This window comes from Marichromatium gracile, assembly GCF_004343155.1.
GTDB lineage: Bacteria > Pseudomonadota > Gammaproteobacteria > Chromatiales > Chromatiaceae > Marichromatium > Marichromatium gracile.
Genome location: NZ_SMDC01000003.1, coordinates 53,858 through 108,108 on the forward strand (window position 1 = coordinate 53,858; position 54,251 = coordinate 108,108).

58 protein-coding genes and 1 other RNA gene (2 of these 59 running past the window's edge) are annotated in these 54,251 nt (G+C 68.8%); 27 read left to right on the forward strand and 32 right to left on the reverse strand.

The window, feature by feature from the left end; translation table 11 throughout:
- Positions 1-342 carry the final stretch of an indole-3-glycerol phosphate synthase TrpC gene (gene trpC, locus EDC29_RS05820; RefSeq protein ID WP_132228980.1) on the forward strand. 462 nt of this gene lie to the left of the window's left edge, so only the last 342 of its 804 coding nucleotides appear in the window; its start codon lies off the left edge, out of view; it ends in the stop codon at positions 340-342.
- A gap of 203 nt (positions 343-545) precedes the next feature.
- Here the strand turns inward: trpC and crp are convergent, their stop codons facing one another.
- Entirely contained in the window at positions 546-1,202 is a 657-nt protein-coding gene (gene crp, locus EDC29_RS05825) for a cAMP-activated global transcriptional regulator CRP (protein WP_005224498.1), read from the reverse strand.
- A 150-nt stretch (positions 1,203-1,352) separates the two neighbouring features.
- Between crp and EDC29_RS05830 the strand changes: the two genes are divergently transcribed.
- From EDC29_RS05830 to EDC29_RS05840, 3 genes are all read left to right on the forward strand, one after another.
- Positions 1,353-1,808, forward strand: a complete 456-nt coding sequence (locus EDC29_RS05830) for an OsmC family protein (protein WP_132228982.1) — start codon at positions 1,353-1,355, stop codon at positions 1,806-1,808.
- 37 nt (positions 1,809-1,845) lie between these two features.
- Entirely contained in the window at positions 1,846-2,670 is an 825-nt protein-coding gene (speD, locus tag EDC29_RS05835; protein ID WP_123139544.1) for an adenosylmethionine decarboxylase, read from the forward strand.
- A 595-nt stretch (positions 2,671-3,265) separates the two neighbouring features.
- Positions 3,266-4,738 (forward strand): phosphomannomutase, encoded by a 1,473-nt coding sequence (locus EDC29_RS05840; RefSeq protein ID WP_132228984.1) that lies wholly within the window; start codon positions 3,266-3,268, stop codon positions 4,736-4,738.
- 7 nt (positions 4,739-4,745) lie between these two features.
- Here the strand turns inward: EDC29_RS05840 and mgtE are convergent, their stop codons facing one another.
- The 14 genes from mgtE to EDC29_RS05910 all read right to left on the reverse strand — a co-directional run bounded on the left by mgtE (position 4,746) and on the right by EDC29_RS05910 (position 16,761).
- Complete coding sequence (mgtE, locus tag EDC29_RS05845; protein WP_123139542.1) at positions 4,746-6,107, reverse strand: magnesium transporter; 1,362 nt, start codon at positions 6,105-6,107, stop codon at positions 4,746-4,748.
- Between the two features lie 123 nt (positions 6,108-6,230).
- Positions 6,231-7,967: a phosphoenolpyruvate--protein phosphotransferase gene (ptsP, locus tag EDC29_RS05850; protein ID WP_123139541.1), complete on the reverse strand. Its 1,737-nt coding sequence runs from the start codon at positions 7,965-7,967 to the stop codon at positions 6,231-6,233.
- Positions 7,964-8,233 carry an HPr family phosphocarrier protein gene (locus EDC29_RS05855; RefSeq protein WP_123139540.1) on the reverse strand — a complete coding sequence of 90 codons (270 nt, stop codon included), beginning with the start codon at positions 8,231-8,233 and terminating at the stop codon, positions 7,964-7,966. The genes ptsP and EDC29_RS05855 overlap by 4 nt, the downstream gene beginning before the upstream one ends.
- Positions 8,230-8,631, reverse strand: coding sequence for a PTS sugar transporter subunit IIA (locus EDC29_RS05860; RefSeq protein WP_123142522.1), 402 nt, complete (start codon positions 8,629-8,631; stop codon positions 8,230-8,232). Before EDC29_RS05860 ends, EDC29_RS05855 begins: the two co-directional genes overlap by 4 nt.
- Positions 8,628-9,485, reverse strand: coding sequence for an RNase adapter RapZ (gene rapZ / locus EDC29_RS05865; protein WP_123139538.1), 858 nt, complete (start codon positions 9,483-9,485; stop codon positions 8,628-8,630). The genes EDC29_RS05860 and rapZ overlap by 4 nt, the downstream gene beginning before the upstream one ends.
- Before the next feature lie 48 nt (positions 9,486-9,533).
- Positions 9,534-10,502 carry an HPr(Ser) kinase/phosphatase gene (gene hprK, locus EDC29_RS05870; protein ID WP_123139537.1) on the reverse strand — a complete coding sequence of 323 codons (969 nt, stop codon included), beginning with the start codon at positions 10,500-10,502 and terminating at the stop codon, positions 9,534-9,536.
- Positions 10,503-10,521: 19 nt separating this feature from the next.
- Complete coding sequence (locus EDC29_RS05875) at positions 10,522-10,980, reverse strand: PTS sugar transporter subunit IIA (protein WP_123142524.1); 459 nt, start codon at positions 10,978-10,980, stop codon at positions 10,522-10,524.
- A gap of 287 nt (positions 10,981-11,267) precedes the next feature.
- On the reverse strand, positions 11,268-11,621 hold the full coding sequence (gene hpf, locus EDC29_RS05880; RefSeq protein ID WP_062273339.1) for a ribosome hibernation-promoting factor, HPF/YfiA family: 354 nt from the start codon (positions 11,619-11,621) through the stop codon (positions 11,268-11,270).
- 35 nt (positions 11,622-11,656) lie between these two features.
- Complete coding sequence (locus EDC29_RS05885) at positions 11,657-13,129, reverse strand: RNA polymerase factor sigma-54 (protein ID WP_123139536.1); 1,473 nt, start codon at positions 13,127-13,129, stop codon at positions 11,657-11,659.
- A gap of 181 nt (positions 13,130-13,310) precedes the next feature.
- On the reverse strand, positions 13,311-14,036 hold the full coding sequence (gene lptB, locus EDC29_RS05890; protein WP_123139535.1) for an LPS export ABC transporter ATP-binding protein: 726 nt from the start codon (positions 14,034-14,036) through the stop codon (positions 13,311-13,313).
- Between the two features lie 13 nt (positions 14,037-14,049).
- The gene (gene lptA / locus EDC29_RS05895; RefSeq protein WP_123139534.1) at positions 14,050-14,538 is read right to left on the reverse strand and encodes a lipopolysaccharide transport periplasmic protein LptA; all 489 of its coding nucleotides are present in this window, start codon (positions 14,536-14,538) and stop codon (positions 14,050-14,052) included.
- Positions 14,535-15,131 (reverse strand): LPS export ABC transporter periplasmic protein LptC, encoded by a 597-nt coding sequence (gene lptC / locus EDC29_RS05900; RefSeq protein WP_123139533.1) that lies wholly within the window; start codon positions 15,129-15,131, stop codon positions 14,535-14,537. The genes lptA and lptC overlap by 4 nt, the downstream gene beginning before the upstream one ends.
- Positions 15,128-15,649 (reverse strand): 3-deoxy-manno-octulosonate-8-phosphatase KdsC, encoded by a 522-nt coding sequence (gene kdsC / locus EDC29_RS05905; protein WP_005224482.1) that lies wholly within the window; start codon positions 15,647-15,649, stop codon positions 15,128-15,130. Before kdsC ends, lptC begins: the two co-directional genes overlap by 4 nt.
- A 92-nt stretch (positions 15,650-15,741) precedes the next feature.
- A complete protein-coding gene (locus tag EDC29_RS05910; protein ID WP_123139531.1) occupies positions 15,742-16,761 on the reverse strand; it encodes a KpsF/GutQ family sugar-phosphate isomerase in 1,020 nt (339 codons plus the stop codon).
- A gap of 410 nt (positions 16,762-17,171) precedes the next feature.
- On the opposite strand from EDC29_RS05910, the gene EDC29_RS05915 reads away from it, so the two are divergent.
- The 11 genes from EDC29_RS05915 to EDC29_RS05965 all read left to right on the forward strand — a co-directional run bounded on the left by EDC29_RS05915 (position 17,172) and on the right by EDC29_RS05965 (position 25,700).
- Entirely contained in the window at positions 17,172-18,068 is an 897-nt protein-coding gene (locus tag EDC29_RS05915; protein WP_123139530.1) for an ABC transporter ATP-binding protein, read from the forward strand.
- Between the two features lies 1 nt (position 18,069).
- The gene (gene mlaE / locus EDC29_RS05920; protein WP_005224479.1) at positions 18,070-18,852 is read left to right on the forward strand and encodes a lipid asymmetry maintenance ABC transporter permease subunit MlaE; all 783 of its coding nucleotides are present in this window, start codon (positions 18,070-18,072) and stop codon (positions 18,850-18,852) included.
- 4 nt (positions 18,853-18,856) lie between these two features.
- Complete coding sequence (gene mlaD, locus EDC29_RS05925; RefSeq protein ID WP_123139529.1) at positions 18,857-19,324, forward strand: outer membrane lipid asymmetry maintenance protein MlaD; 468 nt, start codon at positions 18,857-18,859, stop codon at positions 19,322-19,324.
- Positions 19,324-19,944 carry an MlaC/ttg2D family ABC transporter substrate-binding protein gene (locus EDC29_RS05930; protein ID WP_123139528.1) on the forward strand — a complete coding sequence of 207 codons (621 nt, stop codon included), beginning with the start codon at positions 19,324-19,326 and terminating at the stop codon, positions 19,942-19,944. The genes mlaD and EDC29_RS05930 overlap by 1 nt, the downstream gene beginning before the upstream one ends.
- A complete protein-coding gene (locus EDC29_RS05935; protein ID WP_123139527.1) occupies positions 19,941-20,267 on the forward strand; it encodes an STAS domain-containing protein in 327 nt (108 codons plus the stop codon). Before EDC29_RS05930 ends, EDC29_RS05935 begins: the two co-directional genes overlap by 4 nt.
- Positions 20,268-20,394: 127 nt before the next feature.
- The gene (murA, locus tag EDC29_RS05940) at positions 20,395-21,657 is read left to right on the forward strand and encodes a UDP-N-acetylglucosamine 1-carboxyvinyltransferase (protein ID WP_123139526.1); all 1,263 of its coding nucleotides are present in this window, start codon (positions 20,395-20,397) and stop codon (positions 21,655-21,657) included.
- Positions 21,658-21,669: 12 nt separating this feature from the next.
- Positions 21,670-22,320: an ATP phosphoribosyltransferase gene (gene hisG / locus EDC29_RS05945; protein ID WP_123139525.1), complete on the forward strand. Its 651-nt coding sequence runs from the start codon at positions 21,670-21,672 to the stop codon at positions 22,318-22,320.
- Between the two features lie 40 nt (positions 22,321-22,360).
- Positions 22,361-23,671 (forward strand): histidinol dehydrogenase, encoded by a 1,311-nt coding sequence (gene hisD / locus EDC29_RS05950; protein ID WP_123139524.1) that lies wholly within the window; start codon positions 22,361-22,363, stop codon positions 23,669-23,671.
- Positions 23,672-23,687: 16 nt separating this feature from the next.
- Entirely contained in the window at positions 23,688-24,773 is a 1,086-nt protein-coding gene (hisC, locus tag EDC29_RS05955; protein WP_132228987.1) for a histidinol-phosphate transaminase, read from the forward strand.
- Positions 24,758-25,273: a CIA30 family protein gene (locus tag EDC29_RS05960; protein WP_132228989.1), complete on the forward strand. Its 516-nt coding sequence runs from the start codon at positions 24,758-24,760 to the stop codon at positions 25,271-25,273. Before hisC ends, EDC29_RS05960 begins: the two co-directional genes overlap by 16 nt.
- Positions 25,274-25,280: 7 nt before the next feature.
- Entirely contained in the window at positions 25,281-25,700 is a 420-nt protein-coding gene (locus EDC29_RS05965) for a YqaA family protein (RefSeq protein ID WP_132228991.1), read from the forward strand.
- A gap of 9 nt (positions 25,701-25,709) precedes the next feature.
- Here EDC29_RS05965 and EDC29_RS05970 read toward each other — a convergent pair whose 3' ends face one another.
- The 6 genes from EDC29_RS05970 to EDC29_RS05995 form a co-directional block, all read right to left on the reverse strand.
- Positions 25,710-26,018, reverse strand: a complete 309-nt coding sequence (locus EDC29_RS05970; RefSeq protein WP_123139520.1) for an AzlD domain-containing protein — start codon at positions 26,016-26,018, stop codon at positions 25,710-25,712.
- The gene (locus EDC29_RS05975; RefSeq protein ID WP_132228993.1) at positions 26,015-26,710 is read right to left on the reverse strand and encodes an AzlC family ABC transporter permease; all 696 of its coding nucleotides are present in this window, start codon (positions 26,708-26,710) and stop codon (positions 26,015-26,017) included. The genes EDC29_RS05970 and EDC29_RS05975 overlap by 4 nt, the downstream gene beginning before the upstream one ends.
- 33 nt (positions 26,711-26,743) lie before the next feature.
- Positions 26,744-27,610 carry an AraC family transcriptional regulator gene (locus EDC29_RS17460; RefSeq protein ID WP_242465975.1) on the reverse strand — a complete coding sequence of 289 codons (867 nt, stop codon included), beginning with the start codon at positions 27,608-27,610 and terminating at the stop codon, positions 26,744-26,746.
- A 666-nt stretch (positions 27,611-28,276) separates the two neighbouring features.
- On the reverse strand, positions 28,277-28,519 hold the full coding sequence (locus tag EDC29_RS05985) for a hypothetical protein (RefSeq protein WP_132228997.1): 243 nt from the start codon (positions 28,517-28,519) through the stop codon (positions 28,277-28,279).
- 55 nt (positions 28,520-28,574) lie between these two features.
- Entirely contained in the window at positions 28,575-31,094 is a 2,520-nt protein-coding gene (gene feoB, locus EDC29_RS05990; protein ID WP_132228999.1) for a ferrous iron transport protein B, read from the reverse strand.
- The gene (locus tag EDC29_RS05995; RefSeq protein WP_132229001.1) at positions 31,087-31,341 is read right to left on the reverse strand and encodes a FeoA family protein; all 255 of its coding nucleotides are present in this window, start codon (positions 31,339-31,341) and stop codon (positions 31,087-31,089) included. The genes feoB and EDC29_RS05995 overlap by 8 nt, the downstream gene beginning before the upstream one ends.
- A 182-nt stretch (positions 31,342-31,523) precedes the next feature.
- Between EDC29_RS05995 and EDC29_RS06000 the strand changes: the two genes are divergently transcribed.
- Positions 31,524-31,841, forward strand: a complete 318-nt coding sequence (locus tag EDC29_RS06000) for a hypothetical protein (protein WP_123139514.1) — start codon at positions 31,524-31,526, stop codon at positions 31,839-31,841.
- Positions 31,842-31,897: 56 nt separating this feature from the next.
- On the forward strand, positions 31,898-32,962 hold the full coding sequence (locus EDC29_RS06005; protein WP_200189292.1) for a DUF4198 domain-containing protein: 1,065 nt from the start codon (positions 31,898-31,900) through the stop codon (positions 32,960-32,962).
- Between the two features lie 249 nt (positions 32,963-33,211).
- Here EDC29_RS06005 and rho read toward each other — a convergent pair whose 3' ends face one another.
- Both rho and trxA read right to left on the reverse strand, forming a co-directional pair.
- A complete protein-coding gene (gene rho, locus EDC29_RS06010) occupies positions 33,212-34,468 on the reverse strand; it encodes a transcription termination factor Rho (RefSeq protein ID WP_005224458.1) in 1,257 nt (418 codons plus the stop codon).
- Positions 34,469-34,664: 196 nt separating this feature from the next.
- Positions 34,665-34,991: a thioredoxin TrxA gene (gene trxA / locus EDC29_RS06015; RefSeq protein WP_062273231.1), complete on the reverse strand. Its 327-nt coding sequence runs from the start codon at positions 34,989-34,991 to the stop codon at positions 34,665-34,667.
- A gap of 201 nt (positions 34,992-35,192) precedes the next feature.
- Here trxA and EDC29_RS06020 point away from each other — a divergent pair, with 201 nt between their 5' ends.
- Positions 35,193-36,794: a DEAD/DEAH box helicase gene (locus tag EDC29_RS06020; protein ID WP_123139512.1), complete on the forward strand. Its 1,602-nt coding sequence runs from the start codon at positions 35,193-35,195 to the stop codon at positions 36,792-36,794.
- Here the strand turns inward: EDC29_RS06020 and yrfG are convergent.
- Positions 36,755-37,474 (reverse strand): GMP/IMP nucleotidase, encoded by a 720-nt coding sequence (gene yrfG / locus EDC29_RS06025; protein ID WP_132229003.1) that lies wholly within the window; start codon positions 37,472-37,474, stop codon positions 36,755-36,757. The genes EDC29_RS06020 and yrfG overlap by 40 nt on opposite strands.
- 190 nt (positions 37,475-37,664) lie before the next feature.
- Between yrfG and nudE the strand changes: the two genes are divergently transcribed.
- From nudE to EDC29_RS17615, 5 genes are all read left to right on the forward strand, one after another.
- On the forward strand, positions 37,665-38,213 hold the full coding sequence (nudE, locus tag EDC29_RS06030) for an ADP compounds hydrolase NudE (RefSeq protein ID WP_132229005.1): 549 nt from the start codon (positions 37,665-37,667) through the stop codon (positions 38,211-38,213).
- 44 nt (positions 38,214-38,257) lie between these two features.
- Positions 38,258-39,271: a thioredoxin family protein gene (locus EDC29_RS06035; RefSeq protein ID WP_123139509.1), complete on the forward strand. Its 1,014-nt coding sequence runs from the start codon at positions 38,258-38,260 to the stop codon at positions 39,269-39,271.
- A 170-nt stretch (positions 39,272-39,441) separates the two neighbouring features.
- Complete coding sequence (gene pta, locus EDC29_RS06040) at positions 39,442-41,541, forward strand: phosphate acetyltransferase (RefSeq protein WP_123139508.1); 2,100 nt, start codon at positions 39,442-39,444, stop codon at positions 41,539-41,541.
- Positions 41,538-42,752, forward strand: coding sequence for an acetate/propionate family kinase (locus tag EDC29_RS06045; protein WP_123139507.1), 1,215 nt, complete (start codon positions 41,538-41,540; stop codon positions 42,750-42,752). Before pta ends, EDC29_RS06045 begins: the two co-directional genes overlap by 4 nt.
- A 303-nt stretch (positions 42,753-43,055) precedes the next feature.
- Positions 43,056-44,954: an OmpA family protein gene (locus EDC29_RS17615; RefSeq protein ID WP_132229007.1), complete on the forward strand. Its 1,899-nt coding sequence runs from the start codon at positions 43,056-43,058 to the stop codon at positions 44,952-44,954.
- A gap of 70 nt (positions 44,955-45,024) precedes the next feature.
- Here EDC29_RS17615 and yihA read toward each other — a convergent pair whose 3' ends face one another.
- From yihA to EDC29_RS06090, 8 genes are all read right to left on the reverse strand, one after another.
- Positions 45,025-45,639 carry a ribosome biogenesis GTP-binding protein YihA/YsxC gene (gene yihA / locus EDC29_RS06055; RefSeq protein WP_123139505.1) on the reverse strand — a complete coding sequence of 205 codons (615 nt, stop codon included), beginning with the start codon at positions 45,637-45,639 and terminating at the stop codon, positions 45,025-45,027.
- Positions 45,640-45,730: 91 nt separating this feature from the next.
- Positions 45,731-46,216 carry a cyclic pyranopterin monophosphate synthase MoaC gene (gene moaC / locus EDC29_RS06060; RefSeq protein ID WP_132229009.1) on the reverse strand — a complete coding sequence of 162 codons (486 nt, stop codon included), beginning with the start codon at positions 46,214-46,216 and terminating at the stop codon, positions 45,731-45,733.
- 55 nt (positions 46,217-46,271) lie between these two features.
- Positions 46,272-46,820 (reverse strand): inorganic diphosphatase, encoded by a 549-nt coding sequence (gene ppa, locus EDC29_RS06065; protein WP_005224447.1) that lies wholly within the window; start codon positions 46,818-46,820, stop codon positions 46,272-46,274.
- Positions 46,821-47,187: 367 nt separating this feature from the next.
- A complete protein-coding gene (locus EDC29_RS06070; RefSeq protein ID WP_123142283.1) occupies positions 47,188-48,444 on the reverse strand; it encodes a 6-phosphofructokinase in 1,257 nt (418 codons plus the stop codon).
- 52 nt (positions 48,445-48,496) lie between these two features.
- Positions 48,497-49,711, reverse strand: a complete 1,215-nt coding sequence (locus tag EDC29_RS06075; RefSeq protein WP_123139502.1) for a UbiH/UbiF/VisC/COQ6 family ubiquinone biosynthesis hydroxylase — start codon at positions 49,709-49,711, stop codon at positions 48,497-48,499.
- Positions 49,704-50,933 carry a 2-octaprenyl-6-methoxyphenyl hydroxylase gene (gene ubiH, locus EDC29_RS06080; RefSeq protein WP_062273259.1) on the reverse strand — a complete coding sequence of 410 codons (1,230 nt, stop codon included), beginning with the start codon at positions 50,931-50,933 and terminating at the stop codon, positions 49,704-49,706. The genes EDC29_RS06075 and ubiH overlap by 8 nt, the downstream gene beginning before the upstream one ends.
- A 48-nt stretch (positions 50,934-50,981) precedes the next feature.
- On the reverse strand, positions 50,982-52,289 hold the full coding sequence (pepP, locus tag EDC29_RS06085; protein WP_132229011.1) for a Xaa-Pro aminopeptidase: 1,308 nt from the start codon (positions 52,287-52,289) through the stop codon (positions 50,982-50,984).
- The gene (locus tag EDC29_RS06090; RefSeq protein WP_223806063.1) at positions 52,286-52,960 is read right to left on the reverse strand and encodes a UPF0149 family protein; all 675 of its coding nucleotides are present in this window, start codon (positions 52,958-52,960) and stop codon (positions 52,286-52,288) included. The genes pepP and EDC29_RS06090 overlap by 4 nt, the downstream gene beginning before the upstream one ends.
- Before the next feature lie 391 nt (positions 52,961-53,351).
- Here EDC29_RS06090 and EDC29_RS06095 point away from each other — a divergent pair, with 391 nt between their 5' ends.
- From EDC29_RS06095 to EDC29_RS06110, 4 genes are all read left to right on the forward strand, one after another.
- The gene (locus EDC29_RS06095; protein WP_223806062.1) at positions 53,352-53,561 is read left to right on the forward strand and encodes a TIGR02449 family protein; all 210 of its coding nucleotides are present in this window, start codon (positions 53,352-53,354) and stop codon (positions 53,559-53,561) included.
- Positions 53,558-53,893, forward strand: coding sequence for a cell division protein ZapA (locus tag EDC29_RS06100; RefSeq protein WP_005222309.1), 336 nt, complete (start codon positions 53,558-53,560; stop codon positions 53,891-53,893). Before EDC29_RS06095 ends, EDC29_RS06100 begins: the two co-directional genes overlap by 4 nt.
- A 13-nt stretch (positions 53,894-53,906) precedes the next feature.
- Positions 53,907-54,092: non-coding RNA, 6S RNA (gene ssrS, locus EDC29_RS06105), on the forward strand.
- An 18-nt stretch (positions 54,093-54,110) separates the two neighbouring features.
- On the forward strand, positions 54,111-54,251 hold the 5' portion of the coding sequence (locus EDC29_RS06110) for a 5-formyltetrahydrofolate cyclo-ligase (protein WP_123139499.1). The gene runs 471 nt beyond the window's last position; the window shows 141 of its 612 coding nt (coding positions 1-141); it begins with the start codon at positions 54,111-54,113; the stop codon falls past the right edge of the window.

Consider the following 54,251-nt stretch of genomic DNA (forward strand, 5'->3'; position numbering starts at 1 on the left):
CAGCTCCGCGATCTCGGCGCCCTGGCCGTCGAGCTTGGGCTCGACGTGCTCGTCGAGGTCCACGACGGCGAGGAGCTCGATCGCGCCCTGGCCTGTCCCGGTGAGCTGATCGGTATCAACAACCGCGATCTGCGCAGCTTCGAGGTCAGTCTCGAGACCACCCTGGGACTGCTCGACCGGGTACCCGAAGAGCGACTGCTGGTGACCGAGAGCGGGATCCTGGCGCGTGCCGATGTCACCCGGATGCGCGGGCACGGGGTCAATGCCTTCCTCGTCGGCGAGGCCTTCATGCGCGCCGAGGACCCCGGCGCCGCGCTGCACGCCCTGTTCTTCGCCGACTAGACCCCGGCGCCGCACCGCGCTGCCGAGAGGACGCGGCGGCGGTCGGGTCCTCGTCCCGCATCATCCCCGAGCCCGTGCGTGCACGATCGCACCGACGGCGCGCGGGGGCGAGTCCGTGAGTCGTGATCGGGGGAGATGCGCCGCGAGCGTGCCGCCGGGCGTGATGCGCCGACCGGGGGGCTGTGGCCGGCGTGGTCCGGGGTTCAGCGGGTGCCGAACACCACGATGGTCTTGCCCTTGACGCTGACCAGCCCCTGCTCCTCGAGGTTCTTGAGCACCCGGCCCGCCATCTCGCGCGAGCAGCCGACGATGCGTCCGAGCTCCTGACGGGTGACGCGGATCTGCATCCCGTCGGGGTGGGTCATGGCGTCGGGCTGCTTGCAGAGATCCAGCAGTGTTCCGGCGATGCGCCCGGTGACGTCGAGGAAGGCCAGATGGCTGACCTTGCGACTGGTCTGGCGCAGCCGGGTGGAGAGCTGGTAGCCGACGCTGTAGAGGAAGTCCTTGGCATAGACCTTGAACTCGTTCTCGAGCAGCCGGTCGAGGCGCTGATAGGTGATCTCGGCGACCTTGCACTTGGTGCGGGTGCGCACGATCACGCTGCGCGTGTTCTGCGGCACGAACAGCCCCATCTCGCCGATGAACTCGCCCTTGTTGATATAGGCGAGCATGATCGTGCGCCGCTCGTCGGCGTCATCGATCAATGCGGCAGCCGACCCCTCGATCAGATAGTAGAGGCTTTCCGCTGGCTGGCCCTGGCGGATGAAGTCCACGTTCTTGTCGTAGGTCTTGGTATGACACTGCGACAGGAAGGGCTGCAGCCAGGGCGGGTCCTTTTTCGGTGGTGTCAGAATGCTCATGCGAAGCTTGCCAGAGCGCCTTGTCGTCTCACGATTCTATGCATGCTGCTGTGCATTGTCGAACTGTGTTAGCCTTCGCCCGGTTCGAGGCCGGGGTCGGTCGGGCGTGGCCTGGCGGGTGACGGCGGAGCAGACGGGAGCAAACGGGATATGAAAGCGCGGGTGAAGTGGCTCGAGGGTGCGGCCATGGTCGGCATGGCCGGCGATGCGGGGTCCGAACATTCAGTGGTGATGGACGGACCGCCCCAGTACGGGGGGCGCAACCTCGGTCCTCGACCGATGGAGCTGCTGTTGATCGGCATGGGTGGCTGCACCCAGTTCGATGTGATGCAGATCCTGCGCAAGGCCCGCCAGCAGGTCAGCGACTGCGTGGTCGAGCTCACGGCCGAGCGTGCCGAGCGCGACCCCAAGGTCTTCACCCGGATCCATGCGCACTTCATCGTCAGCGGACAGGGACTCGACCCCAAGCGGGTCGAGCGCGCGATCGCGCTCAGCGCCGAGAAGTACTGCTCGGCCTCGATCATGCTCGGCGCCACCGCCGAGATCACCCACGACTTCGAGCTGCGTGATACAGCCGTCTCCGTTGCGGATGCGCCACCACGTTAGCGCCCGCGCCTTCCGTTGTTTCCGAGGTTCCTGAGGAATGCCCAATCCGTTGAAGAAGCTGCGCCTGGAAGGGTTCAACAACCTGACCAAGTCGCTCAGTTTCAATATCTACGATGTCTGCTACGCCGACTCGGACGAGCAGCGCGAGGCCTATATCGAGTATATCGACGAGGCCTACAACGCCGAGCGCCTGACCGCGATCCTGACCGATGTCACCGAGATCATCGGCGCCAATATCCTCAACATCGCGCATCAGGACTATGAGCCCCAGGGTGCCTCGGTGACCATGCTGATCTCGGAGGAGCCGATCGCCGCCGAGGCGTTGTCGAACAACGCCACCCCGGGGCCGCTGCCCGAGGCGGTGGTGGCGCATCTCGACAAGAGCCACATCACCGTCCACACCTATCCCGAGACCAATCCCCAGACCGGGATCAGTACCTTCCGCGCCGATATCGACGTCTCGACCTGTGGTCGGATCTCGCCGCTGCGCGCGCTCAACTATCTGATCCACTCCTTCGAGTCGGATGTGGTCACCATGGACTACCGGGTGCGCGGCTTCACCCGCGACGTGCGTGGCAAGAAGCACTTCATCGACCACAACATCAGCTCGATCCAGAACTATCTCTCGAACGACACCAAGCGCAAGTTCCAGATGATGGACGTCAACGTCTATCAGGAGAACATGTTCCACACCAAGATGGTCCTCAAGCACTTCCGCGTCGATGACTATCTCTTCTGCATCAAGGCCAAGGACCTCTCCGATCGCGAGTACAAGCGCATCCACAAGCTGCTGCGCCGCGAGCTGAGCGAGATCTTCTACGGCCGCAACATCGGCCGCGAACTCGAGTTCATGGACCCGTGACGGCGGCGTAGCCGTCGGGTCTTAGCCGCCAGCGATCAGCCTCCAGCCACCAGTCGTCAGTGCGCCAGCCGTCGAGGACGGGCGCCCACTGGAGGCTGGTGGCCGGGAGCTGGTCGCGCTTTCCAGCCTCCAGCTATCAGCTGCCAGCCTCCAGCTGTCAGTGCGCCCGTCGTCGAGGTTGCGCGCCCACTGGAGGCCGGCGGCTGGTTGCCATTCATCCCTTGGCGTTCTTCGCGGCTTTGCGGTTCAGGTCGGGATAAGACCTGAACCACGAAGGCGCGAAGGACGCAAAGAGTGTCATGAGAGCGCGCGGTGGGCTGATCGTCCACGGTCCACCGCTCCCGCTCGCGCCTGCGAATGCCTTCCGACCTGAGCGATTCAACCGCCTGTTGTCAGTGCGCCCGTCGTCGAGGCTGCGCGCCCACTGGAGGCCGGCGGCTGGTTGCTATTCATCCCTTGGCGTTCTTCGCGGCTTTGCGGTTCAATCCGCTGGCCGCTGGCCGCTGGCCGCTGGCCGCTGGCCGCTGGCCGCTGGCCGCTGGCGGTTCTAGACTGTCGCAATCGGCCATGCGTTGAAGAGCTAAGGGAGGCAAGGGTGCTGATCGACGAGTTGATGACGACCTCTGGGGTCAAGTTCGGGACCAGTGGCGCTCGTGGGCTGGCGACGGCGATGACCGACCGGGTCTGTTACGCCTATGCCCATGCCTTTCTCCGTTATGTTCGTGACCAGGGGGCGCTGGCTGCCGGCACCGAGGTCGGCCTCGCCGGCGACCTGCGCCCGAGCACCGAGCGTATCCTCCGCGCCTGTGCCCGTGCCGCGCGTGATCTCGGTCTGGAACCGCGCGACCACGGTCGCATTCCCACCCCGGCGCTTGCGGCCTACGGTCTTGCCCGGGGCGTGCCGACGCTGATGGTCACCGGCAGCCATATCCCGGACGACCGCAATGGCATCAAGTTCAATCTGCCCAGTGGCGAGATCCTCAAGGACGACGAGGCGGCGATCCGCGCCCTGCCGGTGATCGCGCCCGGGGAGCTGTTCACCGCCGCGGGGGCCTTTGTCGACACCGCCGCCGCGCCGCTGCCGCCGGCGAGTGACGCGGCGCGCGGCGCCTATCTGCGGCGCTATCTCGACTTCTTCCCCGAGGGCTGTCTGCGCGGGCTGCGGGTCGGGGTCTACGAGCACTCGAGCGTGGCACGCGACTGTCTCGCCGAGCTGCTCGAAGCACTTGGCGCCGAGGTGCGGCGGCTGGCGCGCGCCGATCGGTTCGTGCCGGTCGATACCGAGGCGATCCGTCCCGAGGACGTCGCGCTGGCGCGTGAGTGGTGCGCCGATGGCGCGTTCGATGCGCTGGTCTCGGCCGATGGCGACGGCGACCGCCCGCTGGTCGCCGATGCCCGGGGCGAGTGGCTGCGCGGGGATATCGCCGGCATCCTCTGCGCTCGCCAGCTCGGCGCCGCGGCGGTGGTCACCCCGGTGAGCAGCAATACCGCAGTCGAGCGTTGCGGGGGCTTCACCGAGGTGCTGCGCACCCGTATCGGGTCGCCCTATGTGATCGCCGGGATGACGACGCTGCTCGGGCGTGGTCTGGCGCCGGTGGTCGGTTATGAGGCCAATGGTGGTTTCCTGCTCGGCAGCGCCATCGAGCGCGACGGGCGGGTGCTGGCGGCGCTGCCGACACGCGACGCGGTGATCGTCGCCCTCGCGTTGCTGCAGGCGAGCGCCGCGCGCGCATTGCCGCTCGCCGCGCTCGCCGCCGAGCTGCCGCCACGCTTCACCGCGAGCGATCGGCTGCGCGAGTTCCCCTCGGCGCAGGCGCAGTCGCGTATCGCTGCGCTCGCCGCCGATCCCGCGGCGATCGGCGCCTTGTTCGGTGAGGCGCTCGACGCCGTCGCCGAGGTCGACCAGACCGACGGGCTGCGGATCACCTTCGCCGCCGGCGAGATCGTCCATCTGCGCCCCTCGGGCAACGCCCCGGAGCTGCGCGTCTATGCCGAGGCCGACAGCGCCGAAGGTGCGCGGGCGCGGGTCGAGGCGACCCTGGCCCTGCTCGAGCGCTGGCGCGGCTGAGCCTGGCTCAGACCAGGAACAGGGTGGCGAGCCCGAGGAAGGCGACGAAGCCGACCACGTCGGTGACGGTGGTGAGGATCACCCCGCCGGCGAGCGCCGGGTCGATGCCGAAGCGCTCCAGCGCCATCGGCAGCAGCGCCCCGGCGAGGGCGGCGGCGAGCAGGTTGATGGTGATCGCCACGCCGATCACCAGCGCGATCTGCGGATCGCCGAACCAGTAGGCGGCGACCGCCGCCACCACCACCGCCCAGACCACGCTGTTGATCGCCGCCACCGCCAGCTCCTTCCACAGCAGCCAGCGGGCGTTCTTGCTCGAGAGCTGACCGATCGCCAGGCCGCGGATCGCCAGGGTCAGGGTCTGGGTACCGGCGATACCGCCCATGCTGGCGACCACCGGCATCAGCACCGCCAGCGCCACCACCTGCTGGATGGTGTCCTCGAAGCGACCGATCACCCAGGCGGCGAGGAAGGCGGTGAGCAGGTTCACCCCGAGCCACAGCGCGCGACGTCGCGCGCTGAGCAGCACCGGGGCGAACATGTCCTCGGTCTCGGAGAGACCGGCCTGGCCGAGGAACTGGTGCTCGGCCTCCTCGCGGATGACGTCCATCACGTCGTCGACGGTGATGCGCCCGAGCAGCAGTCCCGAGTCGTCGACCACGGGTGCGGTGACCAGGTCGTGCTGCTCGAAGCGGGTGGCCACCTCGCGCGCCCCCCAGGTCGCCGGGATCGCCTGCACCGCCAGGGTCATCGCCTCGGCCACCGTCTCCTCGGGGTCGTGGGTGAGCAGATCGGTGAGATAGAGTACGCCGAGATAGTAGCCCTCGCGGTTGACCACGATGAGGTTGTCGGTGATGTCCGGCAGCCCGTCCTTGAGTCGGCGCAGATAGCGCATCACCACGTCGAGCGTGACCTCGGGGCGGACGGTCACGGTGTCGGTGTTCATCAAGCCGCCGGCGCTGTCCTCGGGGAAGGCGAGGGCGGTCTGCAGCCGTTCGCGACGCTGCTGGTCGAGCGACTTGAGGACCTCGCTGGTGATGGTCACCGGCAGGTCCTGGATGAGGTCGGCGAGGTCGTCGGTGTCGAGCCCGCCGACGGCGGCGACCAGCTCGCCGGCGTCCATCTGGCTGATCAGCTGCTCGCGCACGTCGTCGTTGAGATAGGTGAGGATCTCGCCGTCGTACTCGGCATCGACCAGACTCCACACCAGCTCGCGCTCCTTGGGCGGCTGCGACTCCAGCAGGTGGGCGATCTCGGCCGGCTGCAGTGCATTGAGCATGCGCGCGGCCTTGCGCATGGCGCCCTGCTCGAGAACCTGGTGAAGATCGGCGAAACGCTGGTCGTCAGTGGTGCTGGGTGCTGCGGCTGTCATGGCTGCCCGTGGCTGCTGTGATTGGGAGGCGCTCGCCGGGCGCGGGGTGGCGGTGCATCGCGGGGGCCGGCGCTCGGTTGCGCCTATCCTAACAGAGCCGATGGGAGGGGCCTGGGGGCGGCGTCAATCGGTGTTGAGTGCCGCGAGCAGGTCCTGTGGGTCGGCCTCGTCGAGCCGGGCGAAGAGCGCCTCGGTGCGTCGCTGCAGGGTGCTGGTGTCGGCGGCGAGCACCACCTCCTTGACGTCGAGCAGGGCACCGGGCTGCATGCTGAACTCGCGCAGCCCGAGCCCCAGCAGCAGACGGGTGAAGCGCGCGTCGCCGGCCATCTCGCCGCACATCCCGACCGGGATGCCGCGGGCGCGACCGGCCTCGATGGTCATGCGGATCAGCCGCAGGATCGCCGGGTGGGTGGGGTCGTAGAGGTCGTTGACGGCGTCGTCGAGGCGATCGATGGCGAGGGTGTACTGGATGAGGTCATTGGTGCCGATCGAGAGGAAATCGCAGTGACGGGCGATGGCCCCGGCGGCGAGCGCCGCGGCCGGCACCTCGATCATCGCGCCGAGCGGTAGCGCCGGGTCGTGCGCCAGCCCCTCGCTGGCGAGTTCGCGCTTGAGCTGCTCGAGCAGTTGGCGTACCGCCATGACCTCGCGCACCCCCGAGACCATCGGCAGCATCAGCCGCACCGGACCGAGCGCCGAGGCGCGCAGGATGGCACGCAGCTGTGGTCGGAACAGTGCCGGTTCCTTGAGACAGAGACGGATCGCGCGCAGCCCCAGCGCGGGATTGCCGCTCGGCTCGATGGGCTGGGCGGCGCTGTCCTTGTCGGCACCGAGATCGAGGGTGCGGATGGTGGTGGGGATGCCGCCGAGTCCCTCGATCATCGCCGCGTAGCTGGCGAACTGCTCTTCCTCGTCGGGCAGGTCGAGGCGGTTCATGTAGAGGAACTCGGTGCGGTAGAGTCCGACGCCGGCGGCGCCGTTGGCGCGCGCCGTCTCCACGTCCTCGGGCAGCTCGAGGTTGGCCTGGAGGCCGACTGCGATGCCGTCGCGGGTGCGCGCGGCGCGTCCGATCAGTCGGCGCAGCCGGTGCTGGCGCGCCTCGGCGGCGCGGACGCGATCACGGAAGTGGGCGATGGTGAGGTCGTCGGCATCGCACAGCACGGTGCCGTTCTCGCCGTCGACCACCAGGAACTCGCGCGGCTCGATGTAGCGGGTGATGTTGCGCACCCCGATCACCGCCGGGACCCCGAGGCTGCGCGCGAGGATCGCGGTGTGCGACATCGGCCCGCCGAACTCGGTGACGAAGCCGGCGATGCCGCGGTGGTGGAGCAGGATGGTGTCGGCCGGGGTGAGGTCGCGGGCGACCACCACATGGCCGTCGAGATCGTGCTCGGGCAGGCGCGGCTCCGGGGACTCGCCGGCGAGGAAGGACTGGATCTGGTGGACGACGTGCTCGACGTCGTCACGGCGGGTGCGCAGATAGGGGTCGTCCATCTCGTCGAAGATGCGCACCAGGGTGTCGCGCTGCTGCTGCAGCGCCCACTCGGCGCTGCAGCGCTCGGCGCTGACGATGCGCCGGACCTCCTCGACCAGCGCCGCGTCCTCGAGCATCAGCAGATGGGTATCGATGAATTCGGCGATGTTCTGCGGGGTCTGGGTGGGGATCTGCGCGCGCACCGCCTCGAGCGCGCCACGTGCCGAGGCGATCGCCCGCTCCAGCCGCTCGAGTTCGGCGGGCACCTGCTCGTCGCTGATCTCGATATGGCCGATGGTGGCCAGGCTGCGACTGTCGACCAGCGCCGGCCCGAGCGCGATGGCGCGCGTCGAGTGGATGCCGATGCCCTGATAGGCGATGGTCACTCGCCTTCCCCGAAGCGGTCGCCGATGAGTTGCTCGATCGCCGTCAGTGCAGCGGCCTCGTCCTCGCCCTCGGCGCTGACGGTGATCCAGGTGCCGCGGCTGGCGGCCAGCATCATCACCCCCATGATGCTCTTGCCGTTGACGCGCTGACCGCGGCGCTCGACCTCGATGCGGCTGGTGAAGCCGTTGGCGCACTGCACCAGCTTGGCCGCAGCGCGGGCGTGGAGGCCGAGTTTGTTGATGATCTCGAAGTCCTTGCTGGTCATGCGTCCTGCTCCTGGCAGCGAATCACACCCTCGCGCCCGCCCTCGAGCGCCTTCTCGGCGACGCTGTCGAGGTCGAGCTCGGCATAGTTGAGCGCGCGCAGCAGCATCGGCAGGTTGACCCCGGAGATCACCCGCACCCGGCGTCGCTGCTCGTGCAGCGCCAGGGCGATGTTGGCCGGGGTGGCACCGTAGAGATCGGTGAGCACCAGTACGCCGCCGCCCTGGTCGAGTCGGTCGACGCAGTCGAGCGCCTCGCGCAGCATGCACTCGCAGGGACGGTCGTTGACCAGTTCGAGCGCTTCGGTGGCTGCCGGCTCGGTGCCGAGGATGGCGCTGGCGATGCGCAGCAGGTCGCCGCCGAGTGGCTGGTGGGTGATGAGTAACAGTCCGATGCTCACGGTAACTCCCGGTGTCTGACCAGCACCTTGTGACCGGTCTGCTCGAAGTGACGGCGCAGCGCCTCAGTCATGTAGACCGAGCGATGCTGGCCGCCGGTACAGCCGATGGCGATGGTGAGATAACTGCGCCCGTCAGTCTCGAAGCGCGGGATCCAGCGGTCGAAGAAGGCGAGCATGTCGTCACGCATCTCGCCGACCTCGGTGCTGGCGTCGAGGAACTCCATCACCGGCTGATCGAGTCCGGTCAGTGGCTTGAGTTCCGGCTGCCAGTGCGGGTTGGGCAGGCAGCGCACGTCGAAGATGAAGTCGACGTCCTTGGGCACGCCGTGCTTGAAGCCGAACGACTGCAGCAGGATCGAGACCTTGGGCGAGTCGCTGCCGACGAGGTGGGCGCGGACCAGGTCGCGTAGTTCGTGCACATTGGTGTGGGTGGTGTCGATACGGATCTCGGCGCAGCGGCCGATGGCCTCGAGCAGACGGCGCTCGAGGCGGATGGCCTCGTCGAGCGAGCGGTTGCCGCGGGTGAGCGGGTGACGCCGCCGGGTCTCGCTGAAGCGGCGCTTGAGGGTGTCGGTGTCGGCGTCGAGGAACATCACCCGACAGTCGATGCCCTGGGCGCGCGCCTCCTCGATCAGCTCCGCGAGCCGACCGAGCGCGCGCGGGCTGGTGCGCGCGTCGATGCCCACCGCGGTGCTGGAGAAGCCGTCGTCGGGGGCCTTGCGCAGCCCCGCGACCAGGTCCTTGAGCAGGAACAGCGGCAGGTTGTCGATGCAGTAATAGCCAAGGTCCTCGAGCGTATGCAGGGCGACGCTCTTGCCCGAGCCGGACAGGCCACTGAGGATGACGAGTTTCATGGGCTGCGGGTTGCTCCGGGCCGGTCCCGATCGAGGTCGGGAGCGGTGCTAGGGTCTGGATCCGGGGCCGGGCGGGTCGGGGCGGTCGAGACGGATCGCCCGCGCCTGCCGGTCGATGAAGTCGACGCCGGCGTCATAGCCACGGATACGTAGGATCTGGTGGCGCACTGCCGCTTCCACCAGGATGGCCAGGTTGCGTCCCGGCGCCACCGGCATGGTGATGGTCGGGATCGCCACCCCGAGCACGTCGGTTGCCGAGAGGCTGCCGGTGAGCCGGTCGAGACCGGCGATCTGTTGCTGGTCGAGGGGTTGCAGATCGATGATCAGGTTCAGCGTCTTGCTGCGCTGGACCGCGCCCTCGCCGAACATCGCGCGGATGTTGAGGATACCCAGCCCGCGCACCTCGAGGAAGTCCCGCAGGGTCTCCGGGCAGGTGCCCTCGATGGCCTCCGGGGCGATGCGCGCGAAGCGCGGCGCGTCGTCGGCGATGAGCCGATGACCGCGGGTGATCAGGTCGAGCGCCAGCTCGCTCTTGCCCACCGCCGGATCGCCGACCAGCAATACCCCCATCCCCAGCACCTCGATGAAGACGCCGTGCAGGGTCTGGCGCTCGGCCAGGGCGTGGGTGAGAAAATAGCGCAGGTGGTTGATCAGCTCCTCGTCGCCGAGCGGCGAGCCGAGCAGCGGGGTGTCGTGCTCGGCGGCGAAGGCGAAGAAGGCGGGGTGGGGCTCGAGGCCGTCGGCGAACAGGATCGCCGCCGGCTGCTCGGCGAAGAGTTGCTCGAGGGTTTCCTCGAAGGCGGTGCGTCCCAGTGCCTGGAGATAGCGCTGCTCGGCGCGCCCGATCACCTGCAGACAGTTGGGGTGGATGCAGTTGAGCGAGCCGATCAGCGACTCGCGCGAGCGTGCGCGCTCGGGCCGGCGCAGTGGGGAGCCTTGTTCGGGCTCGCCGTTGAGCCAGCGCAGCTGCAGCCGCGGGCCGGTCTGTTCGAGGAGTGACTGGAGGCTGTCGAGCATGGCCCAGGTCGGCGTGGCGCTAGCGCGCCTCGCTCGTCTCGATCAGTTGCAGCACGCTCGCCGCCGAGCCGGCCTCGCGCAGCGCGGCGCGGGTGGCCGGGTCGCTGAACATGCCGGCGAGCCGGGCGAGCAAGCGCAGATGCTCCTCGGTGGCGCTCTCCGGGACCAGCAGGGCGAAGGCGAGATCGACCGGCTCGCCGTCGATCGCGTCATAGTCGACCCCGGTGCTGGTGCTGACGAAGGCTCCGAGCACCTCGTTGATCTCCTTGATGCGGGCGTGCGGCAGCGCCACACCGTGACCGAGTCCGGTGCTGCCGAGTCGCTCGCGCTCGAGCAGACGCTCGAAGACGAGTTCGGTGTTGAGACGGGGGTGGTCGTTGGCCAGCAGCTCGGCGAGCGTCTCGAGCAGCCGCTTCTTGCTGGCGATCTCGGCACCGCAGCTGACTCGGGCCTCGCTGATCAGGTCTGGACTGAACATCGGTCAAGGCTCCTGGTGGTCGCAGGGACAGGGGCGCTGGGCGGTGACGGTGTCCGGTGTCCATACCGGCGGGTGATCGGGGCGCGTGGTCGTGGTCATGGATTCTGGGTGTCCTTCGAGTCGTCGGAGCCCGCAGGTGTCGATATCGGCTCGGATCTCAGGGTCTCAATGCAAAACACCCCGAACGGCGCGATCACGGATCCGTTCGAGGTGTCGGTGCGTCGGTCCGGCGGGTGTCGGGTGTCCCGACGCCCCGCCGACGCATGGGCCATCAGGCCGTTGCCGGGCTATTCGGTATCGGCCTCGGCGTCGGCCTCGGCTTCAGAGTCGGCCGCCTTCGGGCCGGGTGCGCTGCGATAGTCGTTCTTCTTCTCCTTGTGGCGCAGGATCTGGCGATCGAGCTTGTCGGTCAGGCCGTCGATCGCGGCATACATATCTTCATGCACGGAGTCGGCGAAGAGCTTCCCACCATTGATGTGCAGCGTCGCCTCGGCCTTCTGGTCGAGCTTCTCAACGCTGAGAATGACGTGGGCATTGGTGACGTGGTCGAAGTGACGCGCCAGGCGTGCGAATTTGCTGTCGACGTAGTCGCGCAGTGCCTCGGTGATGTCGACGTGATGACCCGTCAGATTGATTTGCATCATTGGACTCCTTACAGGGGTTCCAAACAGCCTGCTCATGCCAGGCGTTTGCGCTCGTTCGAGGCTGGAATACCCATGGCCTCGCGGTACTTGGCGACGGTTCGACGCGCGACCTGGATGCCGCGATCGGCCAGTTCGGCCGCGATCTTGCTGTCGCTCAAGGGTTTTCTGGCAGGTTCGGCGGCGATCAGCTTACGAATGAGCGCGCGGATCGCCGTTGATGAACACTCCCCACCAGAAGTGGTGCTGACGTGGGACGAGAAGAAGTACTTGAACTCCAGGGTGCCCCTCGGCGTATGCATGTATTTCTGCGTGGTGACCCGGGAGACGGTCGACTCGTGCAGCTCGAGCGCCTCGGCGACGTCGCGCAGCACCATCGGCCGCATCGCCTCCTCGCCGTGCTCGAAGAACGCCTGCTGCATCTCCACGATCTTGGCGCCCACCCGCAGCACGGTGTCGTTGCGGCTCGCCAGGCTCTTGATGAACCAGCGCGCCTCCTGCAGGTGGTTGCGCATGGTGACGCTGTCGCTGCTGGTGTCGGCGCGCCGGATCAGCCGGGCGTAGTCTGCGTTCACCCTCAGTTTAGGTGTGGATTCCGGGTTGAGTTCCACCGACCAGCGACCATTCTCTCTGCGCACGAAGATGTCGGGTACAACGTACTCCGGGGGCTCCTGCGCGATCAAGTCGCCGGGGTGCGGGTTGAGCTGGCAGATCAGCGTGAGTGCACCACGAATCTCGGGCTCGGTCTGCTTGAAGCGGCGCATCAGCGCGGCGATGTCCTTGCGCGGCAGGTGCTCGAAGCCGTCGCGACAGATCGCCAGCGCGAGGTCGCGCTGCGGGGTCTCGGCGGGGAGCTGCCGCAGCTGGATCTGCAGGCACTCGGCGAGATCGCGGGCGCCGACCCCCGGGGGATCGAACGACTGCACCCGGTGCACCATGGTGGCGATCTCCTCGAGGCTGATCTGATCGTCGCCGATGGTGCTCAGCAGCTCGTCGAGATCGGCCCGAAGATAGCCGCGCGCGTCGATGGCATCGATCACCGCCTCGGCGATCATCTCGTCGCGCTCGCTCAGCCGGATCAGGTTGAGCTGCCAGAGGAGGTGATCGTGCAGGGTCTGAGGGCGGCTCTGGTGGAGGAAGGGGTCGAAATCGGCGTTCTCGGCGCTGCCCTGGGTGCTCGGCGGTAGATAGCCGTCGTAGACATCGGCCCACTGGGTGTCGACCGGGAGCTCATCGGGGATCTCGTTGGTCTCGCCCTGGAGCTCACGCTCGGCGCTGCCCTGCTCATCGCTGGGCGGGGACTCGTGTGCGCCATTGCCGCTGTCCTCACCGTTGGCGGCGAAGCGGTCGGCCTCCTCGGCCTCCTCGAGCATCAGGTTGGAGTCCAGCGCCTCCTGGATCTCCTTCTGCAGCTCGAGCGTCGACAGCTGCAGGAGGCGAATCGCCTGCTGCAGCTGGGGCGTCATCGTCAGGTGTTGGCCGAGGCGAAGCTGGATGGTTTGCTTCATGGATCGCCGATGCGTCTTGCGTCTGTCTCTATGCCGGGTCGATGACCGTCCTATGACGATTATAGGTCGGGTGGCAACAAAGGTGCCTGAGTCACGTCAAGCGCGCCCCCTGCCGGGGCGCGATGGTCTTCATCTTACTCCCAATATGTAGCAGCGGGGCGCGGATGCTGCCGCCTACATGCTACATGGCGAAGTCGGCGCCGAGATAGACGTCGCGTACCTGCTGGTTGGCGAGCAGCTCGTCGGGGCGGCCGGCGGCGATCACCTCGCCATTACTGATGATGTAGCCGCGATCGCAGATGTCGAGCGTCTCGCGCACGTTGTGATCGGTGATCAACACGCCGATGCCGCGCTCGCGCAGGTGCGAGACGATCGCCTTGATGTCGCCCACGGCGATCGGGTCGACGCCGGCGAAGGGCTCGTCGAGCAGCATCACCTTGGGGTCGACGGCCAGCGCGCGGGCGATCTCGAGACGACGGCGCTCGCCGCCGGAGAGGCTGAGTGCCAGCGACTCGCCGATATGGGCGATGCCGAGCTCCTCGAGCAGCTGCTCGCAACGCTGCTCGCGCTGCTCGCGGTCGAGGTCGCCGCGGGTCTCGAGGATCGCGAGGATGTTGTCGCGCGCGCTGAGCTTGCGAAACACCGAGGGCTCCTGCGCCAGATAGCTCAGTCCGGCGCGCGCGCGCGCATGCATTGGCATCAGGGTGACATCGTGCTCGTCGAGGGTGATGCGTCCCTGGTCGGCCGGGATCAGCCCGACGATGAGATAGAAGCAGGTGGTCTTGCCCGCGCCGTTGGGGCCGAGCAGCCCGACCACCTCGCCGGCCTCGACCTCGACGCTCACTCCCCGCAGGACCTCGCGGCTGCGATAACGTTTCTTGAGCTGTTCGGCGCGCAGTACGCTCATCCGTCGACCCCTGTCATGACTCCTCCTCGGGGGTGATGGTGATCCGCACCCGACCGCTGCCGCCGGCACGGAAGTGTTCGCGGGCACGGTCGTAGACGATGCGCTCGCTGGCGACGCGGTCCTCGCCCTGGATCAGTACCGCCTCGTCGATCAGCACCAGCTCGTCGCGGTCGGTGTCGAACTCCATGCGCCTGGCGAAGGCGCGGACCTCGCCCTGGTCGTCCTCGAGCAGTTGACGGAAGCGCGCCGGGGTGCCGATGGCGATGATCTGGCGCGGGCGGCGGTCCTCGCGGTGATAGACGGTCATGTGGTCGGCGTGCAGGCGCATGCTGCCCTGGGTGACCTCGACGTTGCCGACATAGATGCTGGTGCCCTCGGCCTCGCGTACCTCGACGTCGTCGGCCTCGATGTACATCGGTTGCTGGGGGTCGTCGTCGAGCGCGTTGGCCGGGTTCCAGCCGAACAACAGCAACAGTGCCAGCAGGCGCAGTGGAGGGCTCATGGTTGGGTCTCCTGGGTCGGGGCGAGCAGCATCCGGGTGCGACCGTGGAAGGTGGCGCGCGCCGGCTCGTCGTACCACAGCTGCATGCCGGTGGCGCTCAGCCAGTCCTCGCCGCTGGCCACCCGCACCGGCAGGTCGGTACGGGCATAGGCGCGCTGGTGCCAGACGTTGAGCTGCTCGGTCTCGATGTGCGCGGGCGGGGCCTCGGCGGTGGCGTCGCGCTCGAGATGGACGTCGCCGGTCAGCCGCACCTCCGCGCCGCCGTCGAGCACCAGCCCGTGCTCGGCGCGCGCGCGCCACGGCGGTCCGTCGGACTGGAACAGCTGCATGTGTGGGCGGTCGAGCTCGGAGAGATCCTCGGCGACGAACTGACGCAACTCGGTCGCGCTCAGGCGTCGGCTCGGTGCGCCGCTGGTGTCGGTCTCGAGCGCGGTGAACGCGTGGACCACGTAGTCGGGGACGCGGGGGCGTACGGTGGCCGGTCCCTGCGGCTGGTCGATGCGCTGGACCTGCCACCAGCCCGCGAGCCCGCTGAAGGCGAAGAAGGCGGCGAGCAGGTAGTAGCGCAGCGGCCAGTGCGCGCGGGTGCTCATGGACGCTGTCCGGCCAGTCGCGCGAGCGTCCCCTGAGCGTCCATGATCAGTTCGCAGAACTCGCGCGCGGCGCCGCGCCCGCCGTGCGCCGTGGTGTGCCAGTGCGCCTCGGCGCGTACCATCGGGTGGGCATCGGCCACCGCCGCGGCGAGCCCGACCTGGCGCATCACCGGCAGGTCGATGACGTCGTCGCCGAGATAGGCCACGGCGGCGTCCTCGACCCCCAGTCGCTCGCGCAGCTCGAGATAGGCGGCGAGCTTGTCGCGCTGGCCCTGGTAGACGTGGTTCACCCCCAATCCCTTCATCCGCATGGTGACCACCCGCGAGCTGCGCCCGGTGATCACCGCGAGGGTCACGCCGGACTCGCGCAACATCACCATGCCGTGACCGTCGCGGGCGTTGAACGCCTTGTATTCCTGACCGTCGTCGCCGAGATAGAGGCTGCCGTCGGTGAGTACGCCGTCGACGTCGAAGATCGCCAGACGAATGGCGGCGGCGCGGTTGCGGATCTCTTGCATCTCCCTGGTGACTCCTTGATGAGGAAGAAGGGGCGGGCCCCTGTGCGGCGCATTGTCGGGTGCGCGGGCGGTTTTGACCAGCGGGGGCAGTTTCAGACCACGCCCGCGCGCAACAGGTCGTGCATGTTGAGTGCGCCGACCGGGCGGCGCTCGTCGTCGAGCGCCAGCAGCGCGTTGATCGAGCGCGCCTCCATCAGCTGCAGCGCCTCGGCGGCGAGCGCGCCGGGGGAGATGGTGACACAGTCGCGGGTCATCACCGTCTCGATCCGGGTGTGGTGGACGTCGACGCCGCGATCGAGCGCACGGCGCAGGTCGCCGTCGGTGAAGATGCCGCACAGCCGCCCACCCTCGTCGACCACCGCGCTCATCCCCAGCCCCTTGCGCGAGATCTCCTCGAGGGTGGCCAGCAGGCTCGCCTCGCGCCCGACGCGGGGGACCCGTTCGTCGCGATGCATGATGTCGTCGACGTGCAGCAGCAGGCGCCGCCCCAGGCTCCCGGCCGGGTGCGAGCGGGCGAAGTCCTCGGCGGTGAAGCCACGCGCCTCGAGTAGCGCCACGGCGAGCGCATCCCCCATTGCCAGCGCCGCGGTGGTGCTGGTGGTCGGCGCCAGGCCGAGCGGGCAGGCCTCGGCCGAGACGGTGACATCGAGATGGACGTCGGCCTCGCGCGCCAGGGTCGAGTCGCGCCGCCCGGTCATCGCGATCATCGGCACCCCGAGGCGCTTGAGCACCGGCAGGATGGTGAGCACCTCGGCGGTCTCGCCGGAATTGGAGATCGCCACCACGACGTCGAGCGGGGTGATCATCCCCAGATCGCCGTGGCTGGCCTCGCCGGGGTGGACGAAGAAGGCCGGACTGCCGGTGCTCGCCAGGGTGGCGGCGATCTTGCCGCCGATGTGCCCCGACTTGCCCATGCCGGTGACCACGATGCGTCCGGCGCAGGCGAGCATGTAGCGACAGGCGGTGACAAAAGGGGTGTCGATCCGTGCGGCGAGCGCCGTGATCGCCTGGGCCTCGGTGTCGAGAACGGCACGGGCGAGATCGATGATGCGTTGGTGCTCGCCGGCATCGAGCGGCGCCAGACGGGCGCCGAGTTGTCGTCGTTCGGTCATGGTCTCGGGGATGGAGCCGATGAGTGGTCGGTCAAACCAAGAAAAATACACCATGCCACGCGGACATGTCGCATCGGGCGAGGGGCTGTCGCCAGCCGCCAGCCGCCAGGATTGAACCGCCACGCCGCAAAGAGCGCAAAGGTGTTCAAGTGGTCGGCGACCAGCGGCCCGTGGTCACGTGTCCTCAAGCGCTGGCGCCAATGGTGATGGCAGGCCGTGCTGTTGTCGAGGACGCACACCCACTGGCGACTGGAGGCTGGTCGCTGGAGGCCCTACCTCTTCTTTGCGCCCTTCGCGGCTTGGCGGTTCAATCTTCTTGGTCGCTGGCCGCCCTTTGCTTGACGCCCCGCGCCGGGGCCGCGAGAATTGCCCGCTTTGGCCGACCGATGCGTCGATAGCGACATTTCACCATGATGCCAAGCCAGGGCCCAGGCGGCGCGCCGGGCGTCCGGGTCGAGGACGCGTCTGCGGGCACCAATGGAGCCGCGCGGGCATCCGCCACCGACGATGTGCTGGTGCGGGTCCGCGACCTGACCTTCCGCCGCGGCGAGCGGGTCATCTTCGACGGGCTCGATCTCGACATCCGTCGCGGCGCCGTGACTGCGGTGATGGGACCGAGCGGGACCGGCAAGACCACGCTGCTCAAACTGATTACCGGACAACTGCGTCCTGACGCCGGTCGCGTCGAGATCGGCGGTGTGGCGGTGCACGAGCTCGACAAGAGCGCGCTCTATCGATTGCGCCGACGCATGGGCATGCTGTTCCAGAGCGGGGCGCTGCTGACCGATCTCAACGTCTTCGACAACGTCGCCTATCCGCTGCGCGAGCACACCGACCTCTCGCCTTCGCTGCTGCGCAAGCTGGTATTGCTGAAGCTCGAGGCGGTGGGGCTGCGCGGCGCGCGCGCGCTGATGCCGAGCGAGCTGTCCGGCGGCATGGCGCGTCGGGTAGCGCTGGCGCGGGCGATCGCACTCGATCCCGAGATGATCCTCTACGATGAGCCCTTCACCGGCCAGGACCCGATCTCCATGGGCGCGCTGGTGTCGCTGATCCGCCAGCTCAACGACGCGGCGAACCTCACCAGCGTGCTGGTGTCGCACGATGTGGCCGAGACCAGCCGGATCGCCGATCATGTCTATCTGATCTCGCACGGTCGGGTGGTCGCCCAGGGCTCACCGGCCGAGATCGCCGCCGAGCGCTCGACCTGGGTGCGCCAGTTCATGGACGGTCAGGCCGACGGGCCGGTGCATTTCCACTATCCGGGGCCCTCGCTGGCCGAAGACCTGCTGAGCCGGGGAGGACGCTGAGATGTTGTTCGATCCCCTGGCGCGACTCGGTCGCGGTGGGCTCGATGCCCTGGCGCGCTTCGGACGCGCCCATCGGCTGCTGCTGGCGATGGTGCTCGGCATCGGTGAGGTGCTGCGCCGGCCGCGGCTGCTGATCGCGCAGGTCTACAACGTCGGCGTGCTCTCGATGCTGATCGTCGGCGTCTCCGGGTTGTTCGTCGGCATGGTGCTGGCGCTGCAAGGCTACTATGTGCTGGCTCGCTTCGGCGCCGCCGAGAGCCTGGGGCTGATGGTCGCCGCCTCGCTGGTGCGTGAGCTCGGCCCGGTGGTCACGGCGCTGTTGGTGGCCGGTCGCGCGGGCTCGGCGCTGACCGCCGAGATCGGCCTGATGAAGGCCACCGAGCAGCTCGCCGGGCTGGAGTTGATGGCCGTCGATCCGGTGCGCCGGATCCTGGTGCCGCGGTTGTTCGGCGGGGTGTTGGCGATGCCGCTGCTGGCGGCGGTGTTCAGTGCCGTCGGCGTGATCGGCGGCTATTTCGTCGGCATCGGGCTGCTTGGCGTCGACGCCGGCGCCTTCTGGAGCCAGATGCAGTCGGCGGTCGATTTTCGCGAGGACGTGGTCAACGGTGTCATCAAGTCGCTGGTGTTCGGCGTGGTGGTGACCTGGATCGCGCTGTTCCAGGGCTATGACTGCAGCCCGACCTCCGAGGGCGTGAGCCGCGCGACCACCCGTACCGTGGTGCATGGCGCGCTGGCCGTGCTCGGGCTCGATTTCGTGCTCACCGCGTTGATGTTCGGAGGCTGATGAGATGGCAAGACAACGCAACATCGAGATCCTGGTCGGGGCCTTCATGGTCGCCGGCTTCGTCGCCCTGTTCTTCCTCGCGATGCAGGTCAGCAACCTCAATCTCGCCGGGGGCGACGAGGGTTATCGGCTCACCGCACGCTTTGCCAACGTCGGCAGCCTCAAGGCGCGTGCGCCGGTGAGCATGGCCGGGGTTCGGGTCGGGCGCGTGGAAGCGGTGGACTTCGATCCCCGCACCTTCGAGGCGGTGGTGACGCTGCGCATCGACTCGGCGGTCGACAACCTGCCGATGGACACCTTCGCCAACGTCTTCACCTCCGGGTTGCTCGGCGAGCAGTACGTCGCACTCGAGCCCGGCGGCAGCCCCGACGTGCTGCGCGACGGTGACGAGATCATGCAGACCCAGTCGGCGATGATCCTCGAGCAGATGATCGGACAATTCTTATTCAGTAAGGCAAGCGGAGACGGCTGATGTTGCGGCAACGTCATTTTCTATTGCTGGTGACCCTGGTGCTGGCGAGCCTCGGCAGTGGTCTGGCGAGCGCGGCCCAGGAGTCGGCCACCGCCCTGGTCGAGCGCACCACCATGCGCATGCTCGACACCCTCGAGCAGCGCCGCGCCGAGATCGAGCGCGATCCGAGCCTGATCTATGGTCTGCTCGAGGACCAGGTCGCGCCTCACTTCGACTTCGTGCGCATCACCCAGGGCGCGGTCGGTCGCTATTGGCGCGAGGCCAGTCAGGCGCAGCGCCAGCGTCTGGTCGACAGCTTCAAGCAGGTGCTGATCCGCACCTATGCGCGCTCGCTGCTGAGCTATTCGGGCGAGGAGATCCGCTATCTGCCGGTGCGCCCGAGTTCGCGCCCGAACATGGTGACCGTCGCCACCGAGGTTCAGCAGTCGGGCGGTTCGCCGATCCCGGTCGACTACCGCATGTACGACGGTGGTTCCGGCTGGAAGGTCTATGACGTGGTGATCAGCAATGCCAGCCTGGTCGGCAACTATCGCAGCGACTTCGCCACCGAGATCCAGCGCTCCGGGATCGACGGTCTGATCGCCCGGCTCGAGGACATGAACCTCAAGGGGCGCGAATGAGCGCCACCCGCCTGAGCGAGACCGCGCCGGGTCGCTGGCGTCTCGACGGCGTACTCGATCTCGCCACGGTCACCCGGCTGGCGGTCGAGGGCGAGGCGTTGCTGCGCGCGCCCACGACCGTCGAGATCGACCTGGCCGGCGTCAGCGCCGCCAACAGCGCCGGTCTGGCGCTGCTGCTCGAATGGCTCGACCTCGCCCGGGCGCGCGGCGTCGCGCTGAGCTATGCCAATCTTCCCGATTCGCTGCGGCGGATCGCGGCCTTTTCGAACATCCTGGAGTTGTTGCCGGTATCGACCACCCCGGCGGCGGCGCGATCGAGCTGACAGGGAGCCTGTGGTGGATGCTGGAGTGATGCTCGAGCCTGGGCCGGCGGCGGCGTGTCCGTCGCAATCGAAACAGAGCGAGGGAGCGGGCGCGAGCGCCTTTGTCCCTCAGGGGTTCGCCGAGACCATGGACAAGCTGCTGATTAACGGTGGGACCAGGCTCGATGGCGTGGTCGAGGCCTCGGGGGCGAAGAACGCGGCGCTGCCGATCCTCGCCGCCACCCTGCTGGCCGACGCGCCGGTGACCCTGACCAATATCCCGCGCCTGCGCGATATCGCCACCACCCTGGAGCTGCTCGGGCGGATGGGTGCGGCGCTGCGCCGCGAGGGTGATCGGGTCGAGGTCGAGCCGCGCACGCTGCACGACTTCGCCGCGCCCTACGAGCTGGTCAAGACCATGCGCGCCTCGATCCTGGTGCTCGGGCCGCTGCTCGCGCGCTATGGTCGTGCCGATGTCTCCCTGCCCGGGGGCTGCGCCATCGGCGCCCGCCCGGTCAACCTGCACATCGAGGGGCTGCGCGCGATGGGCGCCGAGATCACCGTCGAGGGCGGCTATATTCGCGCCCGCGCGCGCCGTCTGCGCGGGGCGCGGCTGGTGATGGAGATGGTCTCGGTCACCGGCACCGAGAACCTGATGATGGCCGCCGTCCTGGCCGAGGGCGAGACGGTGATCGAGAACGCCGCGCGCGAGCCCGAGGTGGCCGACCTCGGCGCCTTCCTCAATACCCTGGGGGCGCGCGTCGAGGGCGCCGGTAGCGATCGCATCCGCATCCAGGGCGTCGAGCGGCTCGGCGGCGGCAGCCATCGGGTGATGCCCGATCGCATCGAGACCGGCACCTTCCTGGTCGCCGCCGCCATGACCGGCGGGCGGGTGCGGGTCGAGCGGACCTGTCCCGAGGCGCTCGACGCGGTGGTACAGAAGCTGCGCGAGGCCGGCGCCGAGGTCGCGACCGGCGAGGATTGGATCGCCCTCGACATGCACGGTCGGCGCCCGCGCGCGGTCGACATCCACACCGCGCCGCACCCCGGTTTCCCGACCGACATGCAGGCCCAGTTCTGCGCCCTCAACAGCATCGCCGAGGGCGTCGGCACGGTCACCGAGACCATCTTCGAGAACCGCTTCATGCACGTCCCCGAGCTCGAGCGGATGGGCGCCGAGATCCGGATCGAGGGCAATACCGCCATCTGTCGCGGGGTCGGACGACTGACCGCCGCGCCGGTGATGGCCACCGACCTGCGCGCCTCGGCCGGTCTGGTGCTGGCCGGTCTGGTGGCCGAGGGCGAGACCCTGGTCGATCGCCTCTACCACCTCGATCGCGGGTATGACAACATCGAAGCAAAGCTGCACGCCCTGGGCGCCGATCTGCGGCGGACCTCGGGCGCGGACTAGGATCGCGACACCATGACAGCGAACACCCCCCTGACCATCGCCCTGTCCAAGGGCCGTATCTTCGAGCAGACCCTGCCGCTGCTGGCCCATGCCGGGATCCATCCGCTGGATGATCCGGAGCGCAGCCGCAAGCTGATCCTCGAGACCACGGACGCGCGGGTGAAGTTCGTCATCATCCGCGCCAGTGACGTCCCCACCTATGTCCAGTACGGCGCCGCCGATCTCGGCGTCGCCGGCAAGGACGTGCTGCTCGAGCACGGCGGCGAGGGGCTCTACGAGCCACTCGACCTGCGCATCGCCCGCTGCCGGCTGATGGTCGCCGGGCTGCCCGACAGCACGCCGCCGACCAACCGGCGCATGCGCATTGCCACCAAGTATGTGCGCAGCGCCGAGCGCTATTACGCCGCCAAGGGCGAGCAGGTCGATATCATCAAGCTTTACGGTTCGATGGAGCTGGCCCCGCTGGTCGGTTTGGCCGATCGTATCGTCGACCTCGTCGAGAGCGGCAACACGCTCAAGGCCAATGGCCTGGTGCCGCTCGAGCACATCAGCGACATCAGCTCGCGGCTGGTGGTCAACAAGGCCGCCTGGAAGATGAAGCATGCCGCGGTCAATGGGCTGCTCGAGAGCCTGCGCGAGGCGCTGGCAAGCAACCAGAATTGAATGCTATGGGGTCCGTGGCGACGGACCGGGAGTGACATCCGTGACCGAGATCCAACGTCTTGACACCACCGACGCCGACTACCAGGAACGGCTCGACGGCCTTCTGGCCTGGGAGTCGGTCTCCGACGATCGCGTCCAGCAGACGGTCGCCGAGATCATCCGCGAGGTGCGCGCGCGCGGCGACGCGGCGCTGATCGACTACACCGCCCGCTTCGATCGCTGGTCGCCGGCCAGTGCCGCCGACCTGGAGATCCCGCGCGCGCGTCTGGCCACCGCCTGGGAGCGCATCCCCGCGGCGCAGCGCGAGGCGCTGGAGCAGGCCGCCGCGCGCATCCGTGCCTATGCCGAGCACCAGTGCGTCGAGTCCTGGAGCTTCGAGGAGGCCGACGGCACCCTGCTCGGTCAGCAGGTCACGCCGCTCGATCGCGCCGGGCTCTACGTCCCCGGCGGCAAGGCGGCCTATCCCTCCTCGGTGCTGATGAACGCCATCCCGGCCAAGGTCGCCGGGGTCGCCGAGCTGATCATGGTGGTGCCGACCCCGGATGGCGAACTCAACGAGCTGGTGCTCGCCGCCGCGCACGTCGCCGGGGTCGATCGCGCCTTCGCCATCGGTGGCGCCCAGGCGGTGGCCGCGCTCGCCTACGGTACCGACTCGGTGCCGCCGGTCGACAAGGTCGTCGGTCCCGGCAACATCTATGTCGCCACCGCCAAGCGCGCGGTGTTCGGCCAGGTCGGCATCGACATGGTCGCCGGTCCCTCCGAGATCCTGGTGGTGTGCGACGGCCAGACCGATCCCGACTGGATCGCCATGGACCTCTTCTCCCAGGCCGAGCACGATCAGGACGCGCAGTCGATCCTGGTGAGCTGGGACCACGACTTCCTCGACCGGGTGGCGGCGAGCATCGATCGTCTGCTGCCGACCATGGAGCGCGCCGAGATCATCGCCACTGCGCTGCGCGCCCGCGGCGCGCTGATCGCCGCGCGCGACCTCGACGACGCCATCGCGGTGGCCAACCAGATCGCCCCCGAGCACCTCGAGCTGTCGCTGGCCGATCCGCAGGCGGTGGTCGGGCGCATCCGTCACGCCGGCGCCATCTTCATGGGTCGCTATACCGCCGAGGCCCTGGGTGACTACTGCGCCGGCCCCAACCACGTGCTGCCGACCTCGCGCACCGCGCGCTTCTCCTCGCCGCTGGGGGTCTACGACTTCCAGAAGCGCTCGAGCCTGATCATGGCCTCGGCGGCCGGTGCCGCCACGCTCTCGCGCACCGCCTCGGTGTTGGCGCGGGGCGAGGGTCTGACCGCGCACGCGCGCTCGGCCGAGTATCGCGGCGAGGACGCCGCCGAATAGCCTCTGGTGGCGTGACATGACCACGGTGATCGATGCGTTGGTCCGCCCCGAGATCCAGGCCATACCGGCCTACCGGGTCGCGGCGGCGGACGGGATGATCAAGCTCGACGCGATGGAAAACCCCTACGGCTGGCCCGATGAGTTGAAGGCGGAATGGCTCGAGACCCTGCGCGGGCTCGATCTCAACCGCTACCCCGACCCCAATGGCGAGGCGCTGCACACGGCGCTGCGCGAGACCATGGGGATCGGCCCCGAGTTCGAGCTGTTGCTCGGCAACGGCTCGGACGAACTCATCCAGATGCTGGCGATGACCGTCGGCGGCCCCGGACGGCGGCTGCTGTCGCTCGATCCGGGGTTCGTGATGTATCGCCAGATCGCCCAGTGCGCGGGCATGGAGTACGTCGGCGTGCCGCTGCGCGCCGACTTCGCCATCGACCTGCCGGCGGTGCTCGCAGCGATCGAGCGCGAGCGTCCGGCGTTGATCTTCCTCGCCTATCCCAACAACCCCACCGGCAACCGCTTCGACTCCGAGGACATGGTGCGCATCATCGAGGCTGCCCCCGGTCTGGTGGTGGTCGACGAGGCCTATGCGCCCTTCACCGATACCAGCTTCCTCGGTCTGCTCGGCGACTGGCCCAACCTGCTGGTGATGCGCACCGTCTCGAAGATGGGGCTGGCGGGGCTGCGTCTGGGCTATCTGGTGGGGCCGCGCGACTGGCTGGCGCAGATCGACAAGACCCGGCTGCCCTACAACATCAACGTCCTCACCCAGGTCTCGGCGGTGTTCGCACTGCGTCACAAGGCGCTGTTCGACGCCCAGACCCGGGCGATCCGCGAGGAACGCGCGCGGCTGTTCGCGGCGCTCGCCGCGCTCGACGGCCTGCACCCCTATCCGAGCGAGGCCAACTTCATCCTCGTGCGTACCCCCAGGGGGCGTGCCGGTGGTCTGTTCTCGGCGCTGTGCGAGCGCGGCGTGCTGGTGAAGAACCTCGACGGCAGCGACCCGGCCCTCGCCGACTGTCTGCGCATCACCGTCGGCACCCCGGAGGAGAACGCAGCGCTCGTCGATGCGCTGCGGGCGGCCTTGTGCGCGAGCGGCTGATCGACGACTTCGGCGCCGCCGATGGCCGCTCGTGCCTCGGCACCCGCTGGCGGCTGGTCGCCGATCAGGTGATGGGCGGGCGTTCGCAGGGCACGCACTGGTACGGTGAGGAGGACGGTCGGCGGGTGCTGTGCATGCGCGGCGCGGTGAGCCTGGCCGAGGGTGGCGGATTCCTCCAGCTGTTGCTGCCGCTCGTCGAATCGGGGACCCTCGATGCCGGTGACTTCACCGGGGTCTGGCTGCGGGTGCGCGGCAACGGTGAGGATTACAACCTCCATCTCAAGAGCGACGCGCTGCACCACCCCTGGCAGTCCTATCGCGCGGGATTCACCGCGACCCCGGCGTGGCGCACCTGCCATCTGCCCTTCGCCGCGTTCAGGCCGCACCGTGTCGATCGCCCGCTCGACCCGCGTCGGCTGACCCGGCTGGGTGTGGTCGCCATCGGTCGCGCCTTCGAGGCTGAACTCTGTCTCGACGCCATCGGGCTCTATCGCGACTGATCCTGTCGTGATCGGTGGCTATCTGCTGCTCTTCGTCTCGGCCTTTCTCGCCGCGACCCTGCTGCCGGCCTCCTCCGAGGTCGCCCTCTACGCGCTGTTACAGGCCGGGGCCACGCCTTGGCTGCTGCTCCTCGTCGCCACCCTCGGCAACACCCTGGGGTCGTTGCTCAACTGGTGGCTGGGGCAGGCGTTGTTGCGCTTCCAGGATCGGCGCTGGTTCCACTTCACCCCGGCGCAGATCGCCGCCGCGCAGACACGTTTCGCCCGCTACGGGGTATGGACCCTGTTGTTCGCCTGGACGCCGCTGATCGGTGACGCCCTGACCCTGGTCGCCGGGGTGATGCGGGTACCGCTGCGGCTGTTCCTGCCGCTGGTCGCCCTCGGCAAGGGTGCGCGCTATGCGCTGATCCTGTGGCTGGCGAGCTGAGCGCTGCCGCTACCACAGCCGCAACAGGAAATAGAGCGTCATGCTCAGGGTGACGGTGAGCAGCACCCGATGGGTGCGCCAGGCGAGCAGCGCGGCCAGGGTGGCGGCGGCGAGCTCGGGGAGGGCGAGGGCGAACCGGCCGGGCTCGCCGTGGATGAACACCACCGGGCCCCAGATCGCGGTGAGCACCGCCGGGCCGGCATAGCGCAGCATGCCGCGCAGATGGCGGTTGAGCCGCAGCGGCAGCGCCGGTTCGAGGAACAGATAGCGGCTGGCGAAGATCACCAGGGTGAGGGCGAGCAGATCGAACAGGCTCATGGCGCCACCTGCTCGGTGACATAGCCCGCGCCCATCCCCGCCAGCGCGGCGAGCACCAGTCCGCCGGGGATACCCAGATGGGCGGCGAGCACCGCCACCACCAGTGCGCTCAGCGCCGCGACCCACAGCGGCCGGTCGACCAGGTTGGGGACGACGATGGCGATGAAGGTCGCCGCCACCGCGAACTCCAGCCCCAGCCCCTCGATCCCGGGCAGGGTCTCGCCCATCACCACCCCGACCAGGGTCGCCAGATTCCACACCAGGTAGAAGACCAGTCCGGCGCCGAGCATGAACCAGCGGTCGAAGGCGGGGGCGTCGTGACGGGTGCAGACGGCAAACAGCTCGTCGGTGAGGAGAAAGCCCAGCGGCAGTCGCCAGCGCAGCGGCAGCGTGCCGACCCGGTCGCGCAGGCTGAGACCGTAGAGCAGGTGACGGGCGGTGATGAAGGCGGTGGCCAGCAACATGGCGGCGAGCGAGGCGCCGTCCTGGGCCATGCCGATCACCACCAGCTGGACCGCGCCGGCGAACAGGATCAGCGACAGTGCCTGACCCTCGAGCGGCGAGAGCCCGCTGCCGACGGCATAGGAGCCGGCGAGCAGTCCCCAGGGGACGACCGCCAGACAGAGTGGTGCGATCGCCACCGCGCCGCGCGCGAGACGTCTGCCGGGGTGAGGGAGCGGTGCTGCGTTCATGCGGTTTCTAGTGCTGTTGTGGAGCGTTCGAGCCTAGCGCTCGCGGGGGCGCGGCGTCTTGTACGTTCTTGCGCGGTACTGGGCGAGATATTGCCCCGGGGTGATGCCGCGGGCGCGCTTGAAGTGACGGTGCAGATGGCTCTGGTCGTGGAAGCCGGCGGCGCAGGCCGCCGCGCCGATCGTCGCGCCCTGGCGCAGCAACGCGGCGGCCCGTCTGAGCCGGGCCTGGACCTGATAGGCGTGCGGAGGCAGGCCGTAGCGACGATGGAAGGCGCGCACCAGGTGTGCCGGGCTGCAGCCGGCGAGTCGCGCCAGCGCGGCGAGCGGGATCTCCTCCTCGGCGGCCTGTTCGAGCCGGTCGCGGACCAGCGCGAGACGGGGGTTGGCGCCCGGCTCGCCGGGTGCGGCGTGCATCCCGGCGTGATCGCGCATCAGTCGTGCGAGGGTGTCGTGGAGCGCGGTGTCGCGCGCGAGCCGGCTCGCGGGTCGATCGAGCAGGGTGAAGAGTGTGCGCAGACGGTGCGCCAGGGCCGGGTCGTGCACCACCGGCGAGCGGAACCAGGGGGCGCGACGACCGGGCTGGCCGAGTGTGCGCCAGACCTGCTCGAACTGCTCGGGGGTGGGGTAGAGCGCGCGATAGGCCCAGCCGCCGCTGCTCGCGGCCTGTCCGGTGTGGATGGTGTCGGCGTTGACGAGGATGAGGCTGTCGGTCGGGGCGAGATGGTTGGCGCCGGCGTTGAAGAAGCCCTGGGTGCCGCGCTCGATCAGCGCGATGCTGTAGCCGGCATGGGCATGGCGCGAGAAGCGTTGGTGGACATAGCGCGCGCTCAGCCACTCGAGACCGCCGAGGACGTCGCTGACGTGGAAGCGGACGCGTTCGTCGTGGTCTTGCAGGGACATGGGCTGCTGGTGGTGGAGCGCTGCTCGTCGGGTTGCTCGGAGGGCGCGCGCGGATCCTGGCCGGTCGGTGGGGAGACGCACGGTGGGCGGCGTGTGTCGCAGTGTAGCAGCGCCGGTCGATGTCTGCGGTAGTGGGGGTCGAGTTCGCTCCAGGCGATACGGCCGTTGCGCCCGCTGGCCTTGACCCAGTCGAGGGCGTCGTCGGCGCGCTTGACGATCTCCTGAGGGGCGCGCGGTGGTGCGAACTGGGTCCGCGCCTGAAACTCGCCGACACACGGTGTCACCGATGCTGTCGATGACCCTGAGCCGGGGGGCGCCATCGAGCCCGATCGGGTCGCGGTGCAGGCGTTCGCGCAGTCGCGCCAGCCGCGCGCGGGCCTGCTCGGGGGAGATGCGGTGGAGGATCTGCGCGAACTCCTCGCCGCCGATCCGCGCCAGCACATCGCAGTCGCGGCTCGCGGCGCGGCTGATCCCGGCGAGCTGCGCGAGCATCCGGTCGTGGCCGCCGACGGGACGCAGGACGCTCGTCGGCGGCCGGATTGCCCGGCAGGGCGACGACCTGAGCGCGTGGGACGCGGGCGAGGTCGCGATCGATGGTGCGGCGGCCATCGTGGTGGATGAGGCCGGGGCCCTCGCTGGCGGTGTCGCTCATCCGTGGGAGGGCGCTCAGCGACGGCCCTGGCCGATGCGCGGTGGTATCACCCGGGGCGGCGCGGCGGTGGCGCAGCCGCCACCCTTGCCCTTGCCCGAGCAGCCGCCACAGCGACCGCGGTTGGCCCACAGGGTGCGGTAGAGATAGTAGAGCGCGGCGCCGAGCGCGATCAGCGGGATGAGGATGTCGGCCCAGCCGAGCGCATTGCCGGCGGCGACCACCGTCGCGGCGCTGCTGTCGGTTGCGGTCTCTTGCATGCGGTGCTCCGTGGTCTGTGAATGGGGGCGGCCGGGGCGCTGCCCCGGCCCCCGGTCAGCCGTGTTCGGGTGCGGTGGTCAGGGCGACGGGGCGTCTCCGGCCCGGCCCGGTGAACAACCCGAGCAGCAACAGCAGCGCGAGCGCGCCGAAGTAGGTCCAGCTCATCATCTCGATCCCCGAGGAGCCGGTGGCGACGCCGATGCTGTAGACCGCGCTGGCCACACCCAGCCCGAGCAGTGTCGGGAAGACGATCGAGAACAGCATCCACTTGTAGGAGCCGGTCTGGACCTTGACCATCACCGTGGTGGCGAGACAGGGCGGGTAGAGCGCGAAGAACAGGATCACCGCCACCGCGGTGAGTGCGGTGGCGCCGCCGGCGCGGGTCTCCTCGCCCATGCGTTGCTCGAGCGTGGCGTTCTGGTCCTCGTCCTGCTGGAACAGCACCCCGAGGGTGGCGACGCTGCTCTCGCGCGCGGCGAAGGAGGAGAGCAGGGCGACGTTGATCTTCCAGTCGAAGCCGGCGAACCGGGTCACCGGCTCCATGCCGCGCCCGATGATGCCGAGGATCGAGCTGGTGATGCGCTCCTCGCGCATCTCGCGGCGCAGCGACTTGCGCGCCGAGCTGAGCTTGCGCAACTCGCGACTGGCCTGACGGGCGTCACGATCGCCCTTGGGCGGTGCGACCAGCGGGAAGTAGTCGGGGTTGCGGCGCTCGAAGCGCGCCTTGACCGCGCGTGAGCCCTCGGCCCCGGAGGCGTTGAGCTTGGCGCGCTTGTAGTCGTTGTAATAGTTGAGCAGCGGGGTGATGTGCTCGGCGGTGGCGACCCAGTCATAGGCGTTGCCCGCCATCGCCTGCTCGAAGCTGCTCACCGCCGCGCGACCGCGCTCCTCGAAGTCGGCCATGCGGGCGTCGGAGAGTCCGGGCAGGTGCAGCAGGGTGAAGACCACCACCGCCACCGCGATGACGATGGTGCCGACCTTCTTGATGTAGAGCCAGGTGCGATCGATGGCGCGCCGCAGCACGCCGCCGAGGGTCGGCAGGTGATAGGCCGGCAGCTCCATGACGAAGGGCGAGGTCTCCTCGCCGCGCAGCACGGTGCGGGTGAGCAGCTTGGCCACCAGCAGCGCGAAGATGATCGTCATGGTCGAGATGTAGAACATCATCAGCGCCTTGTGCTCGACGAAGAAGATCCCGAGCAGCAGGGTGTAGAGCGGCACCTTGGCCAGACAGTTCATGAAGGGCACGGTGAGGATGGTGGCCATCCGCGCGCGGTTGTCGGGGATGCCCTTGGTGGCCATCACCCCGGGTACCGCGCAGCCGCCGGCGAACACCCCGGCGAGGATGAAGGGCAGGGTACTCTGGCCGTGTAGCCCGAAGCGGTGCAACACCTTGTCGAGGATGAAGGCGATGCGCGCCATGTAGCCCGAGTCCTCGAGCACCGCGATCAGCGCGAAGAGGATGAGGAAGATCGGCACATAGTTGAGCAGGGTGTTGGCCGAGTCGACCAGCCACAGCCCGAGCGCGCGGGTGTAGGGATCGACCAGGAAGCCGGCATCGGGCAGCACCCCGGCGACCAGCTCGCGCATCCCGGCGAGCAGCGGCCAGGTGTAGTTGGTCAGCTCGTAGCCCCAGACGATCGCCACCTGATAGATCAGGAACACGGTGAGCACCAGGAAGGCCGGCGCGGCGATGCGGTTGAGTACCACGCGGTCGATGCGCTCGGTGAGGGTGGTGCGCGGACGGTCCTCGCGCCGTTCGACCACGCCCGCGAGCAGTTGTCCGACGGTCTGGTCGCGACAGGTCGCGAGGTGGTCGGCGACGTCGAGTCGCGCCTGGGTCTCGAAGTCGCCGCGCCGCCGCGCCGCCTCCTGGAGCAGGGCCTCGGCCTGTGGTGCGGGCAGGCGCTCGCGCAGCTGCCGCTGCGCCTGGGCGTCGTCCTCGAGCAGCTTGAGCGCGAGCCAGCGCGCGGGCACGGCGGCCAGCTCCGGGGTGATGGTCGCGTGCTCGACGAGTGCGCCGATCGCCGGCTCCAGCTCGCCGTAGTCGACCGCGGCGGCGGTCTTGCGGTGATCGCACGCGCGCGCGCGAATCGCCGCGCGCAGCGCCTCGCGCCCCTCGGAGCGGCGCCCGACGGTGGGGATCACCGGGACGTCGAGTCGGGCGGCGAGGCGCTGCGGGTCGATCTCCAGCCCGCGCCCGGCGGCGACGTCCATCATGTTCAGCGCCAGCACCAGCGGCAGCTCCATCTCCTGGAGCTGCAGGGTGAGGTGCAGCGAACGGCGCAGGTTGGAGCCGTCGACCACGTTGACGACGACGTCCGGGCGCTCCTGGATGAGAAAGTCGCGCGCCACCCGCTCCTCCAGCGAGAAGGAGGTCAGGCCGTAGGTGCCGGGCAGGTCGACGATGCGCACCCGGCCCTCGGTGTCGCCGTACTGGCCGTACTTCTTGTCGACCGTCACCCCGGGGTAGTTGGCGACGTGCTGGCGCGCCCCGGTGAGGGCGTTGAACAGGGTCGACTTGCCGGCGTTCTGCTGACCGGCGAGGGCGACCAGCAGGTCTCTGCGCTCAGTCATCGTCGCCGACCTCGATGGTGGCTGCCTCCTGACGGCGCAGGGTGACGTTGGTCGCCTCCAGCTTCAGTTCGATGGGGTCGTTCAGTGGCGCGCTGCGCACCAGCACCACCTCGACGTTCGGCATCAGTCCCAGGTCCATGAGGCGCTGGCGTACGGCGCCGCGCGCATGGTGACGACGGATGCGCGCGCGGTGACCGGGGCGCATGTCGTTGAGGGTGCGGTGGGGGCAGTTCGGTCGGTTCGGCATGGCGGGGCCTTGAGCAGTACGAGCGGGCTGAGGGCGGAATTCTAGACTTATTGATGCTTTGGCGCAAATGATAAAGATTAGCGTTTGCGTGATTGTGCCCTCTTGGGGTAAGGTCTCTCGCGCCCCGAATCGACCGGGATGCCGATCCCGGCGACGACGAAAATCGCAATCTGGAGAGTTCGATGCGCAAGATCCTGCCGCCACTGACGCTGCTCGCAGCCACCCTGGCCGCCACCCCGGCCCTGGCCCACACGCCGCTGTGCTCCTGCTACGACAACGGTGACGGCACCGTCTTCTGCGAGGGCGGCTTCTCCGACGGCTCCTCGGCCTCCGGCGTGGCGATCCGCGTGCTCGATGCCAGCGGCAGCGCCGTCATCGAGGGCGCGATGACCGAGGACAGCGAGTTCGAGTTCGACAAGCCCGATGGCGAGTACAAGGTGGTGTTCGACGCCGGTCCCGGTCACGAGATCGAGATCGACGGCGAGGACATCGTCGAGTAAGGGCCAGCCGCGCTGGCCGCAATACCCCGCTTTCTGACACCGGAACCCTAGCCACGATGATGAAGACCCCTCTCGCACTCCTCGCCTCGGCCGCCGCGCTCGGTCTCGGCACCGGCGCCGCCCAGGCGCACTTCCAGCTGCTCTACACCCCCGAGACCATGCTCGAGTCGCCGGCCGAGGTCGATCTCAAGCTGGTGTTCGGGCACCCGATGGAGAACGGCCACGCCATGGACATGGGCGAGCCGCTCGATTTCTTCGTCCAGTTCAAGGACCAGCGCATCGACCTCAAGGACGCGCTGCAGCCGATCACCTGGCAGGGCGCCCACAACCAGGCCAAGGCCTATCAGGCGACCTACAAGGTCCGGCGCAACGGTGACTATGTGTTCGCGCTGGTACCCGCGCCCTATTACGAGGGTAGCGAGGACATCTATATCCAGCAGATCACCAAGTCCTATCTGAACAAGGGCGCGATGCCCACCAACTGGAGCGAGCCGCTCGGCCTGCCCACCGAGATCGTGCCGCTGAACAAGCCCTATCAGGTGTTCGCCGGCGGCACCTTCACCGGTCAGCTGCTCGCCGAGGGCCAGCCGGTGGCCGGCGCCGAGTGCGAGATCGAGTACATCAACACCGAGATCGACATGACCGCCAACGCCTTCGGCGAGGACACCCTGGGCACGGTGCCGGCGACCGCGATCGTCGCCATCACCGATAGCGACGGGCGCTTCACCTTCGGCATCCCGACGCCCGGGGTGTGGGGCTTCGCCTGTCTCGGCAGTGGCCCGGAGAAGGCGCACGAGGGCAAGGAGCTGTCGCAGGATGCGGTGATCTGGGTCGAGGCGCGTCCCCTGGAGGTCGGTGCGCCGGTCGTCGAGGCGGGGGTGAGCGAGCAGGCCGAGGCGGGTGACGCCGAGACCTTCGATCGCGAACTGAGCCTCGAGCAGCGGCGTGATGTGCAGGCCGCGCTGCGCGGGCTCGGGGTCTACGGCGGTGGTGTCGACGGTCGCTTCGGGCCGCAGACGCGCGAGGCGCTGAAGGTCTTCCAGCGGGTGCGCGAGCTGCCCGTCAATGGTCTGGTCGATGCCGAGGTGCTCGATGTGCTGAGCCGACTCGGCGCCAACTGAGTCGTTTCGCCGGACGCGCGGGAGCGGGTTCGGCGGGCATCTCCATCGCCCCGGTTCGGCCTCGTGCCGGGCCGGGGCGATGTCTTTTCGGGATCCGTGCCCTGACGACCGTCCGTGCGGCATGTCCGGTGACGGGGCGGGGGGAGAGACGGGGGCGGTGCGGGGTGTTGCGGACGTGCGGCGATGGCGGGGCCGATGGCGCGACGGTGACGCCGCGCGCCTGGCGTGTTCGGGGCGAGCTGCGGTCGTTCAGCCCTTCATCGAGGAGAAGAACTCGTCGTTGGTCTTGGTCGCCTTGAGTTTGTCGAAGAGGAACTCCATGGCCGCCAGTTCGTCCATCGGGTGCAGGATCTTGCGCAGGATCCACATCTTCTGCAGTTCCGCCGGGCCCATCAGCAACTCCTCGCGGCGGGTGCCGGAGCGGTTGATGTTGATCGCCGGGAAGATGCGACGCTCGGCGATACGGCGATCCATGTGGATCTCCATGTTGCCGGTGCCCTTGAACTCCTCGTAGATCACGTCGTCCATGCGCGAGCCGGTGTCGACCAGCGCGGTGGCGATGATGGTGAGGCTGCCGCCTTCCTCGACGTTGCGCGCGGCGCCGAAGAAGCGCTTGGGACGCTGCAGCGCGTTGGCGTCGACGCCGCCGGTGAGCACCTTGCCGGAGGACGGCACCACGGTGTTGTAGGCGCGCGCCAGGCGGGTGATGGAGTCGAGCAGGATGACCACGTCCTTCTTGTGCTCGACCAGACGCTTGGCCTTCTCGATCACCATCTCGGCGACCTGGACGTGACGCGTGGCCGGCTCGTCGAAGGTCGAGGAGATGACCTCGCCGCGCACCGAGCGGGCCATCTCGGTGACCTCTTCCGGACGCTCGTCGATGAGCAGCACGATCAGGTAGCAGTCGGGGTGGTTGTGACCGATCGACTGGGCGATGTTCTGCAGCATCATGGTCTTACCGGCCTTGGGCGGCGAGACGATGAGGCCGCGCTGACCCTTGCCGATGGGGGCGACCAGGTCGATGGTGCGGGCGGTGATGTCCTCGGTGCTGCCGTTGCCGACCTCGAGGGTGAGCCGCTCCTGGGCGAACAGCGGGGTGAAGTTCTCGAACAGGATCTTCGACTTGGCGTTCTCGGGGCGATCGAAGTTGATGTCCGAGACCTTGAGCAGGGCGAAGTAGCGCTCGCCGTCCTTGGGCGGACGGATCTTGCCCGAGATGGTGTCGCCGGTGCGCAGCGCGAAGCGCCGGATCTGGCTGGGCGAGACGTAGATGTCGTCGGGGCCGGCGAGATAGGAGGCGTCGGCCGAGCGCAGGAACCCGAATCCGTCCTGCAGGATCTCGAGCACGCCGTCGCCGTAGATGTCCTCGCCACGCTTGGCCTGTGCCTTGAGGATGGCGAAGATCAGGTCCTGCTTGCGAGAGCGTCCGACACCCTCGATGTCCATCGATTGGGCAAGGGCAACCAGCTCGGGTACAGGCGTCTTCTTGAGTTCGGTTAGATTCATCACGGTTATCGTTAAAGACAGAGGTCGTGGCTGGTGGGCAGCGCCCCGCGAGAAGGATCGGTGTCGCGAGAGGATGCGGCTGCAGGACAGCAGCCCACCGGAGAGGGGGCGTCCGGGCGGACGCCCCGTGGAAATTAGAAAGTCGATCGCCTCGAACGCGCGGGTGCCTCGCCGCGCGCTGGTTGGTTGCCGGGTGTCAGAGGTTGCTGTCGATGAAAGCGGTCAGCTGCGACTTGGAGACGGCGCCCACCTTGGTCGCCTCGACCTCGCCATCCTTGAACAGCATCAGCGTGGGGATGCCGCGGATGCCGTAACGGGGAGGGGTGTTGGGGTTGTCGTCGATGTTGAGCTTGGCGACCTTGAGGTCCTTGCCGTACTCGCTTGCGATCTCATCGAGGACCGGGGCAATCATCTTGCACGGACCGCACCAGTCGGCCCAGTAGTCTACGAGCACCGGCTTGGAGGATTTCAGCACCTCTTCCTCGAAGGTGTCATCGGTCACGTGGACGATGCTGTCGCTCACTGGAGTCGTCTCCCGTTGAATTCGTGTGGTGAAGGGCGTGAGAACTCGCCGTTGAGGCGTCGCGCGGGTCGGCTGTGGAGCGGGCGGGCGAATTGGCGTTGATATGGGCCCTTGGGTAAGATGCTATTTGATCCAAAGCGAAGAGAATTTGCAAGCCTTGCCCGTCCGCGAGGTCTGTAGCTCAGGGATACCCGAAACGTCATGACAGACACACACCTCTCCCAGACGCGCCTCGACTCGCTGGCGCTTGATCCGCGGATCCTCGCGGGTCTCGCCGAGACCGGTTTCACCCACTGTACACCGATCCAGGCCGAGACCCTGCCGATCGCCCTGGAGGGGCATGACATCGCCGGTCAGGCACAGACCGGCACCGGCAAGACCGCAGCCTTCCTGCTCGCGACCATGCAGCGGCTGCTCGGCCACCCCGCCGAGCCGCGCGATGCCGCCGACACCATCTGTCGACCGCGGGCGCTGATCCTCGCCCCGACCCGCGAGCTGGCGGTGCAGATCCACAAGGACGCGCTCGCCCTCGGCGCCCACACCGGGTTGCGTCTGGGGCTGGCCTATGGCGGCACCGGCTATCAGAAACAGCGCGATGAGCTGGCCGCAGGTGTCGACATCCTCATCGGCACCCCGGGACGGCTGATCGACTACTTCAAGCAGCGGGTGTTCGACCTGCGCGGCATCGAGGTGGTGGTGCTCGACGAGGCCGATCGCATGTTCGACCTCGGTTTCATCAAGGACATCCGCTTCCTGCTGCGGCGGATGCCGCCGCCCGAGTCGCGTCAGGGGCTGCTGTTCTCGGCCACGCTCTCCTACCGGGTCACCGAGCTCGCCTACGAGCACATGAACCAGCCGCGCCTGATCAAGATCGAGACCGAGCAGGTCACCGCCGATCGGGTGCGCCAGTGCTGCTACATGACCGCCAACGAGGAGAAGATCCCGCTGCTGGTCGGGTTGGCGCGCGGCTGGCTCGAGGGCGATGCGCGGATCATGGTCTTCGTCAACACCAAGCGCGAGGCCGATCGCGTCTGGGGTTATCTGCAGGGCAACGGCATCAACACCGCCGTGCTCTCCGGCGACGTGCCGCAGAAACAGCGGTTGCGCCTGCTGCGCGAGTTCACCGAGGGTTCGCTGCCGGTGCTGGTCGGTACCGACGTGGCCGCGCGCGGGCTGCACATCCCCGACGTCACCCACGTGGTCAACTTCGACCTGCCCGAGGACCCGGAGGACTATGTCCATCGCGTCGGGCGCACCGCGCGCGCCGGCGCCGCGGGCGATGCCGTGGGCTTCGTCTGCGAGACCTATGCCTTCTGTCTGCCCGACATCGAGGCCTATATCGACGCCAAGATCACCGTCGAGCCGGTCGATCCGGGCCTGCTCGCCGAGGTCGATCCCGGCAGCCGCTTGCGTCCCGAGCGTGCGCGTCGCGATGGGCATCGTTCCGGCGAGCGTGGTGAGCGCGGCCATGGCGAACGCGATGGGCGCAGACGCAGCGCGCGACCGAGATCGGCCGAGCCGGTCGCGGAGAGCGAAGGCTCGACCCGTGACGCCTCGACCGAGTCGTCCGCGCAGCCGCCGCGCCCGCGCCGGCGGCGTTCGACCAAGGTCTCGGACGCCCCGGCCTCCTGTGCCCTCACCGATCCCGCCACCGATCCCGCCCCCCAGCCCCCCACCGAGACCGATGCCAGCCAGGCCGAGGCCCCGCGCAAGAGGCGTCGGCGGCGTCGGCGCAAGCCCTCAACCAGTCAGGAGACAGGCGTTCAGTCGCCCAAGCCCGAGGAGATCGAGCCGGTCGACTGAGCCGCGTCCAGTCCGGGGATCAGCTGTCCGAAGTCGGTGATGGTGGCGAAGCCCTCGACGCGGCGCGGCGCGGCGCGTGAATCGGGCGCGCCGACGGCGAGCAGCCAGCCGAAGCCGTAGTCGTGGGCCGCGCGCAGCACCTGCGGGTTGTCGTCGACGAACAGGGTGCGCGTCGGGTCGAAGGGCTCGATGGTCTGCACCCGCGACCAGAATCCCGGTGTCTCCTTGACCGCGCCGAGGTCATGGGCGCAGATGATGTGCTCGAAATGACCGGCGAGACGGGTGCGTTCGAGCTTGAGCGCGAGCGCGCGCTGGTGGGCGTTGGTCACCAGCACCCGGCGTCTGCCGCGCGCGCCGAGCAGCTCGAGGAACTCGACCACCCGCGGGTGGACCGCGATCAGGTGCTCGACCTCGCGCTTGAGCAGGGCGACGTCGAAGCCGAGCTCGCGGCTCCAGTGATCGAGACAGTACCACTCGATAGTGCCGGCGAGATCGTGATAGCGGGCGTGCAGCTCGGCCCTGGCCGTCGCCACCGGGATGCCGCGCGCCTCGGCGTAGCGCCGGGGCATGTGTTCGAGCCAGAAGTGGTTGTCGAAGTGCAGGTCCAACAGGGTGCCGTCCATGTCGAGGAAGACGGTGTCGATCCGCGTCCAGTCGATGTCGATGGGCTCTGGGGTCATGTGCTGCGCCGGAGGTTGGTTGCGAGTGGGTGACCGCTGCCTTGGGTCGGGGCCGGTGGGGCAGAGGATGCCCGATGCCCGGGCGCGACGCCAACCCGCCGCGCCCCGGCGGCCTTCGGTTATGGTGGTTTCGAGCCGCGTGCCCGGTGTCGGGCCGCCGCGGCGCTCTCATCCCTGCAAGGAGTCCCTGATGCGGTCCAAACCCAAGATCCTCGCCCGTCGCGTGGTCGCCGAGAGTCGACTGTTCCGGGTCGAGCAGATCGATCTGGAGTTCGCCAACGGCGCGCGGCGTACCTATGAGCGGGTGCCCGGCAGCGGCAACGACTCGGTGATGATCGTGCCGATGCTCGATGCCGAGACGGTGTTGCTGATCCGCGAGTACGGCGCCGGCAGCGAACGTTACGAACTCGGTCTGCCCAAGGGGGTGGTGGAGCCCGACGAGCATCCACTCGCTGCCGCCAACCGTGAACTCCAGGAAGAAGTCGGGCATGGGGCGCGGACGCTGCGCATCATCGATCGGGTCTCGCTGGTGCCCGGCTATATCGCCCATCGCAGCCTGATCGTGCTTGCCCAGGACCTCTATCCGAGTCGCCTGCCGGGCGACGAGCCCGAGGAGATCGAGGTGGTCCCCTGGCGCCTCGACGCGCTCGATGCGCTGCTCGCGCGCGAGGACTTTGACGAGGCCCGTGCCATCGCCGCGCTCTTTCTCGCGCAGCGCGCGCTCGCCGCCGGGGGCTGAGCGGCGCGCCGTCAGCGCTGGGGTCGATATCGGGAGGGATCCGCATGACCATCATTCGAGTATGGCTGGCCGCTGCTCTGCTGGGGGTGACGATCGCCGCGGTGGCAGAGGAGGGCGGTGGGGCCTTCGACGATCGCCCGCGCGCGACCCTGCTCGAACACCCCGATTGGTTCACCGAGACCCTGTTCGATCTTCCCGATGATCTGGCCAGGGCGGTGGCGGCGGGCAAGCGCGGGCTGATGGTCTATGTCGGCCAGCGCCGCTGCGCCTATTGTCATCTGCTGATGGACGAGGTGTTCGGCCAGGCCGACATCCGCGACTACACCCGGCGTCATTTCGACGTCGTCGCACTCGATGCCTGGGGCGTGGCCGAGGTCACCGCCATCGACGGCGCGGTGCTCAGCGAGCGGGCGCTGGCGCTGCGCGAGCAGGCCGACTTCACCCCGACGATCCTGTTCTATGACGCCGCGGGACGACTGGCGCTGCGGCTGCGCGGTTACTACCCGCCCTATCAGTTTCGCGCCGCGCTCGAATACGTCGCCGACGCCCACTATCGAGACGAGTCCTTCCGCGACTATCTCGCCCGTGGCGACAATCGTCTGGTGTTCGAGCTCGACGCGCTCAACGAGGCCGATTTCTTCCAGCCGCCGCCGCACAACCTCGATCGTCGCTTCCCTGCCGAACGGCCCCTGGCGGTCTTCTTCGAGCGCGGCGAGTGTCATGCCTGCGACGTGCTCCACGGCCAGGTGTTGCGCGGGACCGGGCTAGATGCGTCTTTCACCCGGATCGACGCGGTACAGCTCGACATGGATGCCCCCACCCCGGTGATCACCCCGGACGGTCGGCGTGTCCGTGCGCGTGACTGGGCCGCCGAGCTGGGCCTGTTCTATGCGCCGTCCGTGCTGTTCTTCGACGAGCGTGGTCGTGAGCTGCTGCGGGTCGACTCGGTGGCGAGCTTCTATCGGCTCGGGCGGGTGCTCGAATACATCGACAGCCGCGCCTATCGCGACCTTCCCTATGGTCGCTGGCGGGCGCGCGTGGAGACGCCCGGAGAGTGAAATCGACCGTTTCGTGTACAGTGCTAGTGTTGGGAAAATCAGGGAGTCCGGCGCTACGTCATTGAAATAGCGCGATCCCGGCATGGTTATTATCTGTTATTTTTCCGCGTCGCTGTTTTTGACGGTCTGACGATCGCGCACGATCGTCATGCCCCGTAAGAGGAAGAATAATGCAAAGCGTCTATATCGCCGGCGCCGGACGCGGTAGCGGCAAGTCCGTGGTCGTGCTCGGCTTCATGGAGATGCTCTCGTCGGTCAAGCAGAAGGTCGGGTTCTTCCGGCCGTTCGCCCCCCGGGGCGCGACCGAGGACAACCTGACCGCGCTGATCCGTAGCCGTTACGATCTGCCGTTCCCGCCCGAGATGCTTTACGGCTGTACGGTCGAGACCGCCCGTCAGCTGATCGGCAGTGGCCGCTACGACGAGCTGCTGAAGCTGATCCTCAACAAGTTCAAGATGCTCGAGGAGCGCTGCGACCTGGTGGTCTGCGCCGGGACCGACTACAATGGTTTGATCCCCTCGCTCGAGCTCAGCTTCAACGCCGACCTGGCGAGTCACTTCGGCTGCGGTCTGGTGGCGGTGGTCAAGGGTTTCGGCCGCACCCCGCAGGAGGCGCAGGACGCGTTGCACATCGCTCACGAACTGATGCGCGAGCGTGGCGGCGACTTCCTGGTGAGCATCGTCAACGGCGTCGAGCCCGAGTGCGTGGAGACGGTCAAGGACCGTGCCCGCGACCTGCTCACCGACAAGGAGAACGTTTGCGTCATCCCCGAGGATGCCGAGCTCGGCATGCCGACGGTGGGCGAGGTCTGTCAGGCGCTCGGCGCCGAGCGTCTCTACGGCGACGATGACGCGATGAACCAGGTGGTGTCGAGCTACAAGATCGCCGCCATGGCGGTGCCCGACTTCCTCGGCTATGTCGAGGACGGCAGCCTGATCATCACCCCGGGTGACCGCGCCGACATCATCCTCGCCAGTCTCGCCGCCGACGCCTCGGCCGCCTTCCCGCGGGTGGCCGGGCTGCTGCTCACCGGCGGCATCGAACCCTCGGACAAGGTGCGTCAGCTCATCGAGGGGCTGCGTCGCACCAAGGTCGCCATCCTCCAGGTGCCGACCGACACCTTCACCACGGCGATGAACCTGCACGGCATCGAGTCGACCATCCTCCCCGGCGATGCGCGCAAGATCGCCGCCGCGCTGGGGCTGTTCGAGGCGCACGTCGACGTCGACGACCTGCGCACCCGGCTCACCGGGCGGCGTTCCGAGCGGGTCACCCCGCTGATGTTCGAGTACGAGCTGATCCAGCGCGCCAAGGCGCGGCGCCAGCGCATCGTGCTGCCCGAGGGCAACGACGAGCGGGTGCTGCGCGCCGCCGAGATCCTGATGCTGCGCCAGGTCGCCGACCTCACCCTGCTCGGCAACCCCGACGAGATCCATCGCACCATCGGCGAGCTCGGGCTCAAGCTCGAGGGGATCCGCATCCTCGACCCGGCCACGGCGCCGGAGCGCGAGCGCTATGCCAAGGCCTACTACGAGCTGCGCCGGCACAAGGGCATCTCCGAGCAGATGGCGCTCGACGTGCTCGAGGACGTCAGCTACTTCGGTACCATGATGGTGCACGTGGGCGACGCCGACGGCATGGTCTCGGGCGCGGTGCACACCACCCAGCACACCATCCGCCCGGCCTTCGAGACGGTCAAGACCAAGCCCGGCGTCGAGCTGGTCTCGAGCGTGTTCTTCATGTGCCTGCCCGACCGGGTGCTGGTCTACGGCGACTGTGCGGTCAACCCCAACCCGACCGCCGAGCAGCTCGCCGAGATCGCCGTGACCTCGGCCGAGACCGCCGCGGCCTTCGGCCTCGAGCCGCGCGTGGCGATGCTCTCCTATTCGAGCGGCAGCTCGGGCAAGGGCGAGGACGTCGAGCGGGTGCGCGAGGCCGCGCGGCTCGCCCGCGAGCGTCGTCCGGATCTCAAGATCGAGGGTCCGATCCAGTACGACGCCGCCGTCGACGTCAACGTGGCGCGCTCGAAGATGCCCGACAGCGAGGTCGCCGGACATGCCACCGTGCTGGTGTTCCCCGACCTCAACACCGGCAACAATACCTACAAGGCGGTGCAGCGCAGCGCCGGGGCGGTGGCCATCGGGCCGGTGCTCCAGGGGCTCAACAAGCCGGTCAACGACCTCAGCCGCGGCTGTACCGTGACCGACATCATCAACACCGTCGCCATCACCGCCATCCAGGCGCAGACCGAACAGGAGATCCAGGCATGAAGGTGCTGGTCCTCAACTCGGGGAGTTCCTCGATCAAATATCAGCTCTTCCGCAGCGAAGACTGGACCGCCATCGCCTCGGGCATGGTCGCGCGTATCGGCGAGACCGAGGGCGAGATGCGTCTCGAATGGCTCGACGCCGATGGGGTGATGCAGCGCGATCAGAACGATCTCGCCGTGCCCTCGCACCAGGAAGGCATCGACTTCATCGTCGAGACGCTGCAGTCGCACGGCGTGCTCGGCGACGTCTCCGAACTCAGCGCCATCGGCCATCGGGTGGTCCACGGCGGGCCGCACTTCAAGCACCCGGTGATCGTCGACGCCGATGTCCTCGCCGAGCTCCACGAGGTGATCCCGCTCGCGCCGCTGCACAACCCCGGTCATCTGGCCGGGATCGAGGTCGCGCGCAAGCACTTCCCGAGCGTCCCTTCGGTGGTGGTGTTCGACACCGCATTCCACCAGACCATGCCGCCGACGGCCTATCGCTACGCGATCCCGGAGTATCTCTACACCGAGCACCGCATCCGTCGCTACGGCTTCCACGGCACCTCGCACCACTATGTCGCCAAGCGCGCCGCCGAGCTGCTCGGCAAGCCGCTCGAGCAGTGCAACCTGATCACCATGCATCTCGGTAACGGCGCCAGCGCCAGCGCCATCCGCAACGGCCGCTGTGTCGACACCTCGATGGGGCTGACCCCGCTCGAGGGGCTGGTGATGGGCACGCGCTGCGGTGACATGGATCCGGCGGTGCCGATCTATCTGAGCAAGCACCTCGGGCTCAACGCCGAGGCGATCGACCACATGCTCAATCGTCAGAGCGGGCTGCTCGGCATCTGCGGCGTCAACGACATGCGCGAGGTGGTGCGCCTGGCCGAGCGCGGCAACGAGCGTGCCGAGCTGGCGCTGGGGATGATGACCCATCGGCTGAAGAAGTACATCGGCGCCTATTACGCCGAGCTCGGCGCGGTCGACGCCATCGTCTTCACCGGCGGGATCGGCGAGAACTCCGCCGAGGTCCGTGCCGGCGCCTGCGCCGGTCTCGAGGCGCTGGGCATCGAGCTCGACGCCACGGCCAACGCCGGTCGCGCCGATGAGGCCGGACTGCGTATCAGCACCGCCGAGAGCCGGGTGCAGCTGTGGGTGATCCCCACCAACGAGGAGCTGGAGATCGCCCAGCAGACCCTGGCCACGGTGGAGCGCAAGCGGCGCTGAACCTCGACGGGATCGTCAGCCGCCAGCGCTTGGCCGGTGGCGGCTGGCGCTGTCCTCTCGATCAGGCGTACAAGACATGAACGGCGCGCCGGGCGAGGCCCGCGCGCCGTTCATGTTTTACGCAGGTCACGGGCTGCCGGTTGGGGAGTGAGCGGACGCGCGCTGTCATGCTGCTGATCCGTCGGATGTGCGGCCTGTCGGTTAAATGCGAGATAATCGGTCATTCAACCGTGGTCCGCTTGGGGTTTCCCGTCGGCCACGCACGAGAACAACGACCGAACGAGCCACCCCAAGGAGGTGACGATGTCCGATACCAGCTCCACGTTCTGGAGACCGGTTGCGCTGTTCCTGCTGGTCGCCCTGATCGGCGTCTATCTGCTCTACGAGTGGTATGACGACCGGCTCTATGAACAGCTCGACAGCCAGGAGAGCGCGCTCGCCCAGGCCGAGCGCAATGCCCGCCAGCTCGATGCCCGGCTCGCCGATGCCGAGTCGCGCCGTGAGCTGCTGGCCGCCGAGCTCGATCGGCTGGGCGCCGAGCACGCGGAGCAGCTGAGTGAGCTCGAGCAGCGACTCGCCGCGCTGCTCGGCGAGAAGCAGGGCCTGGAGGAGCGCTACCAGACGTTGCTCGAGCGCCATCAGGCGATGGAGGTCGATCTCGACTCCGAGCGTGCCCAGGCGAGCGGTGCCTATGCCGAGCTCGAGGCGCGCTATCAGCAGGCCGAGGAGACCATCGCCGCGCTGCGTGACGATCTCTCCCGGGTCCATGAGACGATCGCCGCCACCGCGGCCGAGCATCGTGCCCACATCGAGACCCTGGAGCGTCATCTCAACGAGCGCATCCATCTCTCCACCACTACCCCGATGGATGCCGAGCTGCTGCGTCTGGCGCAGAACCTCGGGGTCGTGCCCTCGGAGGCCGATCGTCAGGCCATCGCCGAGCTCAAGACCAAGCTCGAACTGCTGCAGGAGGACTATGCCGCCGCCCGCGCCAAGTACGAGGTCGACTGCGCCCATCTGCGCCAGGCGCTGGAGCAGGCCGAGGCCAAGGCCGAGGCGCGCGGCGCCGAGCTCGAGCAGCTCAAGATCGCCTACGACGAGGCGCTGGCGGCGCTCGAGACACGTCCCGCCGAGGCTGGCGAGGCCGTGGCCGAGCTCGCCGAGCTGAACCGGACCCTGGCCGCGCGCGAGGCGCGGATCAGCGAGCTGGAAGCGCGGCTGGTGGCGGTCGGTCAGCAGCGGGTCGAGGCCGAGGCCGCGCTCGCCGAGCGTCCGAGCGCAGCGCAGCTTGCCGAGCTCGAACGCGCGCTCGGCGAGGCGCGGGCCCGCATCGAGGGACTGGAGACCGAGGCGGCGGCCGCCGCCGAGGGGGCCGATGCCAGTGCCGCGCTGCGCGAGCAGCTGGCCGCGCGCGAGGCGCGGATCGCCGAGCTGGGGGCCGCGCTCGCCGAGCTGGAGGCCGGGCACCAGGCGCTGAGTGCCGAACTCGATGCCCGTCCCACCGCGGCGCGGGTGAGCGAGCTCGAGCAGGCCCTCGCCGCGGCGCAGGCGCGGATCGCCGAGCTGGAGGACGAGCTGGCGGCCTTCGCCGCCGGTGCCGATGCCGATGCCGGTCTGCGCGAGCGGCTGGCGGCGCGCGAGGCGCGGATCTCCGAGCTGGAGTCGCAGCTCGCCGCGCAGCAGGCACGGCTGGCCGAGGCCGATGCCGCGCTCGCCGAGCAGGCCGACGACGCCGAGGTTGAGGGGCGGGTCGAGGCGCTGAGCGCGGCGCTCGCCGCCGAGCGCGCCGAGACCGCTCGGGTGCGCGCGCTCTACCAACGCCTGGCCGAGCTGGGGGCGAGCTACACCGAGCAGGGGATGCGGCTGCGGCTGGCCAACGACACCCTGCGCTTCCCCTCGGGGGCGGCGACCCTGCCCGCCGGCGAGCTGCCGGTGCTTGATGGTATCGTCGCGCTGCTCGCCGACAATCCGGGGCTGACCCTGCGGATCGTCGGTCATACCGACAGCGCCGGCAGCGATGCGATCAACCTGGAACTCTCGCGCCAGCGCGCCGAGGCGGTGCGCCAGGGACTGATCGAGCGTGGGCTGGAGGCCGCGCGGGTCGAGGCCGAGGGTATCGGCGAGGCCGAGCCGATCGCCAGCAACGCCACCGCGAGCGGTCGCGCCAGCAACCGCCGGGTCGAGATCTATGTGATCGAGTGACCCGCAGGCGACGTCCGTTGCGACGTCGCCGGGCACGCGCCCGGTCGTTCCGGGCGCCTGTCCTCCCGCCTCAGTCGGTGAGTTCCTCGCCGACCGCCAGCCGGGCATCGAGCCAGGCGTGCACGTCCTCGACGCCCTGTCGTTCGAGCGAGGAGAAGCGCTGTACCGTGATCAGGTCGCCGGCCTCGCGCAGCTCCCTGGCCACCGCCAGTTCGGCGGCGCGTGCCGCGCCCTTGCGGTACTTGTCGGCCTTGGTCAGCAGCAGCAACAGCGGCAGCTCCGCTTCCTGCCCCCAGGCGATCATCTGCCGGTCGAAGGCCGAGAGCGGATGACGGATGTCCATCACCACCACCAGCCCGGCGAGCGCGCGTCGCTCGATCAGGTAGGTGGCCAGATGTTGCTGCCACTGGCGCTTGATCGACTCGGCGACCTTGGCGTAGCCGTAGCCCGGCAGGTCGACCAGACGGCGCTGCTCGTCGAGCTCGAAGAACACCAGGTGCTGGGTACGGCCCGGGGTCTTGCTGGTGCGCGCCAGCGCCTTCTGGTGACAGAGGGTGTTGATGGCACTCGATTTGCCGGCGTTGGAGCGACCGGCGAAGGCGACCTCGCGACCGCTGTCGGTCGGGGCCTGATCGATCCTCGGGACCGAGGTGAGAAAGTGGGCGCGTTGATAGAAGGGATTCATGGAGTGTGCGTGCTGGATTGGTCGCCGTGTGGGCGAGGGGAATGGCGTCTGGCGCCGGGATGGGTAGGGATGCCTGAGTGGCGGGGCGGCGTCAAGCCTCGACGGGGCGCTGCCAGTGTCCGGAGCGACCGCCGTGCTTCTCGATCAGGCGCACCTGCTCGATGATCATGCCGCGATCGCTCGCCTTGCACATGTCATAGATGGTGAGCAGCGCGACCTGGACGGCGCACAGCGCCTCCATCTCGACACCGGTGGGACCGGTGGTCTCGACCCGGGCGCTGCACTCGACGGTGCTGGTCTCGGCGTCGGGGGTGAAGGCGATCTCCACCCGCGAGAGCGCGAGCGGATGACAGAGCGGGATCAGATCGGCGGTGCGCTTGGCACCCATGATGGCGGCGATGCGCGCCACGCCGAGCACGTCGCCCTTGCCGGCGCCGCCCTGACGGATGCGCTCGAGGGTTGCGGGGTGCATGCGAATGCGGCCCGCGGCGAGTGCGCCGCGCCGGGTCGAGGGCTTGTCGCCGACATCGACCATGCGCGCCGCGCCCTGGTCGTCGAAATGGGTGAGATCGTCCATCGGCGGGGCTCCGTCGGTCGGGGCGCCGCCCGCCCAGGGGCGGGCGGGACGCGGATCAGAAGGCCGGCTTCTCCGGGGCCTCGTCGAACATGCGCACGCTCTCCATGATCTCCTGGCGCGCCTCCTCGCGGCCGAACCAGCCGTCGACACGGACCCATTTGCCTTCGTCGAGATCCTTGTAGTGCTCGAAGAAGTGGGCGATCTGGTCGAGCAGGTGCTCGGGCATGTCGCGGAAGTTGGTGATGTGACGATAGCCCTTGTAGAGCTTGTCGATCGGCAGCGCCAACACCTTGGCGTCGTCGCCCGACTCGTCGGTCATCTTCAGCACGCCGATCGGGCGGCACTTGATCACCGAGCCGCACAGCAGCGGATAGGGCGTGGCCACCAGCACGTCGACCGGGTCGCCGTCGGCCGACAGGGTGTGGGGGACATAGCCGTAGTTGCAGGGATAGTACATCGCCGTCGACATGAAGCGGTCGACGAACATCGCGCCGGTGTCCTTGTCCATCTCGTACTTCACCGGCTCGGAGCGGGCCGGGATCTCGATGATGACGTTGATTTCGTTGGGGACGTTGTCGCCCCTGGAGACTTTCTTCAGATCCATGTAAGTACTCTGATGGTTGCGAGGGGTGGTTGTCGCGGCGCGCACGCAGGCCCGGGGGGCGGTCGATCCCCCGACGCACACGCGCGACGGAAAGCGACGGATTGTAGACGATCCCCGTGACGGAATCCCAATCGCGGGCGGTTTCGGTGGGTTTCAGCAGTCAGCCCAGCCGGGGATTGAACCGCCAAGGCGCGAAGGTGATCAAGGCGTCATTGTCCAGGTTGTCTCGATGCGCTTCGGTGCGTGCGCTGACAGACGACAGGTGGAGCCGTGGTGTGATCGATGGATGTCCGCCAGCCCAGATGTGGGCTGACGGCAACGGCATGCTTCTTTGCGTGCTTCGCGTCTTTGTGGTTCAGCGTTTCACCTACTCGACCTCGAACAGTCCGAGTCTGCGCTCGACGGCGCGGTTCTGGAGGGTGACGTATTTGGGCAGGCCGCGCTCGAAGGGCGGGTAGTCCTCGCCCTGGATCAGCGGGATCAGGTAGTCCTTGCAGGCCTGGGTGATGCCGTAGCCGTCGGCGGAGATGAATTCCTTGGGCATGAACTTCTCGACGTTGGCGACCTCGGCGAGCGGGGCCTCGCCGACCTCCCAGGCGTAGGGATCGTTGCTCAGACGGCGCACCGTCGGCATCACCGCGTTGTGCCCGGCGAGGGCGAACTCGACCCCGGCGCGGCCCATGGCGTAGGCCTGCTCGACGTCGGTCTTGGAGGCGAGATGACGTGCGGCGCGCTGCAGATAGTCGGCCACCGCCCAGTGGAACTTGTAGCCGAAGGCCTCCTTGACCATGTTCGCCACCACCGGCGCGGCGCCGCCGAGCTGGGCGTGGCCGAAGGCGTCGCGGGTACCCTGCTCGGCGAGGAAGCGGCCATCGGGGTGATGCGCGCCCTCGGAGACCACCACGGTGCAGAAACCGTGACGCTCGACCTTCTCCTGCACCGCGGCGAGGAAACGGGTCTGGTCGAACTCGACCTCGGGGAAGAGCACCAGCACCGGGATGCCGTGGTCCTCGGCGAGCGCCCCGGCGGCGGCGATCCAGCCGGCGTGACGGCCCATCACCTCGAGCACGAAGACCTTGGTCGAGGTCTTGGCCATCGAGCGCACGTCGAACGAGGCCTCGAGGGTGGAGGTGGCGATGTACTTGGCCACCGAGCCGAAGCCGGGGCAGTTGTCGGTGATCGGCAGGTCGTTGTCGACGGTCTTGGGGATGTGGATCGCCTGCACCGGGTAGCCGAGGCTGGCCGAGAGCTGGGAGACCTTGTAGCAGGTGTCGGCCGAGTCGCCGCCGCCGTTGTAGAAGAAGTAGCCGATGTCGTGGGCGCGGAAGACCTCGATCAGGCGCTCGTACTCGCGGCGGTTGGCCTCCAGGCTCTTGAGCTTGTAGCGACAGGAGCCGAAGGCGCCGGACGGGGTGTAGCGCAGCGCGGCGATCGCCTCGTCGGACTCGGCCGAGGTGTCGATCAGGTCCTCGGTGAGCGCGCCGATGATGCCGTTGCGCCCGGCATAGACCTTGCCGATCCGGTCGGGATGCTGGCGCGCGGTCTCGAGCACGCCGCAGGCCGAGGCGTTGATGACGGCGGTGACGCCGCCGGATTGGGCGTAGAAGGCGTTCTTCGCGGACATGTCGGTGGTCCCCCTTGGATGCTTTTCCGATTCGGGTGTGGCGTGGCCGGGCTCAGGGGCGCGCCAGTGGCGGCAGGTCGTCGCCGAGGCCCAGGGCACGCGCGATGAAGGCGCGCTTGAGCGCGGGCAGGCGATCGGTGGCGCTGAGCCCCAGACCGCGCAGTCGCGCCAGTAACGGGTTGGTGTTGCCGAACAGCCGCTTGAAGCCGTCCATGGCGGCGAGCATCGCCAGGTTGTCGCCGCGGCGCGCGCGCTCGTAGTGACGCAGCGTCCAGCAGCCGTTGATCGCGCGTCCGCGGGCGCGTGCCAGGTCGAGCGCGGCGGCCAGTTCGGCGGCGTCGAGGAAGCCGAGGTTGACCCCCTGTCCGGCGAGCGGATGGATGGCGTGGGCGGCATCGCCGATCAGCGCAAGCCCCGGTTGTACGTAGCGCTTGGCGTGCTGCAGGCGCAGCGGGAAGGCGGCGCGCTCGCCCTCGAGCACCAGCCTGCCGAGCCGCCCCTCGCTGGCCTCGGTGAGCGCCTCGGAGAAGGCGGCCGGGGCGAGCCCGAGCAGCGTCTCGGCGCGTTGCTCGGTGGCCGACCAGACCAGCGAGCAGGCGCCGTCGCGCAGCGGCAGCAGGGCCAGCGGCCCACTCGGCAGGAAACGCTGCCAGGCCGTCTCCTGGTGACCGTGCTCGGGACGCACGGTGGCGACGATGGCGCGCTGGTCGTAGTCCCAGCCATAGGTCTCGATCCCGGCGAGGGCGCGGACCTGGGAGTCGCGCCCGTCGGAGCCGACCAGCAGTCGACCCTGCAGCCGCCGGCCGTCATCGAGGCCGAGTCGGGTGAGGTCGGCGTCGTGGGTGAACTCGGTGATCCGCGCCGGGGTGATCAGCTCGACCTCGGTGTGTGCCGACAGATGCTCCCAGAGCGCGCGCTGGATGACCCGGTTCTCGACGATATGGCCGAGATCGGGCTCGCCGAGCGCGCGGCTGTCGAAGTGCACGCCGCCGCCCTTGCCGCTCCACACCCGCATCTCGCGATAGGGGCTGGCGCCGAGCGCGAGGATGCGCTCCCACACCCCGAGCCGTTGCAGGATGCGTTGGCTGGCACGGCTGAGCGCGCAGACGCGAAGATCGCGCGTGCCCTCCGCCCAGTCGAGCATCGGGGCGCGCGGCTCGATCACCGCGATGCGCAGTCCCTTGTCGGCACAGGCGGCGGCGCAGAGCGCGCCGACCATGCCACCGCCGACGATCAGCAGGTCGTGGGTCGCGTCCGGATCAGACATGGCTCGTCCTCAGGGGTAGACCACAGGCAAGGCGGGGCTGGGTTCCTTCCAGCCCCATGAAGCGTCGCGCGACCCGCTGGCGGGCGCCGGGGAGCAGGTCGATGCCGAGCATCGCCGCGGCGCGCAACCCGAGCACCGGGCGCAACGGGTTGACGAAGACCCGCGCCAGCAGGTCGGTGACCAGCCCGGTGACGAGCTGGTCGCCGCCGCGCCAGCGACGATAGGCGGCGAGGGTCTCGGGTCCGCCGGGATCGGCGCGCCCGGCCGGCTCGGCGAGCACCTCGGCGAGCGCGGCGACGTCACGCAGCCCGAGGTTGAAGCCCTGACCGGCGACCGGGTGGAGGGTGTGGGCGGCGTTGCCGATCAGCACCACGCGCTGCTGTACCGGCTCGCGGGTGAGCGCGAGTCGCAGCGGATAGGCCTGGCGCGCCGAGGGGCGTTCGAGCCGGCCGAGCCGGTGGCCGAAGCGCGCCTGCAGCAGCGCGATGAAGTCGGCGTCGGAGAGCGCGAGCAGCTCGGCGGTCTCGTCCTCGCGGCAGGTCCAGACCACCGAGTAGCGCCCCTCGGTCATCGGCAGCAGCGCCAGCGGACCGCTCTCGGTGAAACGCTCGTAGGCGGTGCCGGGGCTGGCGTGATCGGCGGTGACCGTGGTGATGATGGCGTCCTGGCCGTAGGCGTGGCCCCGGGTGCCGAGCCCGAGCCGGGCGCGGATGGCCGAGTCGCCGCCGTCGGCGGCCACCAGCAGCCGGGTGCCGAGCTGGAGGTCGCGTCCCTGACAGTGCAGGTCGAGCGTGACCCGGTCGCCCTCGAGTCGATGGTTGCAGAGCCGCGCCGGACACAGGGTGGTGAGGGTGTCGAGGGTGGCGAGCCGGGTGCGGATGGCATGCCCCATGACCCGCGCCGGGGCCACCTGGCCGAGCGCCTCGACGCCGAGCTCGGCATGATCGAGGCGGGTGAAGCCGCAGTGTCCGCGATCGGAGACGTGGACCCTGCGGATGGGTTCGGCCTCGGCGGCGATGCGCGGCCACAGCCCGATGCCCTGGAGGATGCGCTGGCTACCGAGCGAGAGGGCGATCACCCGCTCGTCATAGCTCGGCTGGCGCATGGTTTCGGGGGCGACGGCCTCGACCAGCGCGATCCTGAGTCCGGTCGGGGCGAGGGCGCAGGCCAGGGCGCCCCCGACCAGCCCGCCGCCGACGATCACCACATCGTACTCGTGCATAGCTCTCTCGCGGGTCTGTCTACATCTGTTGAGGGTGTCCGGGCGTTCTCAGCTCGCCATCAACGCCTCGATCTCCTCGGGGTCCTTGGGCGCGCCCTCGGTGAGGACCTCGTGGCCGTCGGCGGTGATCAGCACATCGTCCTCGATGCGGATGCCGATGCCGCGATAGGCGATCGGGACTTGGGCATCATCGGGCATGTAGAGCCCGGGTTCGACGGTGATCACCATGCCCGGTTCGAGCGCCCGCCAGGCGCCGTCCTGATCGCGATAGCGGCCGACGTCGTGCACGTCCATGCCCAGCCAGTGGCCGGTGCGGTGCATGTAATAGGGGCGATAGGCGCCCTCCTGCAACAGCGTCTCGGGGTCGCCCTCGAGGATGCCGAGACGGACCAGCCCGCGGGTGAGCACGCCGAGTGCGGCCTGGTGCGGGGCATCGACGCTGGCGCCGGGGCGGGCGACGGCGATCGCCGCGCGCTGGGCCTCGAGCACCAGGTCGTAGAGTTCGCGCTGCGGGGTGCTGAAGCGGCCGTTGACCGGGAAGGTGCGGGTGATGTCGGCGGCATAGCCCTCGAACTCGCCGCCGGCGTCGATCAGCACCAGTTCGCCGTCGCGCAGCAGGGCATCGTTCTCGGTGTAGTGAAGGATGCAGGCATTGGCGCCACCGGCGACGATCGGCGGGTAGGCCTGGAGGCGCGCGCCGGCATCGGCGCAGCGATACTGGAATTCGGCCTCGAGCGAGAGTTCGGGCAGGCCCGGTCGGCAACGCCGCATCAGCGCACGATGGGCCGCGGCCGAGATCTCGGCCGCGCGGCGCATCAGCGCGATCTCGGCGGGATCCTTGCGCAACCGCAGCTCGTGCAGGGCGACACCGATCCGGGTCAGGGTCTCGGGCACCGGAGCACTGCCGCGGGTGGCGGCGCGGGCGCGACCGAGCCAGTCCTGGATGCGCGCCTCGAAGGCCGCGTCGGCGCCGATCGGGCAATGCAGCCGGGTACGTCCGGCGAGCAGCTCGGGCATCCGCTGATCGAGCTCCGCGAGGGTATGGGCCTGGTCGACCCCGTGGTCGGTCACCGCGCCCTCGGCGCCGATGCGTCGACCGTCCCACTGCTCGCGCTCGGGGTCGCGCTCGCGGCAGAACAGCACGAATTCGCCCTCGGCGCGCCCGGGGACGATCACCGCGATCGCATCGGGTTCGGGAAAGCCGGTGAGATAGCGGAAGTCGCTGTCCTGGCGGAAGGGGTGATTGACCCCGGCGTTGCGCTCGGTCTCGCGCGCGGCGGGGACGATGGCGATCGCCTCCGGGCCGATGCGCTCGGCCAGCGCGACGCGTCGGCGTTGATACTCGCCGGCGCTCATGCCGTGCCCTGTCCCTGGTCGCTGTCCTGGCGTGCCGGGGCCTCGTCATGGATCAGCAGTGCGGCGGCGCGGGTGAACTCGATGATCTCGGTCAGCGCGGCCTCGTTCTCCTCGTTGTCGTCGAGGTCGTTGAGGTCCATGCGGGTGATGTCGGCGAAGTCGCGCAGGATCTCGCGCCCCTGCTCGGAGAGTCCCTGCTCGGAGATGCCGAGCATGCCGAAGGCGTAGAGGAAGCCGCGTACCCAGTCGTAGAGCGCGGTGGCGCGCTGGGCGAGCGGTGCGCCCTCGTCGGGCAGCAGCGGGCTGAAGCCGTAGTCCTCGTCGGCGAGTGCGGCGCGGGTCGCGCGCGCGAGTTCGCCGAGTGCGGCGCGGGTCTCCTCGCGTGCGGCCTCGGCCTCCTCGCTGTCGACGGGGGCGGTCTCAGCCTCGGGCGGGGCCGCCTCGGACTGCTCGGCGTCGGCCTGGGGCGAGCTGGCGGGCAGCAGCTGGTCGAGCCAGCGTTGCTCGGGGTCGGTGATACCGGCGCAGATCAAGCCGCACAGCATGCCGTGCGCCTCGCTCGCGGTCGGGGTGAGTGGGCTCGCCTCAAGGAGTTGGTCGAGCCGGGTGTCGTCGATGTCCGTGGCAACCTCCGTGGCGCATGGGGCGCGCTCGTCGCGGTGAATCGACAATCGATCATAGCATGGGTTCCAGCCGCCAGCCGCCAGCCGCCAGCCGCCAGCCGCCAGCCGCCAGTCGCCAGTCGCCGGTCGCCGGTCGCCGGTCGCTGGGAGGATTGAACCGCAAAGCCGCGAAGGGGCAGAGCGACCAGCCTGCGGCTGTCAGCCGCGCGCTCGCCGACGGGCGCCCTGGTGGCCGGGAGGAGTCAGCTGTCTGAGCTTCCAGCTGTCAGCCTCCTCAGGCCTGTCTGGTGGCGTTGCAGTTGGCTGCAAACCGACACTGGAGGCTGGCAGCTGGTCGCCGCGCCCTTGAGGTTAAGGCAATCTCCCGGTGGCCGGCGCCCGATTGACCCTCTTCCGAGCCCCTTCTATAGTGCGCTGAACTGCAATGGAGTCACGCACCTTGGCCGATTTCGATCTAGACCAACTGGAACGGCAGGTCGCTGCGTTGATCCGGCTCAATCAGCGGCTGCGCGAGGAGAACGCCTCGCTGCGCGTGCGTCAGGAGACGCTGGTGGCCGAGCGCGGCGAGTTGATCGAGAAGACCGAACAGGCGCGTAGCCGGGTCGAGGCGATGCTCTCGCGGCTGCGTGCGATGGAGGAGAGCTTGTGAGCGATGAACCGCTGCAGGTCAGCATCCGTATCCTCGACAAGGACTACCGGGTCGCCTGCGAGCCGCACGAGGAAGAGGGCCTGCGCGATTCGGCGCGGCTGCTCGATGGCCGGATGCGCGAGATCCGCCAGACCGGGCGGGTGATCGGTACCGACCGCATCGCGGTGATCGCGGCGCTCAACATCGCCCATGAGCTGATCCAGCTCCAGCGCGCCGGCGGGGTGCCCCGCGACGATGTGTTGGTGGAGCGTCTGGGGCATCTTCAGGGGCAGCTCGCCGAGGCGCTCGCGCACGCCGTCCCCCCCCTGGACGCATCGCCCGAAAAGGGTTAGCCTGTCACTGCGACACCCCCTGTAGTGTTCGACAGCGGTCTGGGTATTTTCTTGAGCCTAATCTCGACCCTGGGAGCATGACCGCAAGGCTGTTGTGCATGTCCGCCCCGAGCGGAAAGCCTGATGCCATTGCTGACTGTTCCCACTTGAACCCTCTGGTTCAAGAACGAAGGCCTGCGACGGCACCCGTGGGGGGTGTCCTTTACCCCATCTCTTGATGTCCGATCCCTCTCTCCCATCATTGCGCCGTACCCTGCGCCAGCGTCGTCGCGCGCTCGGGGCGAGGACCCAGCGTCTGCATGCCCGCGCGCTCGCGCGACGGCTGGGGCGCGAACTCGCGCTGTTGCGCGCCCGCCGC

What these genes read in the sequence shown, in the direction of transcription:
- nudE (WP_132229005.1), top strand. Translation starts at nt 37,665, where the DNA reads ATGCGGTCCAAACCCAAGATCCTCGCCCGTCGCGTGGTCGCCGAGAGT.
- EDC29_RS05975 (WP_132228993.1), bottom strand. Translation starts at nt 26,710, where the DNA reads ATGAACGCAGCACCGCTCCCTCACCCCGGCAGACGTCTCGCGCGCGGC.
- ppa (WP_005224447.1), bottom strand. Translation starts at nt 46,820, where the DNA reads ATGGATCTGAAGAAAGTCTCCAGGGGCGACAACGTCCCCAACGAAATC.
- hisG (WP_123139525.1), top strand. Translation starts at nt 21,670, where the DNA reads ATGACAGCGAACACCCCCCTGACCATCGCCCTGTCCAAGGGCCGTATC.
- lptA (WP_123139534.1), bottom strand. Translation starts at nt 14,538, where the DNA reads ATGAGCCCTCCACTGCGCCTGCTGGCACTGTTGCTGTTGTTCGGCTGG.
- EDC29_RS06035 (WP_123139509.1), top strand. Translation starts at nt 38,258, where the DNA reads ATGACCATCATTCGAGTATGGCTGGCCGCTGCTCTGCTGGGGGTGACG.
- yihA (WP_123139505.1), bottom strand. Translation starts at nt 45,639, where the DNA reads ATGAATCCCTTCTATCAACGCGCCCACTTTCTCACCTCGGTCCCGAGG.
- crp (WP_005224498.1), bottom strand. Translation starts at nt 1,202, where the DNA reads ATGAGCATTCTGACACCACCGAAAAAGGACCCGCCCTGGCTGCAGCCC.
- EDC29_RS05995 (WP_132229001.1), bottom strand. Translation starts at nt 31,341, where the DNA reads ATGCCGAACCGACCGAACTGCCCCCACCGCACCCTCAACGACATGCGC.
- EDC29_RS06000 (WP_123139514.1), top strand. Translation starts at nt 31,524, where the DNA reads ATGCGCAAGATCCTGCCGCCACTGACGCTGCTCGCAGCCACCCTGGCC.
- hisC (WP_132228987.1), top strand. Translation starts at nt 23,688, where the DNA reads ATGACCACGGTGATCGATGCGTTGGTCCGCCCCGAGATCCAGGCCATA.
- pta (WP_123139508.1), top strand. Translation starts at nt 39,442, where the DNA reads ATGCAAAGCGTCTATATCGCCGGCGCCGGACGCGGTAGCGGCAAGTCC.
- mlaD (WP_123139529.1), top strand. Translation starts at nt 18,857, where the DNA reads ATGGCAAGACAACGCAACATCGAGATCCTGGTCGGGGCCTTCATGGTC.
- EDC29_RS05930 (WP_123139528.1), top strand. Translation starts at nt 19,324, where the DNA reads ATGTTGCGGCAACGTCATTTTCTATTGCTGGTGACCCTGGTGCTGGCG.
- EDC29_RS06020 (WP_123139512.1), top strand. Translation starts at nt 35,193, where the DNA reads ATGACAGACACACACCTCTCCCAGACGCGCCTCGACTCGCTGGCGCTT.
- moaC (WP_132229009.1), bottom strand. Translation starts at nt 46,216, where the DNA reads ATGGACGATCTCACCCATTTCGACGACCAGGGCGCGGCGCGCATGGTC.
- EDC29_RS06075 (WP_123139502.1), bottom strand. Translation starts at nt 49,711, where the DNA reads ATGTCTGATCCGGACGCGACCCACGACCTGCTGATCGTCGGCGGTGGC.
- EDC29_RS05985 (WP_132228997.1), bottom strand. Translation starts at nt 28,519, where the DNA reads ATGCAAGAGACCGCAACCGACAGCAGCGCCGCGACGGTGGTCGCCGCC.
- kdsC (WP_005224482.1), bottom strand. Translation starts at nt 15,649, where the DNA reads ATGCAAGAGATCCGCAACCGCGCCGCCGCCATTCGTCTGGCGATCTTC.
- mgtE (WP_123139542.1), bottom strand. Translation starts at nt 6,107, where the DNA reads ATGACAGCCGCAGCACCCAGCACCACTGACGACCAGCGTTTCGCCGAT.
- EDC29_RS05915 (WP_123139530.1), top strand. Translation starts at nt 17,172, where the DNA reads ATGATGCCAAGCCAGGGCCCAGGCGGCGCGCCGGGCGTCCGGGTCGAG.
- lptB (WP_123139535.1), bottom strand. Translation starts at nt 14,036, where the DNA reads ATGAGCGTACTGCGCGCCGAACAGCTCAAGAAACGTTATCGCAGCCGC.
- lptC (WP_123139533.1), bottom strand. Translation starts at nt 15,131, where the DNA reads ATGAGCACCCGCGCGCACTGGCCGCTGCGCTACTACCTGCTCGCCGCC.
- EDC29_RS05970 (WP_123139520.1), bottom strand. Translation starts at nt 26,018, where the DNA reads ATGAGCCTGTTCGATCTGCTCGCCCTCACCCTGGTGATCTTCGCCAGC.
- mlaE (WP_005224479.1), top strand. Translation starts at nt 18,070, where the DNA reads ATGTTGTTCGATCCCCTGGCGCGACTCGGTCGCGGTGGGCTCGATGCC.
- EDC29_RS17615 (WP_132229007.1), top strand. Translation starts at nt 43,056, where the DNA reads ATGTCCGATACCAGCTCCACGTTCTGGAGACCGGTTGCGCTGTTCCTG.
- EDC29_RS05935 (WP_123139527.1), top strand. Translation starts at nt 19,941, where the DNA reads ATGAGCGCCACCCGCCTGAGCGAGACCGCGCCGGGTCGCTGGCGTCTC.
- EDC29_RS05875 (WP_123142524.1), bottom strand. Translation starts at nt 10,980, where the DNA reads ATGTTCAGTCCAGACCTGATCAGCGAGGCCCGAGTCAGCTGCGGTGCC.
- EDC29_RS17460 (WP_242465975.1), bottom strand. Translation starts at nt 27,610, where the DNA reads ATGTCCCTGCAAGACCACGACGAACGCGTCCGCTTCCACGTCAGCGAC.
- feoB (WP_132228999.1), bottom strand. Translation starts at nt 31,094, where the DNA reads ATGACTGAGCGCAGAGACCTGCTGGTCGCCCTCGCCGGTCAGCAGAAC.
- yrfG (WP_132229003.1), bottom strand. Translation starts at nt 37,474, where the DNA reads ATGACCCCAGAGCCCATCGACATCGACTGGACGCGGATCGACACCGTC.
- EDC29_RS05830 (WP_132228982.1), top strand. Translation starts at nt 1,353, where the DNA reads ATGAAAGCGCGGGTGAAGTGGCTCGAGGGTGCGGCCATGGTCGGCATG.
- murA (WP_123139526.1), top strand. Translation starts at nt 20,395, where the DNA reads ATGGACAAGCTGCTGATTAACGGTGGGACCAGGCTCGATGGCGTGGTC.
- hpf (WP_062273339.1), bottom strand. Translation starts at nt 11,621, where the DNA reads ATGCAAATCAATCTGACGGGTCATCACGTCGACATCACCGAGGCACTG.
- hprK (WP_123139537.1), bottom strand. Translation starts at nt 10,502, where the DNA reads ATGCTCGACAGCCTCCAGTCACTCCTCGAACAGACCGGCCCGCGGCTG.
- speD (WP_123139544.1), top strand. Translation starts at nt 1,846, where the DNA reads ATGCCCAATCCGTTGAAGAAGCTGCGCCTGGAAGGGTTCAACAACCTG.
- ubiH (WP_062273259.1), bottom strand. Translation starts at nt 50,933, where the DNA reads ATGCACGAGTACGATGTGGTGATCGTCGGCGGCGGGCTGGTCGGGGGC.
- rapZ (WP_123139538.1), bottom strand. Translation starts at nt 9,485, where the DNA reads ATGAAACTCGTCATCCTCAGTGGCCTGTCCGGCTCGGGCAAGAGCGTC.
- EDC29_RS06045 (WP_123139507.1), top strand. Translation starts at nt 41,538, where the DNA reads ATGAAGGTGCTGGTCCTCAACTCGGGGAGTTCCTCGATCAAATATCAG.
- EDC29_RS06070 (WP_123142283.1), bottom strand. Translation starts at nt 48,444, where the DNA reads ATGTCCGCGAAGAACGCCTTCTACGCCCAATCCGGCGGCGTCACCGCC.
- rho (WP_005224458.1), bottom strand. Translation starts at nt 34,468, where the DNA reads ATGAATCTAACCGAACTCAAGAAGACGCCTGTACCCGAGCTGGTTGCC.
- EDC29_RS05855 (WP_123139540.1), bottom strand. Translation starts at nt 8,233, where the DNA reads ATGACCAGCAAGGACTTCGAGATCATCAACAAACTCGGCCTCCACGCC.
- pepP (WP_132229011.1), bottom strand. Translation starts at nt 52,289, where the DNA reads ATGAGCGCCGGCGAGTATCAACGCCGACGCGTCGCGCTGGCCGAGCGC.
- EDC29_RS06005 (WP_200189292.1), top strand. Translation starts at nt 31,898, where the DNA reads ATGATGAAGACCCCTCTCGCACTCCTCGCCTCGGCCGCCGCGCTCGGT.
- EDC29_RS05885 (WP_123139536.1), bottom strand. Translation starts at nt 13,129, where the DNA reads ATGAAGCAAACCATCCAGCTTCGCCTCGGCCAACACCTGACGATGACG.
- EDC29_RS05910 (WP_123139531.1), bottom strand. Translation starts at nt 16,761, where the DNA reads ATGACCGAACGACGACAACTCGGCGCCCGTCTGGCGCCGCTCGATGCC.